The sequence below is a fragment of the Leifsonia sp. NPDC058248 genome (genome assembly GCF_042881905.1).
Classification (GTDB): domain Bacteria; phylum Actinomycetota; class Actinomycetes; order Actinomycetales; family Microbacteriaceae; genus Leifsonia.
In genome coordinates, this window is record NZ_JBHVXB010000001.1 from 166,378 (window position 1) to 218,776 (window position 52,399).

Consider the following 52,399-nt stretch of genomic DNA (forward strand, 5'->3'; position numbering starts at 1 on the left):
GCGCGCCTCGGCGCTCTCGCGAACCGGGTCGGCGACGGCGGCGAGGGTGACGAGTCCGGGGTTGAGGGCGTAGCCGGCGACGTGGGCTCCGGCGATGCCGCCGGCGCCGATGAGTCCGATGCGGACGGGGGTGGTCATGATGATGAATCTCCTGATTCGATGCGGAGAGAAGGAAGAGGAAGAAGAGGAAGAGGAAGAACGATAGGGGAGCGGCGGCGCGCCTAGACGGCGACGGACGGCGCCAGGGCGACCGTCATACTGCTCGCGGCCGACTCGTTGGCCGCGACGACCATCCGGGTGAGCTCGACGGCGGTCCGCAGGTTCTCGTCGGCCGTCGTGCCGTCGTGGATGTGCTGCACCCACTGGTCGAACGCCATCGGCGCCCGCCCGGGCAGCTCGAGCTCCTGCCAGTCGTCGCCGTAGGCTCCGCCCTTGGCCAGCATCCGGTCGCCGCCGAACCCGAAGATCAGTGCGGCTTCGGTGCCGAGCAGCTCGATCGTGAACGTGCCGGGCGTCGTCACGACGCTCGCTTCGAACACCCCGAGCCGGCCGCCGGGGAACTCCGCCGTGACCACCGCGTTGTCGTCGACCTGCCGTCCCGTCACGTGACCGTACGAAGCCGTGATGCTGATCGGCTCGGCACGATGGAACAGCCGCGTCAGGTAGGCCGGATGGCAGCCGAGGTCGGTGAGCGCGCCGCCGATCGCCTCATCCGGATGCCCGAAGCGGTCGGGCAGCCAGCCCGCCACCCAGCCGTCGTGCGCCAGCCGCACACGCGTGTATGTCAGCTCGCCGAGTGTTCCGTCGTCGAGGACGCGCTCGATGGCCTGCGTGTAGTCGTCGTAGAGCCGGGGGAGCGAGACGACGAGTGCGACACCCGCCTCGGCGGCGGCGGCGACGATGTCTTCGGCCTCGTGCACCGTGGGGGCGAGCACCTTCTCGGTGAAGATGTGCTTGCCGGCGCGTGCGGCCTTGAGCATCACCTCGTGGTGCTGGTCGGTGCTCGTCGTGATGGTGACACCGTCGAGTTCGGGTCGGGCGAGCAGTTCGTCGAGGTCGGGGACGAACTCCACGCCGAACTCGTCGGCGGCCGCCCGGCCGCGCTCCTCGTCGTCGTCCCAGACGGCGACGAGGGTGGTGTCGGGGTGTTCTTGCGCTGATCTCGCGTAGTCGCCGGCGTGTACGTGCCAGAAACCGATCGCGGCGACCGTGAGGGGATGGGGCATGCCGTAGGGCCTCCTTGCCTGGTTTGCGCGCGAACGGAACAAGCCTAACGACTACCGAGCTGGGGTGGGCAACTTTTGCCAGTTTCCCGACCGAAGTCGCTCCGGATGCTCCAGCGCGCTTACCGCGACGCGCATATCTTGTCAATCCCTCGCGCGCGACGGGTGCAGAATGCGTTCGTAAGGCACACTTCTAACCATGGGAAAACTCGTGTATGGCGCAGGTCAGGAATATGACCTGGACGACCGCGTGCTGAGCCATATCAAGCTCGCGATCGTCGCCAAGCTCCGCCGTCACGAGAGCTTTCTGCTCAACTGGGATGTGCCGGTCGAGCAAGGTTCTGGTCGCGTCTCGTTGTGGATCAGCCGCGAAGTGCCGTTGGCCTTCCAATTCAGTGGCAGCAGGCCGCCTGCTGTGAATCCGGTCTGGCTGGAGGCTCTGATGCATACGTCGCAGCGCACCGGCGGGATGGTCGTGATGAGCGAAGACGATGCGGATATGCACCTGCCCGCTTAGGGCTCGCCGAGCGGGCGAGACGCGGCGGGCGAATGCGAGAACGAGGATGAGGGCATGGGCACTCTGATCTACGGAGCGGGTTCGAGGTACGAGTTCGACGACAGGCTGCTGTCGCATCTCAAGATCGCGATCACCACCAAGCTCCGGATGCACGAAGCGTTCCTGGTCAGCTGGGCGCAGCCGGTCGAGCAGGGCTCCGGCCGCGTGAGCCTGTGGTTCTCGCCCGCGATCCCGGTGCAGTACCTCTTCGATGCCACGAAGCCCCCGATGCTGAATCGCGTCTGGCTGGACGCGATGCTGCTCTCGGCCACCAGCCCTCGCGGGCTGATCATACTGCCCGAGGAGGACGCCGAGTCGTTCCTCCGGCAGGCCGCCGTGCACGCGCCCGAGCAGGCGAACTGACCCGAGCACGGGCCGGGCGATTGCGGCACAGGGCGCTACTTCGTCGCGCGCAGTGCCTTCTCCGCGTCGCGCACGGCCGACTGCGCCTGGGTTATGCGGCGTCGCAGCTCCCGTTCGGCTGCTCGCGACTCGGCGAGCTCGTCCTGGGTGCGCTCCAGCCGCCGGGCGAGGGCGTCGCGCTCCGACTCGAGATCGCTGCGCCGATCGACCTCCACGTCGAGCTCGTCGTCGAGGGTTGAGGCGGCCTCGCGGGCGCGCTCGAGCGTCTTCTCGGCCGACCGGATGCGGCGCTCGCGTTCCCGGCGCTCGCTCGCCGACTCCGCCGGCTCGGCACGCTTCGATGACGTGGTGGTGCGGGCCGCCCGGGGCGCCTCGATGTCGACGGGGAGCGCCACGGCGTCGGCGACGTCCACCTGGTCGACCCCCGTCGACTCGAGGGCCCGGACGAGCATTCCGCTTCGCACGGCTGCGGCTGCCGCCGGGTCGATCACCGCGGCCTGCAGCGTCTCCTCGATCTCACGGAGCACGCCGGCGCTGGCCCCGCCGACGCTCCGCGACGCCGACTGCAGCAGACGCTGCCGCTCCCCGGTGACAGCCCGGATCTCGTCCCGGTCGCGGGCGGCGAACGCGTCGCGCATCCGGTCGCCCACGTCGAGGATCGACTCGATCAGCTCGGGTTGTGTGCGAACCAGCGTATTGATCGCCGCCGCCGAGGCGGACGGCTTGCGCAGAGCCCGGATGTCTTTGGCGAGCGCTTTGTCGGCCCCCGCCGCCGCTGCGTTGCGCGACGCGGTGAATTCGGCCGGCGCGACGCCGTACAACTCCTCGGCGACCTCTCGCAGTCCCATGTCGCGAGTGTACGACGACGGGGCGGGATCGTCAGGGGATGCGGGTAGTGCTTGCAGGTCAGTGCTCGCAGGTCAGTGCTCGCAGGTCAGTGCTTGCGGGTCAGTGGTTGCGCAGCGCGCTGATCAGCTGCGACTTGTTCTTCTTCGAGTAGCCGGTGAGGCCGAGCTCTTTGGCGCGCTTCTTGAGGTCGGGCACCGTCCAGTCGTCGTAGGAACCGGACTCGCCGCCCGCGCGGCCTACCGCTGAGCGCCCGCGCGCGGCGGCGGCGTTGGAGATCCGTGCGGACTTCTCTTTCGAGTTGCCCTCGCCGCGGAGCTCCTCGTAGAGCTTCTGGTCTTTGAGCTGAGGTTCGCGTTGTGGCATCGTCGTCTCCTTCCGTTGCGCAGCGCACGGTACCAGCGCGCGAGCGGATGCGCTACGGGGTCGCGATCGTTGCGCGAAGCTGCTGCAGGAGGGTGTCCGCGACGAGGTCGAAGGTCGTCAGGTCCCCGCTCGCGCGGCTCAGGATGACCGCCCCTTCGCTCGCCGCCAGCAACAGGGTGGCGAAGCGATCGCCGTCCTCGACGGATAGGCCTCCACGGGCCAGCAGGAGGGACAGGTGCTCCCGCCAGGTCCGGAAGGCCGTGGCGGCGTGCATCCGGAGCTCCTCGGAGTCGGTGTCGACGGTCACGGCGACGAGCGCGCATCCGGCCTCGAATCCGGAGCGGGTGAGCAGCAGGCGCCAGGTGTCGAGGAAGAGTTCGGCGACCTCGTCTGCGGGCCGGCCGGCCCGCTGGTCGAGCACGGTGACGGCGTTCGTCGCGGAGCGGTCCACGGCCGCAGCGATCAATTCGTCTTTGCCGCCGGGGAAATGGTGGTAGATCGAGCCGCGTGGCGCGCCGGTGAGCTCGATCACCTCGGAGAACGAGGTGCCGGCGAGACCGCGCGTCGCGAGCAGCCGGATGGCGCCCTCCACCATCTTGGTGCGCACGTCGTTCGCCACGAGATCTCCTTCGGCTCTTGACTATGACAGTCGTCATAATCTAGGTTCTATGCAACCCATCATAATTTCTACCGATGGGCGGTGAGTGCGAGCAGTGAGGAGCATCCCATGCCCATGATCGACGTCTACGCCGCCGCCGACCTCTTCCCGGCCGAGGCCGATGAAGAACTCGGCCACGAGCTCACGCACGCGGTGCTGCGTGCTGAGGGGGTCGCCCAGCCGAGGCCGTTCCACCTCGACAACACGGCCGCGTTCATCCACCGCCTGCCGGCGAGTGCCATCTCGACGGCGAACACGCCCTCGGCGCGAACCGTGCGGGTGCAGGTCATCACGCCGCCCGGATCGCTGAACCGGGAAGGGCAGCGACAGCTCGTGCGCGAGGCGACCGAGATCGTGGCGCGGGTCTCCGGCGACGAGAGTCAGGCGGCGCGCACCTGGGTGATCCTCCAGGAGGCCGCGGAAGGCGGCTGGGGCCTGGCCGGCACGGCCTTCGGCGTCGAGGAGTTCACCTCGCTCGCGCGCGGCGGCGTGCCAGCCCCGTGAGACGGCGAAACCCCCGGATGCTCGTGCATCCGGGGGCTCGACGTTGCTGTCGGTCGTCAGACCGAGCGTCGCCCGCTGATCATGCGAACCAGCCACACGATGACTGCGAGCACCAGGAGGATGATTCCTACCCAGAGCAGCCAGTTGAGGGCTGAGACGAACCCGCCCGTGAACAGCAGCACGATCGCGACGATCGCGATGACGATGAGCAGAATGTTCATTGCCGATACCTGCTTTCTCTTTGATGGCCGCTCGTGGGGAGAGCGACCGAGAGAGACGGTAGGCCCAGCCGATCGGAAGGTCGAGACCCTTGACGACGCCGGGCGCCTGTGGTTATGAGCGGAAACGCCAGAGCTCGGGCCCACGGGACCCGAGCTCCGGTGAACAGCGTGCGCGGACTCAGGCGCGCGGTGCCTTCGAGGCCTTGACGGCGGCGAAGTAGGCCGAGGCCGGCTTCAGCCAGATCAGGACGGTCGCGACGATCACCAGGATGACCTGGATCAGTCCTGCGAAGTAGCCGGCGAAGACGTTCAGCAGCGAGATCGCGCTCACCACGGTCAGCGCGATGCGGGCCCAGTTGGCGCCCCGGCGCATGAACACCGAGAACACCACGAAGACGGCCACCCAGAAGATCATGGTGATGATCGCCCAGGTGATGCCGAAGCCGATCGCTGCGTCGACGAACGTCTTGGGGTCGACGTTGTTGTTCGAGTTCGAGTTGTTGAGCGAGCTGAGGAGCGAGTCGCGGGAGTTGCTCACGACGATCACCGTGATGATGCTGCTGATCACGCTGAACACGGCGGCACCGATGTAGAGCCAGAAGGCCGTGTTGACCTGGCTCGGCGGCACGGTGGACGAGACCACGGGGGCGGTCGACGCGGCCGGTGCGGCGGCGTACGCCGGGTAGGCCGGAGCGCCGGCGGCTGCCGGAGGTGCGGGCGGTGCCGGAGGCGCGGGCGGGGCGGGCGGGGCCGGCGGAAGGTCGGAGGAAGGGGTGACCGGCGGCTGCGGGGCCGCGGGGGGAACGGACCCGGCGGCGTCGGGGGCCGGCACGGCTCCGTCAGCCGCGGGCTGATCCGGCTTGTTGTCGTCGTTGGGAATAGTCATGCCGCGACCTTACTGCCGGACAGACGCTTCTGCCTACCCTCACACGCTGGTTTCGGGCATCCGGTATTTCAGTGGTCGGGGTGATCGGCGTCGTTGTCGGCGGGCGGAAGGGGGTGGGTGGTCGGCCCCTCGAGGACGGAGCCGTCCGCCGCGTACCGCGAGCCGTGCAGAGGGCAGTCCCACGACAGCTCGGCATCGTTCCAGCGCACCACGCCGCCGAGGTGCGTGCACACGGCCGACAGGGCGCACGTGCGGCCGTCGACGGTCGAGACCGCGACCGGGCGGAGTCCGCGACGGCCGACCACGCCGGTGCCCTCGGCAGGGGGAGGCGTGTGCGCGCCGATGGCCGGTCCGGACAGCTCCGCGGCGGTCCAATTGGTGACGATCTCCTTGCCCACCGCCGCGTTGAAGCCGACACCGGTGGCGAGGTCGATCGGATGCGTGACCCGGTGGTGGATCACCCGGGCCCACTCGGGCTCCTCGGTGTCCGTGAGGGTGGCGGTGAGGCTGATCGCGGCGGCCACCGCGTTCGTCAGGCCCCACTTGTTGTAGCCGGTCGCGAGGAAGAGCCGCCCGCGCCCGCGGGGCAGCCACCCCACGAACGGCACCAGGCCGGCCGCGCGGTAGTCCTGCGCCGCCCACCAGTGGGTGCGTCGAGCGCCGGGGAAGACCGTCTCCGCCCACCTGGTGAGGTCGGCGACCAGCTCGGCCGGCGAGTCCGCACGCCCGGCCGGATGCCCGTTGCCGCCGACGAGCAGCAGTTCACGGCCATCCGGAGTCGGCGCCGTGCGCAGCGAACGCGTGGGCGCATCCGCGGAGAGGTACATCCCGCGCGGGATCGCGCCGGGGACCGCGAACGCCGTGAGGTAGGAGCGCAGCGGCTCGAGCTTGGCGAAGTAGAGGCCGCGGTCGAGGATCGGCGTCCCGGTGGCGAGCACCACCTTTCCCGCGAGGGTGCGGCCCGAGGTACTCGTGATCACCGCCGGATCGGAGGCGGACACATCCGTCACGCGCTCGCCCTCGACGATCACGCCGCCGAGCTCGCGCAGATCGGCGGCCAGCGCTCGCAGGATCTCGACCGGGTCGGCCTGCGCCTGGTCGGGCAGGCGGAGCATCCCCGTGACCGGGAACGGCAGCTCGCCCGCGTCCTCGCTGATCCGCAGCCCCGCGATCCGCGCCGCCTCCAGCTCCGCGTCGAGCGTGTCGGCGCCGTCTGCGGTCGACGAATACGTGAAGGCGTCGCGCTTCTCGTACGGGACGCCCCGCTGCTGCAGGTAATCGAGGAGCCAGCCCTGACCGGCCGCGTTGCCGTCCACATACGCGCAGAGGACGCGGTCGGTGGTGTGCCGCTTGAGCTGGGAGAGCACGGTTCCCTGCAGCAGGCTGATCTTCCCCGTCGTGTTGCCGGTGGTGACGGCGCCGACGGTGCGCGCTTCGATGACCGCTACGTGCATCCGGTGCCGTGCCAGCATGAGCGCCGTGGTCAGGCCGGTGATCCCGGCGCCGATGACCGCCACGTCGTAGTGGGCGTCCGGCTCGAATGTGTCGGTGGGGATGGGGTCGGCCCGGTCGAGCCAGAGCGAAGTCATGGCGCTAGGAGAGCGAGTCGAAGTCGAACCAGAAGGCGTCGTCGTCCTCGTCGCCGCCGGGTGAGCCCTGGTCGCGGGGGATGCTCGCGGTCTCGATCCGCACCTTCGTCTGGTTGGTCACGAAGACCTCGCTCGGAGGGCGGCTGGACTGCGTGATGGACACGAAGGCGCCCTCGGCCCGGTTCGCCGCGACGACCCGCTCCTTGAGTTCTTCGACAGGGGCGCGATCGACAAAGGTGAACCGCAGGTCGTCGATGTAGACGTGGTACACCTGCATGCCTTCTCCCGATTGCTATCTGGTGCGGGATAGTACGCGCCCTCGGGCGGGACGCCAGGGGGTCGGGTGAACTTATCGTTCTGAGGGTGCCTTATGCGCGGTTCGATTCACAAGTCTCGGGGGGCTCACAGGTAGTCGAGGTCGATGCCGCCGACGTCGTCGATGCCCTCGGTCACGTAGCCGGCGCGCCTCGGACCCATCGACGCAATCTGCTTCTCGCACTCGGCGACGAACTCGGCGTCCTCGACATCCGGATGCTCGGACTCCTCGTCTTCGGCCATCATCTGGCTCGCGGGGCCGAGCAGGAGCAGCACGGGAGCGACCGTGCCGTTGACCGACAACGCCGGTGCGCGCACCTCAGCCGCCGCTTCGTTCTTGGCGAGCACAGCCGCGTAGCTGACCAGCACGTCGGCGATCTTGTCGCCCGTCAGGAGAGACCCACTGGCGTAATGGATGCGTTTCATCTCTCAGATATACGAGCGTGTCGGCCTCGGGTCAAGGTCCCCCCTGCCCGTCTTCTGATCGTGTGGCGATCGCGGGTGCATCCGGAACCGCGTGCACGGCAGCCGACCGATGATACGAAAGTTCATCCTCGTCGAGCATCGGTCTAGCATGAGGGCTCGTGACCGAACCCGATCCCGTCCTCGTGGAACGCCTGCGCGCCGCCGGTTGCGTCTTCGCCGAAGACGAGGCCTTGCTCCTCACGGTGGCCGCCGAATCGCCGGAACAGCTCGAAGACCTGGTCGCCAAACGTGTCGCCGGATTCCCCCTGGAGCCCTTGCTCGGCTGGGCCGAATTCTGCGGGCTGCGCATCGTGGTCGAGCCGGGGGTCTTCGTCCCCCGGCATCGCACGGAGTTCCTGGTCGAGCTCGCGGTGGGGCTCGGCTCCCCGGATGCGGTGGTGCTGGACCTCTGCTGCGGCGCCGGCGCGATCGGCGCGGCGATCGCATCCGGACTCGGGCCCGACGTCGAACTGATCGCCGCCGATGTCGACCCCGCCGCGGTCCGATGCGCCCGGGCGAACCTCGAGCCCGGGGGCCGCGTGTTCGAAGGGGACCTCTACGAGCCGCTGCCCGCCTCGCTGCGCGGCCGGGTCGACATTCTGGCGGTCAATGCCCCGTATGTGCCGACCGACGCGATCGCGATGATGCCGCCGGAGGCGCGCGACTTCGAGCCGGCGGTCGCCCTCGACGGAGGCGCGGACGGCCTCGACGTGCAGCGCCGGATCGCGGCCGAGGCGCCGGCCTGGCTCGCGCCCGGCGGCTCGCTCCTGATCGAGACGAGCACGCTGCAGGCGGAGCGCACCGCCGCTCTCTTCGCTGCGGTCGGTCTCGTCACGCGCATCGAGCACTCCAGCGACCTCGACGCGACCGTCGTGATCGCAGCGCGCCCCTCCGCCTAATCCGCCCCGCGCATCCGCCCCCGCCCCCCCGCCCGCACATCCGCCCCGCCCGCACATCCGCCCCGCCCCCCCGCCCGCACATCCGCCCCGCCCGCACATCCGCCCCGCCCCCCCCGCACATCCGCCCCCGCCCGCATCCGCCCCGCGCTCGAGTCCTGAGTTGCTGGGTCGAAGCGAACGATTTCGGCCCAGCAACTCGGGACTCGATTGCGGGCGGGCCCCGATAGGGCCCCGATCGGGCCCCGATAGGCTCGTTGCGCGCAGTGCGCGCATCCCGATCCCGAAGGAGACGTCATGGCGTCCGGCCACGAGTTCTTCAGCAGCGCCGATCCCGACGCCGTGCGCTCCGTCGTCGCCCAGGCCCTCAGCGGCGCAGGCTTCACCGTCGAGACGACGCCGGCCGGCGGGTTCGTCGCCAAGCGCGGGAGCATTCCGATGACGGTGCTGTTCGGCGGCATGGCGGGGCGGCAGCTCTACATGTCGTTCACGGTCGAGATCATGCACCTCGACGGTCAGGTCGTCGCGCGGCTCGGGCGGGTCGCCGCCTCGGCCGTCGTCACCGGCGGCGCGATCGGCGCGGCGAAGGCCGACACCGTCTTCAAGGACACGGCCAACGCCATCGGCGCGGCGATGCACGCTGCGGGCATCCTGACGTCGTCGCGCCAGACCTCGTAGCCGAGGCGCGCGGCAACAGCCGTGGCAAGCGAGACCAGGACCCCGCGGCGCCCTAGGCTGGACGGATGGGCGGTGTCGTGGTCGGGTTCGCGATCATCGCGTTCGTCATCGCGGTCGGCTACATAGCTGCACGGTTCGGGATCGGCGGACCGACGGCGCCGTTCGTGCTCAACCGCATCGCCTTCTTCATCACCAACCCGGCCCTGCTGTTCGTCACACTTGCCCACGCCGACCTCCACGTCGTGTTCTCCACCCAGGTCGTCGTCGCGGCCGTCGCGGCGCTCGTCGCGGGCGGCGCGTTCGTCCTGCTCTCGCGCCTGTTCTTCCGGCGGGGAGCCGCGGAGACCACGATCGGCGCGCTGGGCTCCGGCTACGTGAACGCGAACAACATCGGCATCCCCGTCGCGGTCTATGTGCTCGGGAGTGCGTCCTACGTCGCACCGGTGCTCCTGCTGCAGCTGATCGTCTTCGCGCCGATCGCGCTCACGGTGCTCGACGTCACGTCGCGCGGTTCCGTCTCGGTTCGCTCGATCCTCACGCAGCCCATCCGGAACCCGATGATCATCGCGTCGCTGCTCGGCATCCTCGTCGATGTGAGCGGCCTGCAGATCCCGGATGCGGTGTACGAGCCGTTCATCCTGCTCGGCGGCGCGGCCGTGCCGTTGGTGCTGATGGCGTTCGGGATGTCGCTGTACGGCTCGCGGCCGCTGCGCTCAGACCACGGCCGCGCGGAGATCCTCACCGCCTCCCTGCTCAAGTCGGCCGTGATGCCGACGGTGGCGTTCCTCGTGGCGTGGCTGGTGTTCGGGCTGCACGGGCAGAGTCTGTTCGCGGCGGTGGCGCTCGCCGCCCTCCCGACCGCGCAGAACGTCTACAACTTCGCGGCCCGCTACGAGCGCGGTGTGGCGATCGCGCGCGACACGGTGCTGCTGACGACCGTGCTCGCGATCCCGGCGCTGCTCCTGATCGCGGCATTGCTCGCTCCCTGAGCCCGGCCCTGCTCGCGCGTCGGGTGCGGGTGGCGCCTGCTCGTGCGCGCGTCGTTCGCCGGGCATCCCCTAGCCTCGTGTGATGACCTACGACCACATCGTCGTCGGCGCGGGAATCGTCGGCGCCGCGACCGCGCGGGCACTCGCGGAGTCGGGCTCGTCGGTGCTCCTGGTGGAGGCGTTCGAGCGCGGGCACGATCGCGGCTCGTCTCACGGGGCGTCGCGCATCTTCCGCCATGGGTATGTCGACCGCGATTACGTGGAGCTCTCGCTGCGGGCGCGCGACGGCTGGCGGGAGCTCGAGTCGGCGTCGGGCCAGCGCATCCTGGAGCTGACCGGCGCGATCGACCACGGCGACCCGGGGACGGTGTCGGCGATCGAGGCGGCGCTCGCCGAGGCGGGGCTCCCCACCGAACGGCTGACCGCGGACGCTGGGGCCGCCCGCTGGCCCGGCCTCCACTTCGAGACGGACGTGCTGTTCGCTCCGTCGGGCGGCCGACTCCGGGCGGACGTCGCGGTCGAGGCCATGCTCACGGTGGCCGAGCGCGCCGGCGCCGAGCTGCGGTTCAGCGCTCCCGTCGAGCAGCTCGAGGTGACGGATGCGGGCGTCGCGGTCACCGTCGGAGGCGACCGGATCGAGGCGCGCGGCCTCGTCGTCGCGGCCGGATCGTGGACTCCGGCGCTGATCGGCGACTGGCTCGCGGCCCAAGGGTCCCCGTTGCCGGCGGTGCGCGTCACGGAGGAGCAGCCGGCGCACTTCCCGGAGCGTCCGGTCGCCGAGCATCCGGATGCCGGCAGTGCGCACTTCGACTGGCCGAGTTTCGTCCACTATCGCGAGCCCGGTGCCGACGGTGTCGCGTCGCCCGGCGTGTACGGACTGCTCACACCGGGCGAGGGCGTGAAGGTCGGCCTGCACGGCAACGGCCCGACGGTCGATCCGTCGAACCGCGACCGGACGATCGATCCGGTGCGGCTGGCGCAGCTCACGGCGTACGTGGCGGAGTGGGTTCCGGGTGTCGATGCCGCCGCGCCGTCACCGATCAGCTGCCTCTACGACAACACCGGGACCGAGGACTTCGTGCTCGACCGCGTGGGTCCGGTCACGGTGGCCACCGGATTCTCGGGCCACGGTTTCAAGTTCGGCCCGGTGCTCGGCGACCTGCTCGCGGCCCTCGCGCTGCACGGCACGCCGGCACCGGAGCGCTTCCGCCTGCCGCGGTGACGCTCCCTCAGCATCCGGTTCAGCGGGGCTCGGGGCGGTGCGCGCGCTCGGCGTCCAGTTCGCGCAAATACGCGGCGTTGCCGCGGACCGCGGCCTCGTACCGGAGGAGGTCCTCGGTGCGGATCTCGTCGACCGCGAGCTCCATCAGCGCTGCGACGGCGGCGTCGCTACGACCGGCGGCGTGCAACGAGAGCGCGTGCCACATCCGCACCGACTCCGAGTGCGGGTAGAGCTCGAGGGCACGGTCGAGGGCTGCCAGCGAGTCGTCGAACCGGTCGAGGTTGCGGAGGGTGCTGCCGTACTGCAGCAGGCAGCGCCGCAGGGTGTCGCCGCTGAGCCCGGCCGCCATCGCCCGCTCGTAGTAGCCGAGCGCGGTCTCTTCCTCACCGGCGGTGTCGTAGGAGCCGCCCACGTCGTAGAGCACATAGGCGTTGTCCGGATGCTCGGCGAGCACCTCCAGGAACGCATCGATGGTCGGCTGCATGTTCTCGCGGTCGCGGCTCTCGAAGATGTCGCGGAGTCGCTGCTCGAGGTTGGGCGCGATGTGGGCGGAGTCGGTCATCCGTTCAGACTGCCGCACGGTGGAGCGCTCGCGCCACTTCGGCCACGAGGTCGAACGGGATCGGGGCGGCCAGCGGGAACTTCACGGTCGACGTCGTGGTGCGGTACGGCCGCATCCGTTCCTCGAGCGCCGGATCCAGCCGCGACACCGGGTAGAGCCCCACGTGGTGCTTCCAGGCGGCGAAGTGCAGCCAGCGCGTGCCGCCGATGGCGATCGCGGGGATCCCGTACCGGATCTTCTCGGCCGAGTCCGGCACGGCGGCGTGGATCGTCTCACGCAGACGGGTCAGGGTCTCGCGCACGGCGGGGTCTGCTGCCGCGATGTACTCGTCGACGGTGCCGGGAGTGCTCGCCATCGTGCGCCTCCCTCCTCGGCTGCCCCGGATGCTCGTGCCCCGGATGCTCGTGCTCCGGATGCTCGTGCTCCGATGCGCCCCCACGATACGGCAGGCGTACAGTCGCGGTCGACCCGACGGAGAACAGTGAGAGGAGCATCCCATGTCCACCGATCAGTACCACGAGCCGCCTGGCGAGCTCAGCGACGAGACGCGTACGTTCGCTCGGATGTGCGCCAGCCTGTCCGAGGAGGCGGAGGCGATCGGCTGGTATGAGCAGCGCATCGCCGTCGAGAAGGACCCGGTGGCGAAGGGGATCATGCGGGACTCGCTCGGCGAGGAGTACAAGCATTTCAGCATGGAGCTGGAGTTCTTGCTGCGGGCGAAACCGCAGTGGAGGGAGATCGCCCAGGGCATCCTCTTCACGAGCGGCGACATCGTCGCGCACGGCGAGGCCGCCGAGGAGGCCGCGGCCGACTAGCTCGGCGCACCTCTCGCGCCTCTCGCACCAGCGCGCCGAGCGTGTCAGCGCTCGGCGGACCCTCCCGGCGCCGACGACGTGAGCGGCGCATCCAGGTCGATCCCGGTGACCTCCGCGACGACCGCGGCGCGGCGCTGACGCACCGTCAGGTACACGACCAGTGCCACGATCAGGGCGAGGAACAGCGCGCTGGTGGCGATCGTACCGAGCCCCAGGCCGCCCGCATCCTGGGGCTGCGAGAGGTAGTCGCCGAGGGATGCTCCGAGCGGGCGGGTCAGCACGTACGCGATCCAGAACGCCACGACCCCGTTGAGCTTGAGCCGGAAGTGCGCGAACGCGACGACGCCGATCGCGCCGCCGAAGATCGCCGCGGACGCCAGGTAGCCGACGTTCAGCTGCTCGGCGATCAGGTCGCCTGCGGCGGTGCCCAGCGCGAAGGTGAAGAGGATCGCGAGCCAGTAGAACGCTTCGCGGGTGGGGGTGTCGATCTGGTGGATCGAGAGCGTCCGCTCCTTCGCGAACCAGGCCACGAAGGTGAGCGCGAGGGCCGCCGCGAACACCGACGTCGTCACGATGAGGCTCACCCCGAGGTTGTCGGTGAGGTTGTCGGTGATGAGGGTGCCGACGACACTGATCAGCACGACCGTCAGCCAGTAGAGCGAAGGCCGGTACGCCCCCGAGCGGAACTGCGCGACCAGGGCGATGACAAAGACTGCGGACATCACTGCCGTCGTGCCGGTCAGCCCCAGGTTCAGGGTCGAGTTGAGGAAGTCGGCGGCGGTCTCGCCGACGGTGGTCGCGAGGATCTTGATGATCCAGAAGGTGGCGGTCGGTTCGGGTACCTTGTTGCGGGTGCGGCGGGTCGGCGTGGCGGGCGCAGCGCTCATGGGTGGGTTCTCCGGACGATCAGGGAATACGGTCGCGCCGACGCTATGGGCCGTCGTCTAAGCGATCGCTAAGAAGCCCTGAACGCGGGCTGCCGGGCACGGGTCACGTCGCGGTGCGAGCATCCGGGGCCTTCGACGGCACGCCCGGCTCGTCCGGGTCGACGACGTCCTCCCATTCGGGATGTCGGTCGATGAAGTCGCGCACGACGGGGCAGACGATCGTCACTTTCGCGCCGCGGTCCCGGATGTCCTGGAGCGTCCGGCTGATCAGCCGGCCTCCGACTCCGTGGTGCTGGAACTCGGGAAGGACCGCTGCGTGGGTGATGAGCAGGCGACCGCCGTCGCTCCCCTCGTAGACGACGACGCCCGCGAGGCGGTCGCCGAGCCACGCGTCGTACTTGCTGTTGGGCTCGTCTCTGCGGACGTCGACCTCGAACGTGTCGGTCACGTCGTCTCCTTGTGCTGTCGGGGCCACGGGGTCGCCACGCCTGCCACGCTGCTCATGCGGTCGCCGCGCGGGTCCGGCGGCCGGAGCGGGCAGCCCGCGGGAACAGCCAGGCGCGTCGCTGGGCGCCGCTCTCGGCCGCCGCCGCGACCGCCGGGGTGATGTCGGCCGCCACGATGCGGGCGACCCGGATGTGGTGGTTCGTCCAGGTGAGCTTGAAGGCGGCCATCGCCTGCCGTTCGTCCGGTTCGCCGAGGTCCCGCCTGAGGGCGTCGAGCAGCCGGGCATCCGCCGGCCCGTTGTCGAGCGGCACGCCGGGAACGGGCGCCGCCTGCACGAGCGCGGCGGCCGCGTGCCGGTACCAGCCGACGACCACTGCCTGCGAGAACAGGATCTCGCTGCGGGTCGCCGTCTCGGTGCCGTCGGGCGGTTCGTCGGCGCGGCCCCAGAGATCGCAGATCGCTGCCGCCGTCCGCCGCACGGCCGCGACGGCGACGACGAGCGAGGTGAGCTCCGAGAGGTCGACGCTCTTCGCGCCGCGCTCCGACAGGAACTGGCGGAAGGCGTCGTCGAGGCGGCGTGCCGCGTCCGCCGCGAGCTCCCGGTCGCTCGCCGGCGGCACGACGTCGGCCGAGTCTCCGAGCCCCCGTAGCAGTGCGTAGCGGGTGGCGGCGCTCAGGTACTGGGCGGCCGAGTCGAACCCCGCCGACAACGCCGCGTTCAGTCTCGCGGTCGCGCCGCGTGGCCAGAGGAGGAGTGTGACGAGCACGCTCACCCCGGCTCCGAGCGCGACATCCTCGATGCGCACGATGCCGAGCTGCAGTCCCACCGGCTGGACGATGGCGAACAGCAGCAACAGGGTGATCGTGAACCCGGCTTGGCCCGCCATGAACGAGATGGACGGCGCGACCGTGGCGATGGCGATCGAGACGGGCAGCAGCACCCAGGCCACGGCGACGTCGCTTCCGATCGCGAGCACCAGCGGGATGCCGATGAGCAGACCGATGAGCGTGCCGGCGAGCGCCAGCACGGCGGTCTGGCCGGTGTTCGCGGCGTTCGAGCGGAGCACCGCCAGCGTTCCGAAGACCACCCAGAACGCGTGCTCGACACCGAGCAGGTCGGCCACGAAGACCGTCGTGGCGAAGCCGAGCGCGCCCCGGATGCTGTTGTGCAGCCACACCGAGCGCCAGTTGAGGTGCGCACCGATCCGGTCACGCGCCGACCACGCCGCCGACCAGTCGATGAGGTGCTGCCACCAGTCGCGTCGACGGGCGAGGGCGCCCTGTTGCACCTGCTCGACGATGGCGTCGACGATCACTGTCGCATCCTGGGTGCCGAACGCGGGCTCCAGCCGTTCGAGCATGTCGGCGACGGCCGGAGGGTGTCCGCGCGCTGCGACGGCCAGGGTCCGTGGAATCGAGCCGGTGATGGCGAGCTCGGCCTGGTCGCGCGTGCGCTGGAGCTCCGAGCGGCACGGCGGCAGCACGCCGAGGTCGGGCCGGGACGCACCGAGCACGTCGGCGGAGCGCTGGAGGGAGACGCCCATGGTCGTGAACGCGGCGAGTTCTGCGTCGGTCCGCTCCTGGGGGCTGCGGTCGAGGCTGCTGTGGAGCGCGATGACCTGCTCGGCGATCTGCACGACGGCCCGCGCCGACCGGCTCAGGCCCGACGGCCGGTACGGCGTCGCGAAGAACGCGTTGCGGAGCGCGGCGACCGCCTCCTCCGAGCGGGCCTGGTCGGCTCCGCCGGGCGTTCCGGATGCCCCTTCCGACGGTCCTGCCGGGGCGGTCCCGCGCGCGAGCAGCTCGGCTCCGAGCATCCGGCACGCCTCGGCGGTGAGCGCGCGCACCGGTTCGACGCTTCTCCCGGGCGGGATGAACAGGATCGCGATTCCGGAGGCGACACCGGCGAGAAGCCAGCCCAGCAGCCGGTCCGGCGTCGACGAGATCGGCCCGGGGAACGTGACCGGCAGGAGGAAGCTGATCAGCAGGGCCGGCTGCGCGCCCGCGAGGACCGAGCTGACGACGCCCGAGAACAGGATCCCGAAGCACACGACCAGCGTCACCGAGGTGGCCACCCAGATGTTCCCCGAGCATGCTGTGCCGAGGGCGACGAAGGCCATTCCTCCGACGACGAGGCCGGTGTGGGATTGGGCCCGCTGGCGGACCGAGCCGCCGAAGTCGACGAAGAGGAGCATCGAGACCGACCCGATCGCGGCGAACAGGCCGATGTCCGCGTTGCCGAGCAGCTGGGTGCCGATGGCGTAGGCGGCCGGGATCACGATGGCCGCCCGCAGCGCACGGAAGAGCACCGGCCTCGGGATGACGGGTCGGCGAACGGACGAAGCGGACGCAGCCCTTGCCACGCTCCGATGGTAGGCGTTCGGGTCGGCCAGGGGAACCGCTGCCCCTCGTACGCGGCCGCTTCGCAGCCTCGGCGCAATAGGCTTTCCCCCATGCTGAGACTGCCGGCCTGTGCCGACGACGAGACGAGCGGACGCCCGTGAACACCGCATCTGTCATCGCCCTGGGCGCCATCGCCGGCGCGACGATCTTCCTGGGACTTCCGATCGGCCGCCTCGGCCCGCGCGCTGTTGGCCTGCGGGCCATGCTCAACGCGGTCACGATCGGCGTGCTGCTGTTCCTGCTGTGGGACGTGCTCACGCACGCGGTCGAGCCGGTCGAGGCCGCGCTCGCCGCCGCCACCGATCACACGGCGACGTGGTGGCCGTTCCTCGGGCTCGCAGCCCTCCTCTTCGCCGGGCTGGCGGTCGGGCTCCTCTCGCTCGTCGCCTACGACCGCTGGATCGCGGCGCGCGCCATCCGCACCGGGCCTCGGGAGTTCGAAGGGTCCAGCGACGGCATGCTGCGACTGCACGAGCCCGCGAGTCGGCTCGCGTTCCTCATCGCCGTCGGCATCGGCCTGCACAACTTCTCGGAGGGTCTCGCGATCGGCCAGTCCGCCGCGAGCGGTCGTCTGAACCTGGCCGTCGTGCTGGTGGTCGGATTCGCACTGCACAACGCCACCGAGGGCTTCGGGATCACCGCGCCCCTGGCCGGCGCGACCACCCGGTCGTCCTGGCGGCAGCTCGCACTCCTGGGGCTGATCGGCGGCGCCCCGACGCTCGTCGGAACACTGCTCGGCAGCGTCTACGTGAACGACGTGCTCTCGCTGATCTTCCTCGCGCTCGCCGCGGGCTCGATCATCTACGTCGTGGTGCAGCTCACCGGTGTCGCCCTCCGGTTCGGTCGCACGTACACCCTCTACATCGGCATCCTCGTGGGACTGCTGGCCGGGTTCATCACCGACTTCATCGTCACCGCCGCGGGCGTCTGAGGCGCCTTACACGCTGTCGAGCAGCCGCCGGAGAGGGCCTGGAACCGCGTCGGCGCCGGCGGCGAGCACCAGTTCGCGCCCGTAGTGCTCCTTGCGTCCGGCCGTCGTTCCGAAGAAGCGGTGAAGTTGCTTCTCGGCCGAACGGGGGCGCTGCGCCGGCTGCTGCTGGAATGTGCGGAACAGCCGCAGATCCCCCTCGGCGGCGAGCACGGCTTCGACGCCGTCCAGACCGAGCGACCGGATGAGCTCCCCCTCGAGGTCGGGCTCGCACACCTGATAGTCCGCGGCGAGCATCCCGGCCCGTTCGAAGAAGGGGACCTCACGGGCGTCGCACAATCCACGCAGCCCGAGGCCGAGCCCGCGCGGACCGAGCAGTGCGGCATACCGCCGGATGCTCATCGCTCCGCCCATCGGGAGGACGGCGACTCCGTCCGCAGCGAGGTCGCGCCCATCGATCTCGGCGAGGGCGAGCACGGCGGCGCGGTCGCTCGCTCCCTCGACGAGCACGGCGGTTTCGACGGCATCCGTCCGGCGTGCGTCGGCGGCACCGGCAGCCCAGAGCGCGGCCGCTCTCTCGAACCGCCGCACCCCGTCGGCGCGGACGGTGTCGCGGGCGTCGTCACGGGCGCCCCGGATGCTCGACGGCTCCGTCACGCTGCCATTCTGGCACCGCCTCCCGGTGCAGGTCGCCGACTCCGGAGATCTGCGGCGACACGCCGACCTGATGCGCGCGACGACGGAGAATGCGGCGGCGGGTCCGCGAGGGCTCCGGAGTTGCGAGCGGAGGCGGGAACCGGATGCGACGCTTTGGGGGACAGGTGCGCCGCACGAGCCGCAGTGCCACACTGGGGGACACTGAACACACGCCGCAGGACACTCCGGACAAAAGGGGACGACATGGCGAAGAAGACCAAGCTGGAGAAGGCCGCCGAGACGGCTCTCGCGAAGGCCGAAGACGCGATCTCCGATGCGAAGCGCGCGGCGAAGAAGGTCGACAAGCGTGCCCGCAAGAAGGCGGACGAGTTGGCGGCCGAGCTGACGAAGGTTCACCGCAAGGCGGAGAAGGACGCGAAGGCGGCGGCGGCGAAGAAGTCGTCGAAGAAGTCGTCGAAGAGCGCGTCGAAGAAAGCGCCGGCGAAGGCGTCGAAGCCGTCGAAGAGCGCGGCGAAGAACGTGTCGACGAAGTCGGCGAGCAAGCCCTCGACCGCGTCCGTGAAGACCGGAGCTCCCGCCACGGTCTCGGCGTCGGCCAAGCCCGCCAAGCCCGCGACGGCTGCCAAGCCCGCGACGAAAGGGCCCGCTGCCCCGCCGGCACGCGCCGCCGTCGGCCGCCGCGGCTCGTCGACCCCGGTCACCGAGGTGGTCCCCGCGGCAGCGACAGCCGCCACGACACCGACGCCTGCTCCGGTAGCACACCACAGCGAGCTCTCCTACCTGACGGTCGCGATGCTGCGGGGACGCGCGCGGGCGGCGGGCGTCCACGGGTATTCCACGCTGACCAAGGCCCAACTCGTCGCGGCCCTCGCAGCTCCTGCCGGCGACTGAGCGCCGTTCACCTCCCGGCAACCGCCGGCGGATACCGTTCCCGGGAGCGCGCCCGGCAGCGGGCATCCGCGGCGACCGGAGTTGAGACGTGACTGAAGCCCGAACGGGAATCCTCGACCGGAGCGACTTCGCGTCGCCTCCCCGCACGCTGCTGGACGTGCTGCGGGCGACCGTGGCCGAGCATCCGGACGCGTCTGCGCTCGAGGACGCCAGGGGCGCTCTCAGCTACCGCGAGCTCATGGCCCGCGTCGTTGTGGTCGCGGCGCGGCTGACGATCGCCGGCGTGCGGCGGGGCGACCGGGTGGGAGTGCGCCTGGCCTCGGGCAGCCGCGAGTTGTACATCTCGATCCTCGCCGTGCTGGCCGCGGGCGCCGCCTACGTGCCCGTCGACGCCGACGATCCGGAGGAACGGGCCGAGCTCGTCTTCGGCGAGGCGCTCGCGCGCGGCGTGATCGGCGGCGACGGCGAGTACGTGCCGTCTGCACTGCAGGACGACGGCGAGCCTCCCGTGCCGTCCCAGCCGGCCGACGAGAACATCGCGCTGTTCGCCGGCTCGCCCGCGCACCCCAGCACGTCCGCGACTCCGATCGTCTCGGCCCCCACCGTCTCGGACGACGCCTGGATCATCTTCACCTCCGGGTCGACCGGCACCCCGAAGGGCGTGGCCGTCAGTCACCGCTCGGCGGCGGCGTTCGTCGACGCCGAGGCGCGCCTGTTCCTGCAGGAGGAGCCGATCGGTCCGGGAGACCGGGTGCTCGCCGGACTATCGGTGGCCTTCGACGCGTCGTGCGAGGAGATGTGGCTCGCCTGGCGGCACGGCGCGTGCCTGGTGCCGGCGCCCCGGTCGCTCGTGCGGAGCGGCATGGACCTGGGCCCGTGGCTGACCACGCGCGGCATCACGATCGTGTCGACGGTTCCCACGCTCGCCGCGCTGTGGCCCGCGGAGTCGCTGGAGAACGTGCGGCTGCTGATCTTCGGCGGCGAGGCGTGCCCGCCCGAACTGGTCGAGCGTCTCGCCGTCCCCGGGCGCGAAGTGTGGAACACTTACGGACCGACGGAGGCGACAGTGGTCGCGTGCGCCGCACTGCTTGGCCCGAGCGATCCGGTGCGCATCGGCCTGCCGCTCGACGGCTGGGCGCTGGCCGTGGTCGACGGCGACGGGATGCCCGTGGCGGCCGGCGACGTCGGCGAGCTCATCATCGGCGGGGTCGGCCTGGCGCGCTACCTCGATCCGGCGAAGGACGCCGAGAAGTACGCCTCCTTCCCCACCCTCGGCTGGGACCGCGCCTACCGCAGCGGCGACCTGGTGCGGTTCGACCCGGCCGGCCTCCTCTTCCAGGGCCGCGCCGACGACCAGGTGAAGGTGGGCGGTCGCCGCATCGAGCTGGGCGAGATCGAGTCCGCGCTCCAGAACCTCCCGGGAGTCTCGGGGGCCGCTGCCGCCGTCCGGCAGACCTCGGCGGGCAATCCGGTGCTCGTCGGCTATCTGGCGGTGGCCGATCCCGCGTCGTTCGATCGCGGAGCAGCACTCGCGCGGCTGCGGGAGGAGCTTCCGGCGGCGCTCGTGCCGTTGCTCGCGGTGGTCGGCGAGCTGCCGACCCGAACCTCCGGCAAGGTGGACCGGGCGGCGCTTCCGTGGCCGCTGCCCGACCTCGACGCGGGCGAGGCCGACCTCGATCCCGCCGTGCGGGAGCTGGCGGCGGACTGGCAGGCGGTTCTCGGTCTCCCGGTCTCCGAGCCCGACGACAACTTCTTCGACCTGGGCGGCGGGTCGCTGGCGGCGGCGCAGCTCGTCACGCGCATCCGGCAGCGGGACCCGGAGTTCACCGTCGCCGACATCTACTCGCATCCGCGCCTCGGCGCGATGTCCGACGAGCTGTCGGCCCGGGCGTCGTCGAATCCGGAGGCAGCGGAGTCGACCCACACGGTTCCCCCGACCCCGGCCCGGATGCAGTGGCTGCAGACGGTGCTGGGCATCCCGTTGTTCGTGCTCAGCGGCATCCGCTGGCTGCTGTGGCTGCTCACGGCCGACGCGATCCTGAGCGCCTTCCCCGGGTTCGGTTTCCTGCCGGTCGTGTCGCTGTGGTGGCTGCTCGCCGGCCTGCTGGTCTTCGCGACCCCGTTCGGCCGGATGGCGATCACGGTCGTCTGCGCGCGCATCCTGCTCACGGGCGTCGCGGCCGGTGACTATCCGCGCGGCGGCGGCGTTCACCTGCGGCTCTGGCTGGCCGAGCAGGTCGCGCACCAGGCAGGGGCCGTCAGTCTGGCCGGGGCCCCGTGGATCACCTACTACGCCCGCGCGCTGGGCGCCCGCATCGCGCCCGGCGTCGACCTTCACTCGCTGCCCCCGGTGACCGGCATGCTGCGCATCGGCGCAGGCGCCGCCATCGAGCCGGAGGTCGACCTCTCGGGCTACTGGATCGATGGCGACCTGCTGCGGGTCGGCGCAATCCGCATCGGAGCGAACAGCACGGTGGGCGCGCGGAGCACCTTGCTGCCGGGCGCTCGTATCGGCAAGAACGCCGCGATCGCTCCCGGCTCCTCCGTCTTCGGGCGGGTGCGCGCCGGCGAGCGGTGGGCCGGATCGCCCGCGGTGCGGGTCGGTCCCGCTTCGGCCTGGTGGGACCCGGAGCGTCCGCCACGCCGCACCCGGTGGCTCTTGGCCTACGCCGCGTCGGCGATCGTCCTGGCACTGCTGCCGCTCGTGGCGTTCGCGGCAGGAGGTGTGATCGTCGCGGTCTTCATCGCGGGCTCGGCCTCGCTCGGTGAGGCGGCGGTCCGCTCGATCGCCGCTGTGGTGCCCGGCACACTCGTCGCCGGTCTCGTGCTGGCGGGCGCGGTCGTGGGCGCGGTGCGACTGCTGGGCCTTGGCGTCAGCGTCGGCACCTACCCCGTGCGCAGCCGGGTCGGCTGGCAGGTCTGGAGCACCGAACGTCTGCTCGACCTCGCCCGCACGCTGCTCTTCCCGCTCTACTCGAGCCTCTTCACCCCGGTCTGGCTCCGGATGCTCGGAGCGACCGTCGGCCGCGACGTCGAAGCCTCCACCGTGCTGCTGATCCCCCGCATGACGACCGTCAAAGACGGGGCCTTCCTCGCCGACGACACCCTGGTGGCCTCCTACGAACTCGGCGGAGGCCGCGTGCGGATCGCCCGCGCCGAGATCGGCGCCCGCGCGTTCCTCGGCAACTCCGGGATGGCCGGGGCCGGGCACCGGGTGCCGCGCGACGGCCTCGTGGCCGTGCTCTCCGCCGCCCCGCGCAAGTCGAAGCCGGGCTCGTCGTGGCTCGGATCGCCCCCGGTGAGGCTGCGGCGGACCGCCGCCACCGGGGACGACAACCGCACCTACAACCCGTCGGCGGCGTTGCGGCTGGCGCGCACCCTCTGGGAGCTGTGCCGCATCGTGCCGGTGTTCGTCACGTGCGCGATCGGGCTGGGCGTGCTGTTCACGTTCGCTGCTCTGGTCGAGGCGTGGGGCGCCCTCGCGGCCGTGCTGCTCAGCGGGGTGGTGATGCTCGTGGCCGGAGCGGTCGCCGCCGCGGCGAGCACGGTGGCCAAGTGGGCGCTGATCGGGCGCATCCGGGCCGGCGAGCATCCGCTCTGGTCGTCGTTCGTCTGGCGCAGCGAGGTGTCGGACACGTTCACCGAGATGGTGGCGGCTCCGTGGTTCGCGCAGTCGGCCGCCGGAACGCCGGCGCTGGTCTGGTGGCTGCGCAGCCTCGGCGCCTCGATCGGCCGCGGGGTGTGGTGCGACAGCTACTGGCTGCCGGAGGCCGACCTCGTGCGGCTCGGCGATGCATCGACTGTGAATCGGGGCTGCGTCGTGCAAACGCACCTGTTCCATGATCGAATCATGAGCATGGACACGGTGGACTTGGAGACGGGTGCGACGCTCGGCCCGCACAGTGTCATCCTCCCGGCCGCGCGCATCGGCAAGCATGCGACGGTCGGACCGGCCTCTCTCGTCATGCGCGGAGAGCTCGTGCCCGACCGCAGTCGCTGGAGCGGGAATCCGATCGGTCCGTGGCGCGAAGTGACGATCGCCGACTACCACGCGACCACCCCATGAGGGCGACGAAGAGCGCGGGATCGCGCCACTCCGGAGACCCCTACCTGCCGCAGTCCGGCAACGGCGGATACCAGGTCGAGTCGTACGACCTCGACCTGCGCTATCGCGTGGCCACCAACCGGCTGGACGCCACGGCCGTGATCGTGGCCCTCAGCACGCAGGAGCTGACCTCGTTCAGTCTCGACCTCGTGCGGCTGCGCGCCGGCAAGGTGCGGCTCGACGGCGAGAAACGCACCCGGTTCACGCAGACGCCGTCGAAGCTGGTGATCACGCCGAATCTGCCGATTCCCGCCGGCGCGGAGTTCACCGTCGCCATCGACTACGCCGGATCGCCCGCGCCGCGCCGGAGCCACTGGGGGCTCGTCGGCTGGGAGGAGCTCACCGACGGGGTCATCGTCGCGTCGCAGCCGTCAGGTGCGCCGACCTGGTTCCCCTGCAACGACCACCCGTCGGACAAGGCGCGCTACCGCATCCGGGTGTCGGCGGAGGAGCCGTACACCGTCGTCGCGACGGGGCGGCTGGTCGAGCACCGCTTCTCGTCCGGTCGCGGCAGCTGGACGTACGAGTGCGACGTTCCGACCGCGACCTATCTGGCCACCGTGCAGATCGGGCGGTATGCGCGGCGGCGGTTCGAGCTCGGCCGGACCCCCGTCGAGTTCGTGTTCCCCGCCGACCTCGAACCGCGCGTGCATGCCGACTTCTCACCGCTGGCACGGATGCTCGACGTGTTCTCGGAGGCGTTCGGGCCGTACCCGTTCCCCGAGTACACCGTGATCGTCACCGACGACGAGCTGGAGATCCCGCTCGAAGCACAAGGCGCGGCGATCTTCGGCGAGAACCACGTCGACGGTGTCGGCGGGTCGGAGCGGCTCATCGCGCACGAGCTCGCCCACCAGTGGTTCGGCAACAGCGTCGGGCTCGCCGCCTGGAAGCACATCTGGCTCAACGAGGGCTTCGCCTGCTACGCCGAATGGCTCTGGTCGGAGCGCGCCGGACGGGAGTCCGCCGACAGCCTGGCCCGCCGCTACCACGCGGGACTGGCGGAGCTGCCGCAGGACATCCTGGTCGGCGACCCCGGACCGGCGCTGATGTTCGACGACCGCCTCTACAAGAGGGGCGCTCTCACGCTGCACGCCTTGCGCCTGACGGTCGGGGACGTCGCGTTCTTCGAACTGCTCGCGGCGTGGACGGAGCGCTACCGGAACAGCACCGTGACCACGGACGACTTCCGCGCGCTCGCCGCCTCGGTGACAGGCGCTGGACCCGCGGTCCTCGACGCGCTGTTCGACGCCTGGCTCGATGCGGAACCGCTCCCCGCGCTCCCAGTCGTGCGGACCGGAAACGTCAGAGCTCGCGGGCGACGCTGACGCGGAGTCCGGAGCCGAGGTCGACCTCGCGCACTCCGTAGTGCCGCGGATCGCCGGGCACGACCGCCTCGAAGAGGGCGCCGTCGCGACCCGGCCCGAGCGACACGGTTCGCGGGTCGACCCGGAGCCCGCGGCCGTCGGCCTTGAGCACGGCCTCGACCGCGGTCCAGAGGAGCAGAGGGTCGCCGTCCGTGCGTCCGAGCGCGTTCCGGATGCCGGCAGCGCGCGAGCGGTCGGCCAGCGCATCCGCCGGCTCGGCATCCACCCCGACGGTCCGGTCGGCGCTCGCAACGGCCACGACCGTGCCGCCCACATGGCTGAGGCTGACGTGGATGCGGCGGGCGGCATCCGGAGCCATCACCACCGGGCGGCCGTGCGGGCCGCCGCAGTCCGGGCAGCGCGCCTCGATGCGCACCGAGCCGGCGTCGACGCCGGCGAGCTCGGCGACCAGCTCGCGCAGCAGGGGCCGGCCGGAGTGCGTCGCAGACGCCAGGCGAACCGTCAGTCCACGCGCGGGATCCATGACGCCAGTCTGACAGTCGGCGTCAAGCCCTGTCGCGGTCGCGGGTTCGCGGGTACGTTCCATCGGGTCACCGTTTCCGATCGCGAGGAGGACCCTATGAAACTCGCCATTTTCCTGGCCGGAGCAGCAGCCGGCTACGTTCTCGGCTCGAAGTCCGGGCGCCAGGCGTACGACCGCCTCAAGCGCCAGGTCAACGACTTCGCCCACTCCGACTCGGTGCAGCAGGTCGCCAGCGACGTGAAAGACCTCGCAGGCAAGGCCGCGAGCGGTCTCGGCGACCGGGTGGGCGACGTCGTGGACAAGGCGAGCGGAAAGCTCGACGACCTCACCGGCAAGCAGGGAAGCAGCTCGTCGGGAAGCGGTCCGTCGGAGGGCAGCTCGGCGGGAACGCCGGCGACCGGCGCCAGCGCGAGCTAGGCGCGGGCTGAGACGTCGTTCAGGTCACTGTCGCTTGGTGACGGTGACCTGGACCTCGTCGGAGTCGGGGATCTCCACACAGCTCCACGTCTCGCCTTCGACGACGACTCCGATTCGGGTCTCGAAGGCGATCCGGTTCGCGTCGGCATCCATGCTCGAAACGATACCCATCCGATCCGGCGGCGTCACGCACCGGATGTCACACCCCGGCAGCGGGCGGTGTCTCCATGTCGACGGGCTGTTCCATCGACGACTCTGGAGGAGACATGACCAGCGAGACCCGCATCCCCCCGACCCCGGTGACGGGCGCCTACGGCGCGCTCGTGAAGTTCGCGGCGCGCAGGATGATCGGCCAGGTCCCCGACTCGGTCGGCGTGCTGTGGCACAACAAGGCGGTCATGAAGGACGCGATGGGCATCGGGCGCAAGGTGGAGGGCTGGCACGACCTCGACCCGAACCTCGCGTCGTATGCGGGAATGGCGGCGGCTGCCACGATCGGCTGCAGCTTCTGCCTCGACTTCAACTACTTCATGGCGCACAACCAGGGACTCGACGAGTCGAAGGTCCGTGAAGTGCCGCGCTGGCGCGAGGCCGCTGCCTTCACTCCGCTCGAGCGCAGGGTCATGGAGTACGCCGAGGCGGCGAGTCAGACCCCGCCCGCCGTGACGGATGAGCTGTCGGACGCGCTCCTGTCGGAGATCGGGCCGGCCGCTCTCGTCGAGCTCGCCGCACGCGTGGCGTTCATGAACATGTCGGCCCGTATGAACATCGCGCTCGGCATCCACTCCGAGGGGTTCGCCGACGCGTGCGGTCTGGCCCCGCTGGCCGCGCGGCCGGTGGTCTCGGATGCCGGGTAGGCTCGCCGGCATGGGTGCCACCGTGCGCGCCGATGACGACCCGTTCGTCGTCCACCGGTCGCTTCTGTTCACCGTCGCGTATGAGCTGCTCGGTTCGGCCGCGGACGCCGAGGACGTCCTGCAGGAGTCCTGGATGCGCTGGGCGGCGGTGGAGCAGTCGGCGATCCGCGATCCCAGGGCGTACCTCGTGCGCATCGTCACGCGCCAGGCGCTCAACCAGCTCCGGACGGTGTCGCGACGGCGCGAGGAGTACGTCGGGGAGTGGCTCCCCGAGCCGCTGCTGACCAGTCCGGACGTGGCGGACGACGTCGAGCTCTCAGAGAGCGTGTCGATCGCGATGCTCACGGTTCTCGAGACGCTCGGGCCGGCCGAGCGTGCCGTCTTCGTGCTGCGTGAGGTGTTCGACGTGCCCTACGAGGAGATCGCGGATGCCGTCGGCAAGACCACGGCGACCGTGCGGCAGATCGCGCATCGGGCCAAAGACCATGTCGCCGCGCGACGTCCACGGGTGCGCGTCATCCGTTCGGAGCATGAGGAAGCCGTCGATCACCTGGTGGCCGCCCTCAACACCGGCGATCTGCAGGGGCTCATGGACGTGCTCGCACCCGACGTCGTCTCCATCGCCGACGGCGGGGGCAAGGTGCGCGGAGCCTCCCTCCGCCCGGTCGTCGGGGCGACGCGTCTCGCGCGCTACTTCGTCGGCGGCATGGCGAAGGTGGACGGCGAGTTCGTGGCCACGGCTGCGTGGGTCAATGGGCAGCCGGGCATCCGGATGGAGCTGGACGGCCGGCTCGTCGGCGTCATGAGCCTCACGGTCGAGGACGGCCGGATCGCCCGGATCTACGCCATCGCGAACCCCGACAAGCTGCGCCGGCTCGACGAGGCGGCCGCGCTCAGCCGGTGACGGCCCCGGGCCGCGGCGAGCTCAGCTAGGCGCCCTCGGGCGGGTCGGTGAGCAGGCCGACCCGCTCGGTGAGGTAGCCGCGGAAGTCGACGGCGTTCGCGTCGGCGGTGGTGGGACTCCAGCGCACGAGCGCGCGACCGTTCCGCACGAACAGCGGGCCGCGGGCTGCGCGGAGGCTCGCCACGGTCAGCTCGATGGGCTCGGCGTCGTAGTTGACCGTCTCGCCCGGTGCGAAGTGTCCGCGCTGCGCCGCCGCCCGGTACGCGCGGCGCGTCTCGGCCGACCGCGACTGGTAGGCGGGGCGTCCGGGCTCCGTCGCGCGCGTGATGGAGCCGGTCGCCCGTAGCGCGCCTTCTCGGTCGAGCAGCAGGACGCCCAGCCGCCAGACGCGTCCCGCCGGCTGCAGGACGGCCTCGCGCGTCACGAGCATCCGGCGATGCCTGGGGATGAAGGTGGCGAGCGCTTCGTCGCGTGCGCCCGCGGTCTCGAGCCGGGTCACGGCCGTCGCGAGCAGTTCCCGGATGCCGGCGACGGCCGTCTCGTCGGCCGGGTTCGCATCGGGGCTGCAGACCCCGGACAGCTCGCTCGACGTCATCCCTCCACGATAGAACGCCCGGCGGCAGAATGTCCGCCCCTATCTGCGTCGTCATTTGCCACTAGATGCCCTCAACACGCCCGGGATGGCTGCGTCTACTGGCAAACGGCATCCGCCCCCGTCATTCGTCGCGGCACTGACTGTCAGAAGAAATCGGCACGACCACGACCAGCGCCCAGGGGCGAAGATGGAGACATGAAGACGTTCACCCTGCCGAACACCACCCTCGAGTCCTCGAACATCATCCTCGGTCTCATGCGGATCGCCGACCTGAGCGACGACGAGATCCGCGAGCTGGTCCGCACCGCGAAGGACGAAGGGGTCAACTACTTCGACCACGCCGACGTGTACGGCGGTGTGCTCCACGGGTCGGAGCGACGCTTCGGGGAGGCACTCGGCCTCACGCCCGCCGAACGCGACTCGATGATCATCCAGTCGAAGGTCGGCATCCGCGAGGGCTCGTTCGACTTCTCGAAGGAGCACATCCTGAGCTCGGTCGACGAGTCGCTCGCCGCCCTGCGAACCGACTTCCTCGACGTGCTTCTCCTGCACCGTCCCGACACGCTGGTCGAGCCGGATGAGGTGGCCGCGGCGTTCGACACCCTCCTCGCCGCCGGCAAGGTCCGCAACTTCGGCGTCTCCAACCACACGCCCGGCCAGATCGAGCTGCTCAAGCGCTCGGTGAATCAGCCGCTCGTCGTCAACCAGGTGCAGCTGAGCATCACGCACGCGCCGCTGATCGCGTTCGGGGTCGCGTCCAACATGGCGGCGCTCGACCAGTCGATCGACCGCGACAACGGGATCCTCGACTACTGCCGGCTCAACGACATCACGCTGCAGGCCTGGTCGCCCTTCCAGAAGGGCTTCTTCAACGGCGTCTTCCTCGGCGACCGCGAGAACTACGCCGGGCTGAACGACGCCATCGACGAGCTCGCCGCCGCCTACGGCGTGACGCCGACCGCCATCGCCGTCGCCTGGATCACCCGGCACCCGGCGCAGATGCAGGTGGTGCTCGGCACGACCAACGCCTCGCGTGTGCGCGACTCGGCCGCCGGCTCCGACATCCCGCTCACCCGCACGGAGTGGTACCGCCTGTTCACGGCCGCCGGCTACATCCTCCCGTAGCAATGCGTCGAGGGGCGGAGAACGCATCCGATTCCGCGGTCTCCGGATGCGTTCGCCACCCCTCGACGATCGGGGAGGGGGCGTCAGTTGTCGGCGTCGACCCGCTTGCGCATCCGGAGCACGATGGCCCTCACGAGCACGGGGCACACCGAGATCACGACGATCCCGATCAGGATGAAGTCGAGGTAGGTCGAGACGAAGTCGGCGACACCGGGGATGTGGCCGAGTCCGTAGCCGATGAGGATCACGGCGGCCGACCACACGGTCGCGCCGACGACGTTGTAGAGCGTGAACCGGCCGCGGGGCATCCGGCCGACACCTGCGGCGACCGGCGCGAACGTCCTGACCACCGGCACGAAACGCGCGATCGTGACCGCCGCGCCGCCGAACCGGTCGAAGAAGCCTTGGGTGCGCTCGACGCTGGCCCGGCTGAACAGGCCGGACTCCCGACGCTCGAAGATCGGCGGCCCGGTGCGTTTGCCGATCGTGTAGCCGAGCTGGTCGCCGAGGATCGCGGCGACCGCGACCGCCAGGATGACGAGCCACAGCGGCTGCGGGATGTGGCCGGTGAGCGTCAGCACGCCCGTGAAGAACAGCAGCGTGTCCCCGGGTAGGAAGAACCCGATCAGCAGACCCGACTCGGCGAAGACGATCGCGCACACGCCGAGCAGCGCCCAGGGGCCGGCGCCGTCGATCAGGGCCTGCGGGTCGAGGAGGCCGGCGTGGAAGGCGATGGGTGGCACAGGGTCCTTTCGGTCAGCGCCGCAGCTCGAGGACGAGCTCGCGGTGCGTGGAGATGCGGGTTCCGGTCTGCACGAATCCCTCACGCTCGAGGGCGTCGAGCCCCCAGCTGTCCGGCCTCGACCGCGTCAGTGCGTACTCGACGAGCCAGACGGTCTTCACGCCGACCAGTCGTCCGCGCGCATCGGCCTGACCGACGGTGAGGGTGCTGTCATGCCAGGTGTCGTTGTTCTGGAACGGCACGTCGAGGGTCACATCCTTCAAGCCGGCGAAACCGGCGGGATACGTGTGCAGCGCGAGCCGGGGCCGGCGTGACGTGCGAACGGACTCGTCGAAGATCACGGCGTCGCCCGGATGCGCATGGGAGCCGACCGCCGCGCTGACCATCGCCCAGTCGCTGTTGTTCTTGGCGTACGGCGTGCGCTGGGAGAGGTAGACCGGGGCGATCAGCGTGACCAGCAGGAGGCCGGCGACGATTCCGGCCCACTGGCGGACCTCCGAGATCCGCTGCAGACCGCAGGCGATCAGGATGGCCGCGGCCGGCGCGCAGAACGAGACGTAGCGGGCGGTGAAATCGGGGATCACGGCGTGCGCGGCGATGAGGACGAGGGTCGGCACCAGGAGCCACGCGAGGGCGAGGCCGACGAGTGACGGCATGCGTTCGTCGGACTCCGGCCGGGTCGACGTCGCCCACGTGAGCACGGATCCCTGGCGCCGGCGCCACTCCGCCCCCACTGCGACCACGATGAGCGCCCAGGCGACCACGGCGACCGACCACGTTCCGAACCACAGGGAGGCGAAGAGGGTCTCGAACGACAGCTGCTGCGTGGTGGCCAGGTAGGAGATCTGGCTGCGTTCGAGCACGGCGACCAGGCCGAGAGGGACGCAGGCGATCGCGGCGATCGCGACGGTCACTCCCCAGGCCACGAGAATCGAGCGGCGCGGTCGCACGACGACGAGCACGAGGGCGTGCATGATCGCGAAGAGTGCGATGTACAGGAAGAGATAGGTGCCCACCGCGAGCAGGGCGCCGTACGCGAGCCACCACAGTGCCTGCACGTCGCGGCGGTGCAGGATCTCGACCAGGAGGAGGGTCAGCCATGCGGCGACGGCAGCACTCAAGGCGTAGGAGCGGGCCTCCTCGCCCATGTAGGTGACGCGCGGGAGGATCAGGCACACTCCGGCGGCGATGATCGCCAGCCGGCGGCCCTCCAGGCGCCAGGCGATCATCACGACGGCGGCGGTGGCCAGTCCGACCGCGATCGCGCTGGGGAACCGGAGTGCGAAGGGCGAGGTGCCGAACATCAGGATCCACCAGTGCAGCCCGAAATAGTAGGTGCCGTGCACAGCGTCGACGTGTCCGAGCATCCCCGCGAGCGAGGGGAGCGACCGCTCGGCGGACATCACGCTTGCCGCTTCGTCGCCCCAGAGCGAGGGGATCGCCGACCCGAGCGACGCGAGGGCGGTGGTGAAGAGGCCGGACAGGGTGGCGATGAACCAGCGCTCTCCGGAGAGCGCGCTGATACGGGTGCGTGCGAATGTCCGGGGCTTCGTTGCGACGAGCGACATCGGGGACCTCCCCTCCGGTGTGTGGTCGTTGTGCGTCCAGTTCAGCCGGTGTGATCCCAGAATCCTCCAAGAGTGCAGCTTGCGGCACCGGTGGAAGGTGTACTTCTGGGGAATTCCTTTGAGCGGTGAGCGCAGGGTGGGCACCATGACGAGTGTTCGGAGGAATCAGCTGGCCAGGACCGTCGGCGGCGTGCTCGGCGTCGTCGTTGCAAGCGTCACTGTGGCGTTCGCCGCCGCGGTGGTCTTCGAGCTGGTCGTGGAGTCGCTGGGGATGCGCGCCGAGAGCGACGGCGAGCCTGACCTCCCGCGCCGCTAGGCGGCCGAGCCTGGCGCTGCCGCCGTCAGGCGGGCTTGCTCCTCGCGCCACCAACACCGTAAATCTGAGCAATCGCATGGATCCAACAATTGTCAGACACTCCCTGCGCGGCCGCCGTCCGGCGCCGCCGTTGTCAGGCGGGCGTCGCGGCCGACGCTTGCGCCGCGACCGGCAGGCTCAGCTCGAGGACCGTGCCCTCGTCGCTCGTGGCCGCGACGTCGACGTTCCCGCCGTAACGGGCTGCGATCTCGCGGACCAGGGCCAGGCCGATGCCGAAACTGGGGCGACCGCCGGCCTCCCCGGCCGACGGGCGCGGGGCACGGGCGAAGCGATCGAAGATCCGCTGCGGGTCGATGCCCTGGATGCCCGGGCCGGTGTCGGCGACTGAAAGGATCATCCGTCGCCCCTGCGTCCGCACGGTCACGGTCACGGTCGAGTCGTCCGGCGCGTGCGCGAGGGCGTTGTCGACGAGCGCCGTCACGCAGCGTTGGAGGCTGGCGGTCGGCACGGCGACCGACGGGTCGGCGTCCGCGTCCAGGCGAACCCGGATGCCCCGCGGCTCGGCCAGCACACGCATCGCCTCGACGGCCCGGCTGACGGCGGGGACCACCGGCGTCGGCTGCGGGGGAGCATCCTGGCTCGGATCCGCGGCGAGCAGCAGGTCGTTGACGATGTCGATGAGGGCTCGGGTGTCGGTGCGGAGCTCGCCGACGATCGGGGACGACGGGTCGTCGGGAGGGAGCCGCCGCTGCAGGATCTGCAGTCGGGCGTCGAGCACCGCCAACGGGGTGCGCAGCTCGTGGCTCGCATCCTGCACGAAGGCGCGCTGCATGGTGAGGGCGCGGCCGAGCGGGGCGACAGCGCGCCGGGTGATCAGGATGCTCAGCAAGCCCGAGACCGCGACCGCGAGCACGCCGACCACGATGAACGCGATCATGGCCTCCGTCGTGTCGATGTAGATCTTGTGCTCGCCGGGCAGTGGCTTCTCGGCGAGCTCGGAGGGGCGCATCTGGTCGAGCACGAAGAAGAACGCGACCCCGATCGCGGCGATGACCAGCGCGCCGGACGCGATCGTGATCTGCAGACCGACGACCCGGGAGGCACGGCGGACGGCGCTCGCGTCGTCCCCGTCGGTGCGCCGGGTCATGGCTGACCCAGCCGGTAGCCTTCGCCGCGGACGGTGGCGATGAGGTCTTTGTCGGTCTTGCGGCGCACGTAATGCACATACGTGTCGACGGTGCCCGGCTGGTCGTCGCTCTCGAACACTTCGTGCAGGATCTGACGGCGGGTGAAGGTGCGGAGCGGGTTCTCGGCGAGCAGGCGCACCAGCGCGCTCTCGCGCACGGTGAGCTGGATGCGGCCGTCGTACGGGGAGTAGATGCAGCGGCTCTCGGGAAAGAACTGCCAATCGCCGACCGGGAGCGCCGGCCCTTCACCCGTGAAGGTGCGGGTGAGGGCGCGGAGCCGCGCGAGCAGTTCGTCGAACTCGAACGGCTTGACGAGATAGTCGTTTGCGCCTGCGTCGAGGCCGTTCACGCGGTCGGCGAGAGCGCCGAGCGCCGTCAGCATCAGGATGGGCGCCACCACGCGGCGGGCGCGCAGTGTCTCGACCAGGGTCACGCCGTCGGTGCCCGGGAGTCTGCGGTCGACGACGATGGCGTCGAAGGGGCCGGCGAGCCCGACGCGCAGACCCTCGTCGCCGTCGGCGACCAGGGTGACGTCGTAGGTCTCGGCGAGCACCTGCTCGATGAGCGGCCCGAGTCGGGAATCGTCCTCGACCAGCAGGATCCGCTGTCGTTCAAGCTCCATGACGAGTCAATCTACTGCGGTGAGCATCCGGTGCGCTGTGATCGCGATCCAGGCGGGCGAACAGCGCGTTCAGGAGGGCGTCGATCAGGATGGCCGCCGCGGTCACGTAGACGAGGCTCGCGACCACATCGGTCGGATAGTGCACCCCGAGGTACACACGCGAGAACGCCGTGAGTACGGGGACGACCACGGCGACGGCGAGGAAGAGCGGGCGCAGGCGGCCGGCGCCGACGGTGAACAGCAGGGCGAGGCAGAGGGACGCCGCGAAGGCGGCGTGCCCGCTCGGGTAGCTGAACGATGAGGGGGCCGGGATCAGCTGGTGCGAGAGGGATGTGACGTCGGGTCGCGGCCGGGCCACGATGACCTTGATCAGGTCGTTGCCCAGCCAGGGCACCACCGCCAGCGTCACGAAGGCGACCAGCGGTCGCACCCGCCGGGTGACGCCGAGGACGCCGAGGGCGCAGAGCACCACGATCACGGCTGCGATCGGCGGCGAGAACAGCCAGTTGATCCCGAGGCAGAGCGCGTCGAGGGGCGCTGCGTGCGCGTCGCTGAGGGCCTGGACGACGCCGAGCTCCCACGCGGTGACCGCCGGCGATTCGCGGATGATCAGCCCGGCGAGCACCACCAGCAGGATGACGACGACCGGCACGACGACGGTCGCGGGCCGCAGGCGCGGACGTGCGGGGACGGTGCGGGCGGACACAGTGGAGACCTTTCGACGATGACACCGATTCTTGGACATCTCCCACAAGAAGACCCTAAGAATCCGGATGCCCGCATCCGGATGCCCGACTCCGGATGCCGCGATCTCAGCCGATTCTTAGAGCACGATTGCCACAGTGGTCGCGTGCTGCGCAACAAAGTCCCTGAGGTGACCGCCCTGTTCTGGGTGGCGAAGATCCTCACCACCGCCATGGGCGAGACGACGTCCGACTTCTTCGTGCACCTGATCGACCCGCCGATCGCGGTCGCCGGCGCGGCCGTCCTGCTCGCCGCCTCCCTGTGGCTGCAGTTCGCCGTGCGCCGCTACGTGCCCTGGATCTACTGGCTGGCTGTTCTGATGGTGGCAGTGTTCGGAACGATGGTCGCCGACGTGATCCACGTGCAGTTCGGTGTGCCCTACCTCGTGTCGACCACGGTGTTCCTGGTGATCCTCGCCGCCGTCTTCGCGACCTGGTACGCGACCCAGCGGACGCTTTCCGTGCACCACATCGACACCCGCCCCCGCGAATTCTTCTACTGGGCCACCGTGATGACGACGTTCGCCCTCGGCACGGCGCTCGGCGATCTCACCGCCGTGACGTTCGGTCTCGGGTTCCTCGCATCCGGAATCGTGTTCGGTGTGCTCTTCGCGATCCCCGGCGTCGCCTACCGCTGGTGGGGACTGGGTGCGACAGCCGCCTTCTGGGCGTCGTACGTGCTCACCCGTCCGTTCGGCGCATCCATCTCGGACTGGCTGGCGCTTCCCCCGTCGCGGCTGGGGCTCGGCTTCGGCACGGGCGCCGTCAGCCTGGTGCTGTTCGCGGGCATCGTCGTCTGCGTGGCGATCATGTCGCGGCGCGCGCGTCTGCGCACGCCGAGCGACGGCGTTCCGGATGCGGTGGCCGCGTAGCGTCACGCGTCACCCGCCTGCCTACATGGTGTCGAGAATGCCCGTGAGCTGTTCGAACGTCGTCATCGGGTTCAGGATGGCGAACCGCGTGTTGGGCCGGCCCTGGTGCGAGCTCGGCGTGACGAACGCACGCTGCTCGTCGAGCAGTCGGGCCGACCACTCGGAGTAGTCGGTGCGTGACCAGCCTTCCCGCTCGAACACCACGACCGAGAGCTGCGGCCGCCGCACCAGGCGGAAACCGTCGCGCGACTCGATCTCGTCGGCGATGCGCTGCGCGAGGCGGATCGAGGCGCTGATCGCGTCGCGGTAGGCGTTCTCGCCATAGGTCGCCAGCGAGAACCAGAGCGGGAGACCCCGGGCGCGCCGGGTCAAGTGCGCCGCGTAGTCCGACGGGCTCCACTCGGAGGTCTCGGTGAGGGTGTCGAGGTATTCGGCGTGCTGGGTGTGCGCCCGTCGGCCCGACTCGGGGTCGCGGTAGATGAGCGCGCACGCGTCGAACGGCGCGAACAGCCATTTGTGCGGGTCGACGATCACGGAGTCGGCACGCTCGACGCCGGCGAAGTGGTGGCGGGCGAGCGGCGAGAGCATCCCGGCCAGCCCGTAGGCGCCGTCGACGTGCAGCCAGAAGTCGAACTCGTCTTTCAGGGCCGCGATCGAGGCGACCTCGTCGACGATCCCGAAGTTGGTGGACCCGGCGGTCGCGACGACCGCGAACACGGAGTCGCCGTGCTCCTCCAGCGCCCCACGGACGTTCTCGCCTCTCAGTGCGCCGCTCTCCGACGGGGTGACGGGCACCACGTCGACGTCCATCACGCGGGCGGCCGAGGCGATCGACGAGTGGGCTTCGGCGCTGCAGACGATCTTCCAGCGGGCGGGCTGCTGCACTCCGGCGGCCTGCAGTTCGGCGCGGGCGTGGTCGCGGGCGGCCACCAGCGCCGACAGGTTGCCGAGGGTGCCTCCTTGCACGAAGACGCCTCCCGCGGTCGCTGGCAGCCCGAACTCGCCAGCCAGCCACGCCAGCACCTCGTTCTCGGCGTAGACCGCGCCCGATCCTTCGAGCCACGAGCCGCCGTAGACGGCGCTCGCCGACACGACGAGGTCGAACGCGGTGGCCGCCTTGGTGGGCGCGGTCGGGATGAACGAGAGGTACTGCGGGTGGTCGGTGGTGATGCAGGCCGGAGCGAGCACGTGCTCGAACAGGGCGAGGGCCCGCTTGGCGCCGATCCCGTTGTCGAGGATCGAGCGTCCGGCGAGCCGTCGCAGCTCCGCCTCGGCCATCGGCTTGTCGAGCGGAGTGTCGCTGCTCAGGATGCGCCGTCGGGAGTAGTCGAGCACGAGGTCGACGATGTCCCTGGTCTCGTCGGACACGGCGTGCATCCGGGTGGTGGACGGCTCAGCAGGGCGCTTCATGGGGTATTCCTTCCTGGGCCGCGTGGGGCGCGGGCGGCTACGACAGGCTGACACAAGCACGGCCCGGATGCACATTCCGGTGCATTAACCCGCGCCACGCGCGCAGATCGCCCGACCCCACCTCCTGCGACGCAGAATTCGTGCGCGCGCCCCTGCCCTTTCCGCGGCGACGGGCTCGGCGCCGGCCGTGGGTCGCCTGGCGTCTGGCGCACGCGCGTGGCACTGTGGAGCGCACGCGACGAAGGGAATCTGATGGGGGACGGCTTCGAGGCACGCAGAGGCGACGGCCGGACCGTGCAGTACTACGACACGGGCGAGGGGAGCGGGCCGGCGGCCACCGTGTTCTGGCATCACGGGACCCCGCAGACCGGCCGGCTGCTGGAGCCCGTGGTCGAGGCGGCCGCTCGGCGCGGCATCCGGGTCGTCTCGTGCGCTCGTCCGGGGTACGAGGGGACCTCGCCGCTGCCCGGCCGACGCGTCGTCGATGCGGCTGCCGACGTCCTGGCCGTCGCCGACGCGCTCGGGATCGAGAGGTTCGCCTCGGTAGGGGCATCCGGTGGCGGCCCGCACGCCCTCGCCTGCGCTGCGCTCGCTCCCGGCCGCGTGAGCGCCGTCGCGACACTCGCAGGGATCGCGCCGTACACCGACGACTTCGACTGGTTCGCCGGGATGGCGTCCGAAGGGGCGTTGCGGGCCGCCCGGCAGGGCCGCGCCGAGCGGACGCGCTACGCCGAGACGGCCGAGTTCGACGAGAGCAGCTTCATCGGGGCCGACTGGAGCGCCCTCGAGGGAGCCTGGGGCTCCCTCGGGGCCGACGCCGGGCGCGCAGGGTCCGCCGCGCCCGACGGCGAGATCGGCGACGACCTCGCGTACGCGACCCCCTGGGGCTTCGACCTCGCCGACCTCGACGTGCCGGTCCTGCTCGTGCAGGGCGGCCTCGACCGCGTGGTTCCCGAGGCGCACGCCCAGTGGATGCTCACCCGGCTGCCCGACGCCGAGCTGTGGCTGCGCCCGCGCGACGGTCACGTGTCGGTGCTCGCGGCGCTCCCCGTCGCCCTGGACTGGTTGCTCACGAGGGTCTAGGCCGAAGCGCGGACACGACCCCGCACCAGCAGCAACGACGCCGAGAAGCAGACGATCCCGAGCAACGCGAGCCACCCGTCCAGCCCCAGTCGCATCACCAGGAACGGCGGGATGAACGCCAGCAGCGCAGCGACGCTCACCCGCGCCCAGCCGGGCGCCACCTCGTCGTCGCGCAGCGGACGGGGGCCGGACTCGAACCGCCCGACGCCGAGCGAGAGGAGGAGCACCAGCCCGAACGCCGCGAGGAGCACGAGCGGCCGTGACGCCCACCAGGCGTCGCTGAGGGGCGCGGGCACGGCTCCGGGGATCAGCAGGCAGAGCCCGGTGATCGCGATGATGCATGTCAGGTGCCACAGGTAGACGGTCATCAGCCGGCTGCCGACGACGAAGGTGAAGGCGCGGGCCGGGCGCGTGCGCATGAGGGCGGTGAGGGCCGGATGCACGAGCACGAGCACGCACAGCTGGATGGCCCCGAGCAGGCCGAGCGCGAACCGCGGAGGGTTGAGGTTCACGAGCATGTCCGGCGAGTAGACGCCGATCGCGACGCCCGCGAAGAGCAGAGCCCCGGCGCCGAGAGCGATCGCGACGAGGACCCCGCGCGGTGCGGCCTGAAGGACGCCGTCCGCGTAGAAGAAGCCGAGCTGCTGCACGAACAGCCACACGAAGACGAGGTTGAGCAGCCCGAGAGGTTCCACCCCGGAGGCTGCGCGGGCGGCGTCCACCAGCACGGCACCGGCCGCGAGAGCGGTCAGCGTCCACCAGGGCGCCCGCTCGTGCATCCGGGCCATGAACGGGACGAACCACTGGCACAGGAGGTAGGCGGCCAGGAACCAGAGCGGCGTCCCGATTCCCGCGACGATGCCGTCGAGCAGGCCGGCGGGGGCGCCCGCGAGCGTGGCCGCCCCGATGGCGAGGCCGAAGAACACGAACACCGGGAGGGTGGGTTCGACCAGGCGCACGAGCCGGCCGCGCAGGTAGCCGGCGGCGTCTCCGCCGCGGCGCTGCAGGGAACGCCAGGCGGTGATGGACGCGAACCCTCCCAAGGCGAAGAACAACGGCATGATCTGGCCGACGACGGTGGCGGCCGCGAACCACGGCTCCTCGGTGACCGGCTTGCTCACGACGATGGCGCCGCTCGCGTCGAACCCGACGCCGACCATGAGGAGGTGGGCGGCGACCACCAGCACGACGCAGACCACGCGGGTGAAGTCGACGGCGAGGTCACGTCGCGACAGGTCGATCGAAGCGGGCTGCTGTTCGGTGCGGTCGAGTGCGGTCGGTGACATGGGACCCCCAGGTGCTGGCCGGTGCGGAGACTTCGCTGCTCAGACTATTGACGGCGTGCGCGACCCCGCTTCGGTGCTACCACGGTCGTTCGGCTCCTGAATCAGAGCAGCGGCGGACAACCGCCTAGGCTCATCCGGCCGATTCGTCTACCCCATAGAGGGCTCCGGATGCCCGGCGTACGGTCTCGAGTGTTGCCAACCGGGCAACGGCGAGAGGAGCGATACACATGGGTGCATCGGACAAGATGGAGAACGCCGCCGAAGACCTCAAGGGCAAATCCAAGGAGGCCGTCGGTCACGCGACCGGTGACGACCAGAAGGTCGCCGAGGGCAAGGCCGATCAGGCCAAGTCGGACCTCAAGCAGGCCGGCGAGAACGTCAAGGACGCCTTCAAGCACTGACGAACGCAGGGCGCCCGCCGCAGGCGGCTGGAAGGGTGAGGCTCCGTCCACGGGCCTCACCCTTCGTCCGTCCCATCCACGTCAGCGTCGGCCTGAAGCGCCCGTCCATTCCAGCAGCCGGTCCACCGGCCAGGTGGTCACGATCCGGTCGACGGGCACGTGATTGGCCGCAGCACGGACCGCGCCGTACTGCAGGAAGTCGAGCTGACCGGGAGCGTGGGCGTCGCTGTCGATGCTGAAAAGGCATCCGGCGTCGAGGGCCAGCGCGATGAGCTCGTCGGGTGGATCCTGCCGTTCCGGTCGCGAGTTGATCTCGACCGCCACATCGTTCTCGGCGCAGGCGGCGAAGACGGCCTCGGCGTCGAACTCCGAGGGCGGGCGCGTGCCGCGGGAGCCCTCGACCAGGCGGCCGGTGCAGTGTCCGAGCACGTTGGTGTGCGGATCGCGCACGCCCGCGAGCATCCGGCGCGTCATCGTGGCCCGATCTGAGCGGAGTTTCGAGTGCACGCTGGCGACGACGACGTCCAGCCGGCCGAGCATCTCGGACGACTGGTCGAGCTCGCCGCTCTCGAGGATGTCGACCTCGATGCCTTTCAGGAGCCGGAAACCGTCGCCGGCCTCGGCGTCGATGCGTTCGACGAGCGCGAGCTGTTCGGTCAGGCGTTCAGCGCTCAGCCCGCTGGCCACGGTGAGGCTGGGCGAGTGGTCGGTGAGGGCGAGATACTCCCGGCCGAGCGTTCGCGCGGCAGCGACCATGAGCTCGACGGGTGTGCCGCCGTCGGACCACTCGCTGTGACTGTGCAGGTCGCCGCGCAGGGCGGCGAGCACGGCGTCCCCGCCCTCGGCCAGTGGATGCGCGCCGCGCTCGCGCAGGTCGGCCAGGTAGTCGGGAACCCGGCCCTCGATCGCCTGGGTGATCACCTGGTAGGTGCGGTCGCCGATTCCTTTCGTGCGCTTGAGCCGCCCGTCCTGCGCCTGCGCCGCCAGCTCGGCGGGGTCGGTCGGGCCGATGATCGCGGCGGCCTTGCGAAAAGCCTGCACCTTGAAACTCGGGGCCAGTTCGCGGTCGAGCCAGAAGGCGATCTCGTTCAGCGCTTCGACGGGGTTCATGTCCCCATCATCCCCGCGACCGCCCGGGTGAGCTACTGTGGCTGTCATCCACCGGGGGAACACCGAGGAGGAACACGTGAGCGAACAGGCCGATCTCGCCTTCGAGACCTTGACCAACCAGCTGCTGCTGGATCCGGATGACGACGTGACCGTCAACTCGGCGGGGCTGCACGTGCACGGCAGGCTCTTCGCCTTCCGCGACGGAGACGCTCTGTTCGTGGACCTTCCCGCGGAGCGTGCGGCCGACCTGATTTCGAGGGGCATCGCATCGCGGGCATCCGGGGACGAGGGCGCGCCGCGCGGTGCCTGGGTGCGCATCGCCGACCCGGAGGACTGGCCTGAGCTCGCGAGCGAATCGCACCAGTTCGTCGGGGAGCCGGCGGTCGGCAAGCAGTCCTGACGATCGCGGGCCAGGAGGGTCAGCCGCCGTTGCCCTTCTCCTTGTTGCCTTTGCCTTTGCCCTTGTCGCCGCCCTTGTCGTTGTTGCCGTTGTCGCTCTGAACCGGTGCCGGAGACGGCTTGACGGAGGGCGCGGGCCGGATGGTCGGCGGCGTCGTCGGGGGGACGCTGCTGACGGGCGCGACCGGCGCGACGCTGCTCGCCGGGGGTGAGGACGGTTCGGCGTTCTGGGCGTTCGCACCCACGAGGATGCCGGCGGCCACCATCCCGGCGACCGCGAGGACGCCGAGCGCGGCGATCGCGACCCCGATCACGGTGCGCCGACGGGATGCTCCAGTGCTCTCGTCGTCGACGGTCAGCGGCATTGTCGGAGGAGCCGCCATGACCAATGTCTTCTCGTCGGACCCGGGAGCGGCCACGGCCGCAGCACCGGCCGCAGCACCCACCGCAGCAGCCGCCGCAGCAGCGGCGGCCGCGAAGTCGGGACCGGGAAGGTCCACGGTCTCGTCCTCGCCCGGGGCCCATCCCGCCAGTTCTCCGGCGTAGGCCCGAGCGCGCACCGCGACGTCGAGCGCTTCCGGCCTCGCCGCGGCATCCCGAGCCGTCATCTCGGTGAGCAGCTGAGCCCACCCCGGCGGCAGGTTCGACGGGATGACCGGGTCGCGAAGGAGGCGGGCGCCGAACGACTCGGCAGCCGTGCCGGGAAACGGCCGATGACCGGTCAGCGACTCGATGAGCACGAGGCCGAGAGAGTAGATGTCGGCGGGGGGACCGGGCTCGGCGCCGTGCGCCTGCTCCGGGCTGAGGTAGGCCGCCGTGCCGACGACCATCCCGTGGGTGGTGATCCGCTCCGAGCCGACCAGGTGGGCGATGCCGAAGTCGGCCAGCTTGCCGCGATAGGGCGGCGACGGGAGCCCCGTGAGCGCGAGCAGGATGTTCGCCGGCTTGAGGTCGCGATGCACGACTCCGGCGGCATGGACCGCCACGAGTGCTTCGGCCAGCTCGGCCGCCAGCACCGCGACCTCCTCGGCGGGGAGGGGGCCGCGCGCGAGCTCGTCCCGAAGACTCGGCCCGTCCACCAGCTCCATCACGATGTAGCTGGGTTCGTCGGTGCCCGGCGCGGCCAGGTGGGCGTCGTAGAGCGTGACCAGGTTGGGATGGTTGAGGCGCGCGAGCAACTGGGTCTCGGCCCGGCGGCGGGTGTCGTCGTTGGCCTCGCCCGGGGCGAAGATCTTGACCGCCACAGAGCGGTCGAGCTGCAGGTCGTGGGCGCTGTACACGGCGGCCATGCCGCCGCGCCCGATCACGCGTGACAGCTGGAATCGGTCACCGAACGTACGTCCGCTCAGATCGTCGATCGCCGTGCTCCTCTCGCTGCCCCCGCTCTCGCGGCCCCGTTCGCCTGCACCACAATAGACGCGTCTGCCGATTACACCAGTCGCGAGGGATACCTAGATTAACTAGCGAATCCGGGGTTTGAATGGACGCTGTGACCAACGTTCCACCCTCCTCCGGCGACGCCGGCCGGCTCCCCGCATCGTCAGGCACTTTCGCCGTGCTGAACGCTCTGCGCGCGTACCGTGCGGCCGAAGCGGCGATGCGCCGCCGCAAGGGTGTGACCATGAACATCAGCGAGAACGACTTCCTCGCGCTCCGGTTCATCCTCGCCAACGACCAGGCGGGGCGCGTGACGAACGCCAAGGACATCTCGCACTACCTGGGGATCTCGACGGCGTCGACCACCGCCCTGATCGGCCGGCTGGTGCGCGACGGCTACGTGCAGAAGCGGGCGAGCCGGAGCGATCGGCGGTCGGTAGAGATCGTGCCCCTGGAGCTCACTGATCCGGGCATCCGGGATGCCGTCGGAGACACGCACGAGCAGGTCATCCTGGCGGCCGAGTCGCTCAGCCCGGAGGAAATGCAGGTCGTGACGCGATTTCTGGAGCGGATGCAGTCGGCTGTCGACGGAATCGACGACACGAAGGCCTGACGGCTACTCCCTTTTCGGCCGAAAATCTACGCCCCCACAACCACTTGCTAGTTTCGTGAACTAGTTGTTCCATGGGTGCCGCCGACGGATCAACCGTGATCCGCATAAGAAGGAGTGCCCCACAATGAACATTCTTCTGATCGTCATCGCGATCATCGCGATCATCCTGCTTCTCACCGGAGGCTTCGTCCAATCGCTCAACTTCCTGCTCTGGGTCGGAATCGTCCTGTTGGTCATCGCGGTCATCGTATGGCTGGTACGGATGCTGACCGGGAGCCGTCGCGCCTAGCCCGGCCTCCCGCGAAACGACAAGGAAAGGAAGCTCATGAGCCTCGGAACCGGAATCGTCCTGTTCGTCGTCGGCGCCATCCTCGCGTTCGCACTGAACCTGCAGGTCGGCTGGATCGACCTCCACCTCGTCGGATACATCCTGATGGCTGCGGGTGTAATCGGCATCATCCTCGGCATCGTGCTGATCACTCGACGCCGGACGTCGGTGGCCACCACTCGTCAGGCGGTGGACCCGGCAACGGGTGAGCGAGTCACCCGTCGCACCAGCGACATCGACGACTCACCCCTCTGAGGCCTCGACCGACCCCTGAGGCCTCGCGGATGGGCGGATGCACCGATCGGTGCATCCGCCCCTTCTGCGTTCGGGGGCTGTTCGCCGCGCCGGCGCTTTAATGTAAGAATCTGCGTATGGATGCAGATAATGCGATGTGCGGGCGGCAGCCCGACAGTCAGTTCGTCGAGTTGGCCGTCGAGGTGTTCGGGATGCTCGCCGATGCGACCCGCGTGCGGATCATCCTGGCGCTGCGCGACCAGGAACTGTCGGTGAACCACCTGGCCGACATCCTCGACAAGACGCCGCCGTCCGTCTCGCAGCATCTGGCCAAACTGCGCCTGGCGCGGATGGTCACGACGCGACAGGAGGGCACGCGCGTCTTCTACCGGCTGGCGAATGAGCACGCGCGGCAGCTGGTGTCGGATGCGATCTTTCAGGCCGAGCACGCCCTGGGCGGCACCCCGAGGCACCACCACGCGCAGAGCGAGGAGCCGGCATGACCGAGGCGCGCACCCACGGTCACGGCCAGGATCATCACGATCACGACCACGAGCACGAGCACCACCACCCGACCGGGCTCAAAGGCGCGCTCTACAACCTCTTCGTCCCGCACTCGCATGACGCGTCCGACGCGATCGACGATGCGCTCGAAGCCAGCCGCGAGGGCGTGCGTGCCCTCAAGATCAGCCTCTTCGTCCTCCTCGGAACCACCGTGCTCCAGTTCGCCGTCGTCCTGCTCAGCGGGTCGGTCGCGTTGTTCGCCGACACCATCCACAACTTCTCCGACGCACTGACCGCCGTTCCCCTGTGGGTGGCGTTCGTCCTAGGACGCCGGGTCGCGAGCCGCCGCTACACCTACGGATTCGGTCGCGCCGAAGACCTCGCGGGTCTGTTCATCATCGCGGTCGTGGCCGTCTCCGCGATCGTCGCGGCGTGGCAGTCCGTCGAGCGGCTGCTCCATCCGCAGCCCTTACACAATCCCTGGTGGGTCGTCGCAGCCGGACTGATCGGGTTCGCCGGCAACGAGGCGGTCGCGATCTATCGCATCCGGGTCGGTCGCAGGATCGGTTCGGCGGCACTCGTCGCCGACGGCGTGCACGCGCGGATGGACGGCTTCACCTCCCTCGCCGTCGTGCTGGGCGCCTTCGGCGTGATGCTCGGGTTCCCGCTCGCCGACCCGATCGTGGGTCTGCTCATCTCGGCGGCCATCGTCGTGCTGCTCTGGGGCACCGTGCGAAGCATCGGCCGTCGCCTGATGGACGGGATCGAGCCCGACCTCGTCCACCGAGTCGAGCATGCTCTGGCCGACACGCCCGGCGTCCTCGGTTTCGAGGCGGTGCAGTTGCGCTGGCTCGGGCACCGGTTGCACGGCGCCGCGGCCGTCGTTCTCGACGACGTGCCGCTCGCGGTGGCCGATGCCATCGCCGCGGATGCGGGCAGGCGTGTCAGGGCCGCGACCGGCAACGTGGACGATTTTCAGGTGCGCCCGACCGTCGTTCAGCGCTTCGGCTCCGACCAGCTCTCGAGCTGAGTCGAGTCGCCGTCCGTCATTTGCCAGTAGGTGTCGTCGACACGCCCGGGATAGCTGCGACTACTGGCGAATGACCCGGATGCGCGCCCCGCGCCAGGCGGGTAACATCCATCCCGATGTCCGGTGTCGACGATCTGGAGCGACCGCGGGCGACCGGCCGAGGGCCCGGCCGTGCGCTCGCCCCGCTGCGCAAAGCCGGCGTTGCACTGCTCGACTACGAGTACGCGGTACGCCACCAGCTCCGCGCCGAGCTCGACCGTGGCGAACCGGATGCCCTGGTCGCGGTCGAAGGCGACCGCGCCCCGGTCATCCTGCTGCCCGGCATCTTCGAGACGTGGCGTTTCCTGCGGCCGCTCGCGCGGCACGTCCACGCGCGCGGGCATCCGGTGCACATCGTGACGGCGCTCGAACGGAACCTCATGTCGATCGCCGACGGAGCCCGGATCGTCGCCGACTACCTCGAGGCTCGCGACCTCCGGAACGTCACGATCGTCGCGCACAGCAAGGGCGGGCTGGTGGCCAAGTACGCGATGGGGATGCCGGGCGTCAGCGGGCGGGTGCGGCTCATCGTCGCCGTGAGCACGCCGTTCTCGGGGTCGACGCTCGCGCGCTTCGTGCCGTTCCCGAGCGTGCGTGCGCTGCAGCCGACGAACGAGACTCTGCGTCGGCTCGCCGTCGCGCGCGAAGCGAACTCCCGGATCGTCTCGGTGTCGGGGTGGTTCGATCCCCACATCCCGAATGGGAGCCACCTGAACGGCGCGACCAATGTGCGGCTGCCGGTGGGCGGGCACTTCCGGCTCCTCGACAGCGAGCCGCTGTTCGACTGCGTCGACTCCTGGCTCGATCGGAGAGCGCTCTGAGAGGCGGAGCCGGCGTCACGGAATGCGCTGGCCCGGGCATCCGCTCAGCACGCGGGCCATCGCGTCGTGTTCGGCGCGCGTCACCCACAGTCGATAGGCCGCTTTCACCTCGATCTGGTGCGCTACATACTCGCAGCGGAATATCTTGTTGGCCGGCAGCCAGGTGGCTGCGTCGCTCGCGCTCTTCTGCTGGTTGGCGGCGCCGTCAACGGCCATCAGGTTGCGCGGATCGTTCGCGAGGTCGACCCGCTGTGTCTGGGTGAGCTGCTGGGCGCCCGTCTCCCACGCGTTCAGCAGCGGCACCATGTGGTCGATCTGCACGAGAGCCGACGTCGTCTCGCCGCGGGTGAACCGGATGCGCTGCCCGGTGTACGCGTCGTCCAGGATGCCCGAGAGCACCCGGCAGCGGTCGTCGCGGACGATCGAGGTCAGGTCGCGGGCGAGCACGTCGTTGCGGGTGTCGCAACCGTTGTGGTCGACGTCGAGCCACGCACTGCCGAAATCCCCGGTGCGCGAATAGCCGGTCGCAGGCGCGCGCCCCTTCACAGCGATGGTCGCCAGAACGGCGAGCGCGGTCCCGGCGGGCGCCGGGGCGGAAGACGCTGCCGGGGCCGGCGCCGCGGGAACCGGCACTGCTGGTGCCGGCGCGGTCGGCGTCGGCGCTGTCGGCGTCGCCGCGGAGGTGCCGGTGAGCACCGGCGCAAGGTCTCCCGGGTTGCCCATCAGCGAGCCGACCCCGCCCGCGGCGGCGCCCAGGATCACGACGGCGACGACGATCAGCACGGCGGGTCGGACTCGGGAGGATGCTCGGCGCTGTGTCATTCACGTCTTTCGGTTCGGGCCAGACGAGACTAGCGTGATCCCGCCCGACAGGCCTGCCCGCCCGACAGACCCCGTCCGAGAGAACCATGATCCCCATCACGTCGTTCCCTGAGCCCGACCGCTTCGAGCCCGAGGCGGTGGCGTCCCTGAGGTGGGGCATCGTCGGGCCCGGGGGGATCGCGGAGTCCTTCGCCTCCGCACTCCGGTCGGACACACGCCAGCGGATCACCGCCGTCGCCTCGCGCGAGCGGGGCCGCGCCGAGGCGTTCGCGGCCGCCCACGGGATTCCGGCCGCCCACGATCTCGGCGAACTGTTGTCGCGAGACGATGTGGACGTCGTCTACATCGCGACGCCACCGCAGGCGCACGTGGACGCGACTCTTCGGGCGATCGCTGCCGGCAAGCATGTGCTCGTCGAGAAGCCCTTCGCGACGACGGCGGCGGATGCGGCGCGGGTCCTCGCGGCGGCTCGCGAGGCAGGCGTCTTCGTCACCGAGGCGATGTGGACGCGCTACCTCCCGCAGTCCTCGATCATGCGCAAGCTGGTCGCCGACGGTGCGCTGGGGAGCATCCGGCTTGTGCTCGCCGACCATGCCCAGAACGTACCTTCCGGCAGCAGGCTGTTCGACCCCAGAGACGGCGGCGCCCTGCTCGACATGGGGATCTACCCGTTCGCCTTCGCATCGGAGATCCTCGGGCGGCCGGTCGCGTCGTCGACGGCCGGCCACCTCGGTCCGACAGGCGTCGACACCTATTCGGTGACGACGCACACGTACGAGGACGGGGCTCTGGCGGCGCTGTCGACGGGACTCGAAGCGAGAAGCGCGATGCGAGCATCCGTTGCGGGGACGCGCGGCACCCTCGAGCTCCACGCGCCGTTCTTCACGCCGACCGCGCTGACCGTCACCGGTCCCGAATTCAGCGGGGAGAGCCTCACGTGGCGCGACGACTCCGGTGTGGCAGGCCTGTCGCATCAGGCGACCGCCTTAGCCGGTTACGTTGCCGACGGGCTCATGGAGTCGCCCCTCCACCGCCACCAGGAGATCGTCGACATCCTGGGGCAGCTCGATGCTGCCCGACACGCGATCGGCGCCCGGCTCGACGGGGAACGGGAAGGGGCGCTCTAGGCCGACGAGGCGGTCGAGCGAGTCGCGTCGCCGAGCGCGTCGAGGTACACGCGCAGAGCATCGCGTCGTGCCTCCATGCAGGCCACGCACCGGCACATCCGGTCCCACTCGTCTTCGACCGCGGTGAGCGTGCCGGGGTCGACGTGCTCCGGATAGATGCCGCCGGCGTCGCTGAGCGTGTCGATCAGCTCGGCGACCATGCGGGTGGGCAGGCCGGATGCGAGGAGGTCGCGGACCCGCCCGGCGCGTTCCAGCTGGGAGCGGTCGTAGACGCGATACCCGTTGCCGTCGCGGTCGAGCGGGGCGAGCAGGCCCGTCGACTCGTAATGCCGGACCGCGCGCGGCGTCACCCCGAGTGCCTCGGCGAACTCCCCGATCTGCACCTGCATCCACCTTTCGCTTGACCTTGACGCTAGCGTCAACCGGCGACCATCGTCGCATGACCTCACCACTGCACGCCGTCGTCCGCGGCTCGGGCACGCCCATCCTGTTCCTCCACGGCTTCACCGTCGACCATCGCATCCTGCTTCCGTTCGAGCAGGACTTCGCACCGGATGCCCCCTGGGAGCGCCTCTACGTCGACCTGCCCGGCTTCGGGGAGAGCCCGGCGGTCGCCCGTCCTTCCAGCGCCGACGCGACCCTCGCTGCGCTGACCGCGTTCGTGAACGAGCGGATCGGCTCACGTCCGTTCGCGGTGGTGGGCAGCTCCTTCGGCGGGCTCATGGCCCGCGGCCTGGTCGCCGGGTTCGGCGATCAGGCGATCGGGCTCGGGATGCTGTGCCCGGTCGTCGGGCCGCTGGCCTCTCGGGTGCTCCCGGCCAAGACGGTGCTGCAGTCCGATCCGCTGCTCCTCGCCGGGCTCGCGCCGGAGGACGCACGCGACTACGCGGCGATGGCCGTGCTGCAATCGGAGGAGAACTGGCGTCTGTTCCGGGATTTCGCGCTTCCGGGCATCCGGTGCCACGATCGCGAGGCGGCTGCGGAGCTCGCCGAGCGTTTCGACCTGTCGTTCGTGCCCGAGGAGCGTGGAGGTCCTTTCGTCGGCCCGTCGCTGATGGTCACCGGCCGTCAGGATCACGCCGTCGGCTTCGCCGATCAGCTGTCGCTGATCCCGAGCTACCCGCGATTGACCCAGCTCACGCTCGACGCGTGCGGCCACAACGCGCACTTCGACCAGCCCGAGCTCGTCCACGCCGCGTTCCGCGAGTGGCTGGCGCGTATGGCTGGGAGCCGTCGGGCAGCAGGCTCGGCGTCAGTGCGCCGACCTTCGTGACGTAATCGTCGATGGCGGGTGTTCAGTCGATCAGGAGCGCCCAGCGGCCTCAGCGTCGGCGCCGGCCTCGGCCACCGCCGCCCGCTCGCGGAACGCGACCATGTTCATCCGGTTGCCGCAGCGGACGCTGCAGTAGCGCTTCGAACCGTTTCGCGAGAGATCGACCAGGATGCCCGCGCAGTCGTCGGCGCCGCACTCGCGCAGTCTCCCGGATTCGCGACCGCGGATGACGTCGACGAGGGCGAGCGCGACCTCGACCCGGATGCGTTCGGCGAGCGGAGCATCCTGTTGCGTGGCGTGCAGGTGCCAGTCGAATCCGTCGTGGCGGAGCAGGTACGGGAGCGCCCGCGCCTCGGCGAGCATCGCGTTGACCTCCGCCGCGGCCTCGTCGCGGTCGAGGGTCCACACCCGCCGCAACTGGTCGCGGGTCGAGCGCACTTCGCCGAGCTCGATCTCGTCGCCGTCGATCCGGCCGGAGAACCTCTGGCGCCGCACGAACGCGCTCAGCTGCTCGATCGTCGCGAGTTCGTCGGCCCCGCTCTTCGACGCGCCGGCGGCCGTGTTCACCAGCTCGACCGTGAACTCGAGCGTCGCTTCGGTGTCAGGGGCAAAATGCAATTTGACTCCTTACTCGACACAAGACTAGCGTCAGAGACGTCGCCCGGCGAGTTCCCGGTCCGGACGCCACACAACCTCCGACGGGATGCCTCATGAAACGCTCCTCGACCTCGCTCGGCCTGGTGATCGCCGTGATCGCCGCGGCGACCTTCGGTCTGTCCGGCGCTTTCGTCAAGCCGCTCCTCGAGGCAGGCTGGAGCCCGGCCGCGGCCGTCACCGTCCGCGCCCTCACCGGCGGGATCATCCTCGCGCCGATCGCCGCGGTCGCACTCCGCGGCCGGTGGTCCCTGCTGTGGCGTGCCCGCTGGCGCGTGCTCGGAATGGCGCTCGTCGGCGTCGCCGGAGCGCAGCTCTTCTACTTCGCAGCCATCCAGCGGATCCCCGTCGGCACCGCCATCCTCATCGAGTACATCGCCCCGGTGCTGCTGGTCGCCGTCGCCTGGGCGCGCACGCGCCGGATGCCGAGGATCGCCGTGCTCGTCGGCACCGTCGTGTCCGTGGTCGGCCTCGCCCTCGTGGTCTCACCGGGCGCGGGCACGCACGGCTTCGATGTGCTGGGCCTCGTGTTCGCGGTGGCCGCGATGGTCGGCTGCGCGGGTTACTACGTGATCGCCGCACGCCCCAGCGACGGTCTCCCGTCGGTGGCACTCGCGGCGTCGGGCCTGATCGTGGGCGGGATCGCACTGTGCGCGGTCGGCCTGACCCACGTCGTCCCGTTCACCGCGACCTTCGGCACGGTCCGGATGTTCGGAGCATCGGTCTCGTGGTGGGTGCCGATCCTGATCGTCGGGGTCGTCGCCACGGCGATCGCCTACGCCACGAGCATCGCGGCCACCGAGATGCTCGGGTCCCGGCTGGCGTCGTTCGCCGGCCTGCTCGAAGTCGTGGCCGCGACGTTCTACGCGTGGCTCCTCCTGGGTGAGAAGCTCACACTTCCGCAGCTGCTCGGCGGCGCGCTGATCCTCGCCGGAATCGGCTTCGTGCGGTCCGAGAAGCGCACCGCTCCCGTGGAGCCGGCGACGCCCGTGCTGGTCACGCGCGCCGCCGGATCCTCGATCTCAGGCCGCTGACCAGCCGCCGTCCGACGGCAGGATGACGCCGTTCACATTGACCCCGTCGACGCTGAGCAGGAAGGTGATCGAGGCGGCGAGGGCGTCGGCCTCCACCGCATCCGGAAGCACCGTCATGGCAAGCTGCACCCGCTTCTCGCCGAGCTTCGAGGCGAACCGTGCCTCGATGTTCGTGATCGTCGGGCCCGGAGCGACCGCGTTGACGCGGATGCCGCTCGGTCCGTACATGAAGGCGCTGCTCTTGGTCAGCCCGGCCACGGCGTGCTTGGAGGCCGTGTACGCGGCGCCTGCCGCTGAGCCGCGCAGTGCGGCCTCGGAGGCGACGTTCACGATCGAGCCGGTCGCCCGCGCGAGCATCCGCGGCACGACGGCGCGCATGAGCTTCATGGTGCCTTCGACGTTGATCGCGAACACGCGGCGCCACACCTCGTCGGCGACCTCGTGCACGGGGGTCATGTCGTCCATGATGCCTGCGACGTTGGCGAGGGCGTCGATCCGGTCTCCCGCTGCGTCGACGATGGCGGCGATCGCGGCGTCGTCGGTGATGTCTCCGGCCACGGGCACGATGTCGGCATCCGCATGCTCGGCCACGAAGTCGTCGAGCCGCTCACTCGAGATGTCGACGGCGACCACCCGGCCGCCTTCGCGCGCCACGCGGGAGGCCGTCGCCCGGCCGATGCCGGAGCCGGCGCCCGTGACGATCACGGTCTGGCCGGCGAAGCGCCCACCCGTGACCTTCTCGACCCACTGCGGCGTCTCGACCGCGTCGTCGTCGTCCGCATCGTCGGCGTCGGGCGTGCTGCCGACCAGGGAGGCCTCGGTCCCGGCCGCGGACGCGGGAACCTCGCCCGCCGCGACGCGCCGGACCAGTTCGTCGATCATCTCCTGGGTGAACGCTCCGCGGCTCAGCTGCACGAGGCGCTTGAGCGCCAGCTTGCGCACCGGCCGGAGCACGTCCGCGTCCTGACCGGACTGGGCGAGGAGGTCGCGCATGATCGGGCCGCCGACCGGGTCCTCGAGCCAGTTCGCGATCGATGAGTCGCCGCTGAGGACGCCTGAGTTCTTGCTCATGGGTGTGGTTCCTTCTGTCTCTGGGTCATGATTCCCCCACTACCGGACAACACTGTCCGGTAGTACGCTACACCAGTGCCAGCCAACCCGAAAACGAACCGTGGGCCGAGCGCGGGACCGGCCAACCGCCGTGCCCTCATCGCCGCGGCGCGAGCAGTGTTCGCCGAAGACGGGTTCTCTGCCCCGCTGAGCGCGGTGGCGAGACGCGCCGGGGTCGGGCAGGGGAGCCTCTACCGGCACTTCCCCGACAGGATCGCCCTCGCCGTCGCCGTCTTCGACGACAACATCACCGACCTCGAAGCGCTCGGCGCCAGACCGGATGCGCGGATCGCCGACCTCTTCGACCAGGTCTCCGAGCAGGCGATCGGCTCGACGGCGCTGATCGACATGATCACGTCGGAGCGCCATGACCCCCGCGCCGAGCACCTCGGCGAGCGGATCGCCGCGGTCGCCGACCGGATGCTCGCCCGCGACCAGGCTCACGGCCGCATCGCCGCCCACGTGGTGACGGA

Annotated in this window: 63 protein-coding genes (2 of these 63 running past the window's edge); 31 read left to right on the forward strand and 32 right to left on the reverse strand. The window is 70.4% G+C overall.

All coding sequences use genetic code 11. The features are described from left to right. Positions 1-138, reverse strand: the 5' portion of a protein-coding gene (locus ACFVV5_RS00880; RefSeq protein WP_387237502.1) for a Gfo/Idh/MocA family protein. The gene continues 876 nt to the left of window position 1, outside the view; 138 of the gene's 1,014 nt are visible here — the first part of the coding sequence; its start codon is at positions 136-138; its stop codon lies off the left edge, out of view. A gap of 83 nt (positions 139-221) precedes the next feature. After that, positions 222-1,226 (reverse strand): Gfo/Idh/MocA family protein, encoded by a 1,005-nt coding sequence (locus ACFVV5_RS00885; RefSeq protein WP_387237505.1) that lies wholly within the window; start codon positions 1,224-1,226, stop codon positions 222-224. Between the two features lie 196 nt (positions 1,227-1,422). On the opposite strand from ACFVV5_RS00885, the gene ACFVV5_RS00890 reads away from it, so the two are divergent. Next, positions 1,423-1,740: a hypothetical protein gene (locus ACFVV5_RS00890; RefSeq protein ID WP_387237508.1), complete on the forward strand. Its 318-nt coding sequence runs from the start codon at positions 1,423-1,425 to the stop codon at positions 1,738-1,740. A 54-nt stretch (positions 1,741-1,794) separates the two neighbouring features. After that, positions 1,795-2,142, forward strand: a complete 348-nt coding sequence (locus ACFVV5_RS00895) for a hypothetical protein (RefSeq protein ID WP_387237511.1) — start codon at positions 1,795-1,797, stop codon at positions 2,140-2,142. Positions 2,143-2,177: 35 nt separating this feature from the next. Here the strand turns inward: ACFVV5_RS00895 and ACFVV5_RS00900 are convergent, their stop codons facing one another. The 3 genes from ACFVV5_RS00900 to ACFVV5_RS00910 form a co-directional block, all read right to left on the reverse strand. Further along, a complete protein-coding gene (locus ACFVV5_RS00900) occupies positions 2,178-2,990 on the reverse strand; it encodes a hypothetical protein (protein ID WP_387237514.1) in 813 nt (270 codons plus the stop codon). 100 nt (positions 2,991-3,090) lie between these two features. Then, complete coding sequence (locus tag ACFVV5_RS00905; RefSeq protein WP_387237517.1) at positions 3,091-3,354, reverse strand: Rho termination factor N-terminal domain-containing protein; 264 nt, start codon at positions 3,352-3,354, stop codon at positions 3,091-3,093. A 52-nt stretch (positions 3,355-3,406) separates the two neighbouring features. After that, positions 3,407-3,973: a TetR/AcrR family transcriptional regulator gene (locus ACFVV5_RS00910; protein ID WP_387237520.1), complete on the reverse strand. Its 567-nt coding sequence runs from the start codon at positions 3,971-3,973 to the stop codon at positions 3,407-3,409. A gap of 108 nt (positions 3,974-4,081) precedes the next feature. On the opposite strand from ACFVV5_RS00910, the gene ACFVV5_RS00915 reads away from it, so the two are divergent. Continuing rightward, positions 4,082-4,516, forward strand: coding sequence for a 4-oxalocrotonate tautomerase family protein (locus ACFVV5_RS00915; RefSeq protein ID WP_387237523.1), 435 nt, complete (start codon positions 4,082-4,084; stop codon positions 4,514-4,516). Between the two features lie 56 nt (positions 4,517-4,572). Here ACFVV5_RS00915 and ACFVV5_RS00920 read toward each other — a convergent pair whose 3' ends face one another. From ACFVV5_RS00920 to ACFVV5_RS00940, 5 genes are all read right to left on the reverse strand, one after another. Further along, entirely contained in the window at positions 4,573-4,737 is a 165-nt protein-coding gene (locus ACFVV5_RS00920; protein ID WP_387237526.1) for a hypothetical protein, read from the reverse strand. A gap of 178 nt (positions 4,738-4,915) precedes the next feature. Next, positions 4,916-5,623 carry a hypothetical protein gene (locus ACFVV5_RS00925; RefSeq protein WP_387237529.1) on the reverse strand — a complete coding sequence of 236 codons (708 nt, stop codon included), beginning with the start codon at positions 5,621-5,623 and terminating at the stop codon, positions 4,916-4,918. A 68-nt stretch (positions 5,624-5,691) separates the two neighbouring features. Continuing rightward, entirely contained in the window at positions 5,692-7,212 is a 1,521-nt protein-coding gene (locus ACFVV5_RS00930; protein ID WP_387237532.1) for an FAD-dependent oxidoreductase, read from the reverse strand. Between the two features lie 4 nt (positions 7,213-7,216). Then, on the reverse strand, positions 7,217-7,489 hold the full coding sequence (locus tag ACFVV5_RS00935) for a hypothetical protein (RefSeq protein WP_387237535.1): 273 nt from the start codon (positions 7,487-7,489) through the stop codon (positions 7,217-7,219). Between the two features lie 125 nt (positions 7,490-7,614). Next, positions 7,615-7,953 (reverse strand): hypothetical protein, encoded by a 339-nt coding sequence (locus ACFVV5_RS00940; protein WP_387237538.1) that lies wholly within the window; start codon positions 7,951-7,953, stop codon positions 7,615-7,617. Positions 7,954-8,111: 158 nt separating this feature from the next. Between ACFVV5_RS00940 and ACFVV5_RS00945 the strand changes: the two genes are divergently transcribed. From ACFVV5_RS00945 to ACFVV5_RS00960, 4 genes are all read left to right on the forward strand, one after another. Next, positions 8,112-8,891: a putative protein N(5)-glutamine methyltransferase gene (locus tag ACFVV5_RS00945; protein WP_387237541.1), complete on the forward strand. Its 780-nt coding sequence runs from the start codon at positions 8,112-8,114 to the stop codon at positions 8,889-8,891. 294 nt (positions 8,892-9,185) lie between these two features. Beyond that, positions 9,186-9,566 carry a hypothetical protein gene (locus ACFVV5_RS00950; RefSeq protein WP_387237544.1) on the forward strand — a complete coding sequence of 127 codons (381 nt, stop codon included), beginning with the start codon at positions 9,186-9,188 and terminating at the stop codon, positions 9,564-9,566. A gap of 65 nt (positions 9,567-9,631) precedes the next feature. Then, a complete protein-coding gene (locus tag ACFVV5_RS00955) occupies positions 9,632-10,555 on the forward strand; it encodes an AEC family transporter (protein ID WP_387237547.1) in 924 nt (307 codons plus the stop codon). An 82-nt stretch (positions 10,556-10,637) separates the two neighbouring features. Then, positions 10,638-11,777 (forward strand): FAD-dependent oxidoreductase, encoded by a 1,140-nt coding sequence (locus tag ACFVV5_RS00960; protein WP_387237550.1) that lies wholly within the window; start codon positions 10,638-10,640, stop codon positions 11,775-11,777. Positions 11,778-11,796: 19 nt separating this feature from the next. On the opposite strand, the gene ACFVV5_RS00965 is transcribed toward ACFVV5_RS00960, so the two are convergent. After that, positions 11,797-12,339 carry a tetratricopeptide repeat protein gene (locus ACFVV5_RS00965; protein ID WP_387237553.1) on the reverse strand — a complete coding sequence of 181 codons (543 nt, stop codon included), beginning with the start codon at positions 12,337-12,339 and terminating at the stop codon, positions 11,797-11,799. Positions 12,340-12,343: 4 nt separating this feature from the next. After that, complete coding sequence (locus tag ACFVV5_RS00970) at positions 12,344-12,694, reverse strand: iron chaperone (protein WP_387237555.1); 351 nt, start codon at positions 12,692-12,694, stop codon at positions 12,344-12,346. 142 nt (positions 12,695-12,836) lie between these two features. Here ACFVV5_RS00970 and ACFVV5_RS00975 point away from each other — a divergent pair, with 142 nt between their 5' ends. Further along, positions 12,837-13,154, forward strand: coding sequence for a hypothetical protein (locus tag ACFVV5_RS00975; protein WP_387237558.1), 318 nt, complete (start codon positions 12,837-12,839; stop codon positions 13,152-13,154). 44 nt (positions 13,155-13,198) lie between these two features. Here ACFVV5_RS00975 and ACFVV5_RS00980 read toward each other — a convergent pair whose 3' ends face one another. The 3 genes from ACFVV5_RS00980 to ACFVV5_RS00990 all read right to left on the reverse strand — a co-directional run bounded on the left by ACFVV5_RS00980 (position 13,199) and on the right by ACFVV5_RS00990 (position 16,851). Then, the gene (locus tag ACFVV5_RS00980; protein WP_387237561.1) at positions 13,199-14,041 is read right to left on the reverse strand and encodes a hypothetical protein; all 843 of its coding nucleotides are present in this window, start codon (positions 14,039-14,041) and stop codon (positions 13,199-13,201) included. Positions 14,042-14,144: 103 nt separating this feature from the next. Beyond that, on the reverse strand, positions 14,145-14,489 hold the full coding sequence (locus ACFVV5_RS00985) for a GNAT family N-acetyltransferase (protein WP_387237564.1): 345 nt from the start codon (positions 14,487-14,489) through the stop codon (positions 14,145-14,147). A 52-nt stretch (positions 14,490-14,541) separates the two neighbouring features. Next, positions 14,542-16,851 carry an FUSC family protein gene (locus ACFVV5_RS00990; RefSeq protein ID WP_387237567.1) on the reverse strand — a complete coding sequence of 770 codons (2,310 nt, stop codon included), beginning with the start codon at positions 16,849-16,851 and terminating at the stop codon, positions 14,542-14,544. A gap of 137 nt (positions 16,852-16,988) precedes the next feature. Here ACFVV5_RS00990 and ACFVV5_RS00995 point away from each other — a divergent pair, with 137 nt between their 5' ends. Then, entirely contained in the window at positions 16,989-17,822 is an 834-nt protein-coding gene (locus tag ACFVV5_RS00995; protein ID WP_387237570.1) for a ZIP family metal transporter, read from the forward strand. 6 nt (positions 17,823-17,828) lie between these two features. Here the strand turns inward: ACFVV5_RS00995 and ACFVV5_RS01000 are convergent, their stop codons facing one another. Continuing rightward, a complete protein-coding gene (locus ACFVV5_RS01000; protein ID WP_387237573.1) occupies positions 17,829-18,476 on the reverse strand; it encodes a TOPRIM nucleotidyl transferase/hydrolase domain-containing protein in 648 nt (215 codons plus the stop codon). 243 nt (positions 18,477-18,719) lie between these two features. On the opposite strand from ACFVV5_RS01000, the gene ACFVV5_RS01005 reads away from it, so the two are divergent. From ACFVV5_RS01005 to ACFVV5_RS01015, 3 genes are all read left to right on the forward strand, one after another. Continuing rightward, positions 18,720-19,367 carry a hypothetical protein gene (locus ACFVV5_RS01005; RefSeq protein ID WP_387237576.1) on the forward strand — a complete coding sequence of 216 codons (648 nt, stop codon included), beginning with the start codon at positions 18,720-18,722 and terminating at the stop codon, positions 19,365-19,367. Between the two features lie 88 nt (positions 19,368-19,455). Further along, positions 19,456-23,433, forward strand: a complete 3,978-nt coding sequence (locus ACFVV5_RS01010) for a Pls/PosA family non-ribosomal peptide synthetase (RefSeq protein ID WP_387237579.1) — start codon at positions 19,456-19,458, stop codon at positions 23,431-23,433. Continuing rightward, on the forward strand, positions 23,430-24,800 hold the full coding sequence (locus tag ACFVV5_RS01015) for a M1 family metallopeptidase (RefSeq protein WP_387237582.1): 1,371 nt from the start codon (positions 23,430-23,432) through the stop codon (positions 24,798-24,800). Before ACFVV5_RS01010 ends, ACFVV5_RS01015 begins: the two co-directional genes overlap by 4 nt. Here the strand turns inward: ACFVV5_RS01015 and ACFVV5_RS01020 are convergent. Next, a complete protein-coding gene (locus ACFVV5_RS01020; protein WP_387237585.1) occupies positions 24,778-25,323 on the reverse strand; it encodes a 4'-phosphopantetheinyl transferase family protein in 546 nt (181 codons plus the stop codon). The two genes, ACFVV5_RS01015 and ACFVV5_RS01020, sit on opposite strands and share 23 nt — an antisense overlap. Before the next feature lie 96 nt (positions 25,324-25,419). Here ACFVV5_RS01020 and ACFVV5_RS01025 point away from each other — a divergent pair, with 96 nt between their 5' ends. Beyond that, complete coding sequence (locus ACFVV5_RS01025) at positions 25,420-25,740, forward strand: YtxH domain-containing protein (RefSeq protein WP_387237588.1); 321 nt, start codon at positions 25,420-25,422, stop codon at positions 25,738-25,740. A gap of 24 nt (positions 25,741-25,764) precedes the next feature. Here ACFVV5_RS01025 and ACFVV5_RS01030 read toward each other — a convergent pair whose 3' ends face one another. Next, positions 25,765-25,893 carry a hypothetical protein gene (locus ACFVV5_RS01030; RefSeq protein WP_387237591.1) on the reverse strand — a complete coding sequence of 43 codons (129 nt, stop codon included), beginning with the start codon at positions 25,891-25,893 and terminating at the stop codon, positions 25,765-25,767. Positions 25,894-26,006: 113 nt separating this feature from the next. Here ACFVV5_RS01030 and ACFVV5_RS01035 point away from each other — a divergent pair, with 113 nt between their 5' ends. Then, positions 26,007-26,597, forward strand: coding sequence for a carboxymuconolactone decarboxylase family protein (locus tag ACFVV5_RS01035; protein WP_387237594.1), 591 nt, complete (start codon positions 26,007-26,009; stop codon positions 26,595-26,597). A 10-nt stretch (positions 26,598-26,607) separates the two neighbouring features. Beyond that, positions 26,608-27,501: an RNA polymerase sigma-70 factor gene (locus ACFVV5_RS01040; protein WP_387237597.1), complete on the forward strand. Its 894-nt coding sequence runs from the start codon at positions 26,608-26,610 to the stop codon at positions 27,499-27,501. Between the two features lie 25 nt (positions 27,502-27,526). Here ACFVV5_RS01040 and ACFVV5_RS01045 read toward each other — a convergent pair whose 3' ends face one another. After that, entirely contained in the window at positions 27,527-28,096 is a 570-nt protein-coding gene (locus tag ACFVV5_RS01045) for a hypothetical protein (RefSeq protein WP_387237600.1), read from the reverse strand. Between the two features lie 195 nt (positions 28,097-28,291). Between ACFVV5_RS01045 and ACFVV5_RS01050 the strand changes: the two genes are divergently transcribed. After that, a complete protein-coding gene (locus ACFVV5_RS01050) occupies positions 28,292-29,221 on the forward strand; it encodes an aldo/keto reductase family oxidoreductase (protein WP_387237602.1) in 930 nt (309 codons plus the stop codon). Positions 29,222-29,304: 83 nt separating this feature from the next. Here ACFVV5_RS01050 and ACFVV5_RS01055 read toward each other — a convergent pair whose 3' ends face one another. Next, entirely contained in the window at positions 29,305-29,964 is a 660-nt protein-coding gene (locus tag ACFVV5_RS01055; RefSeq protein WP_387237605.1) for a DedA family protein, read from the reverse strand. Between the two features lie 13 nt (positions 29,965-29,977). Further along, entirely contained in the window at positions 29,978-31,531 is a 1,554-nt protein-coding gene (locus ACFVV5_RS01060; RefSeq protein ID WP_387237608.1) for a glycosyltransferase family 39 protein, read from the reverse strand. A 145-nt stretch (positions 31,532-31,676) separates the two neighbouring features. Between ACFVV5_RS01060 and ACFVV5_RS01065 the strand changes: the two genes are divergently transcribed. Next, complete coding sequence (locus ACFVV5_RS01065) at positions 31,677-31,847, forward strand: hypothetical protein (protein WP_387237610.1); 171 nt, start codon at positions 31,677-31,679, stop codon at positions 31,845-31,847. Between the two features lie 133 nt (positions 31,848-31,980). Here the strand turns inward: ACFVV5_RS01065 and ACFVV5_RS01070 are convergent, their stop codons facing one another. From ACFVV5_RS01070 to ACFVV5_RS01080, 3 genes are read right to left on the reverse strand one after another with little or no spacing between them, the layout of a single operon-like run. Then, positions 31,981-32,994 carry a sensor histidine kinase gene (locus tag ACFVV5_RS01070; RefSeq protein ID WP_387237613.1) on the reverse strand — a complete coding sequence of 338 codons (1,014 nt, stop codon included), beginning with the start codon at positions 32,992-32,994 and terminating at the stop codon, positions 31,981-31,983. Beyond that, complete coding sequence (locus ACFVV5_RS01075; RefSeq protein WP_387237616.1) at positions 32,991-33,656, reverse strand: response regulator transcription factor; 666 nt, start codon at positions 33,654-33,656, stop codon at positions 32,991-32,993. Before ACFVV5_RS01075 ends, ACFVV5_RS01070 begins: the two co-directional genes overlap by 4 nt. Further along, positions 33,646-34,362, reverse strand: coding sequence for a phosphatase PAP2 family protein (locus ACFVV5_RS01080; RefSeq protein ID WP_387237619.1), 717 nt, complete (start codon positions 34,360-34,362; stop codon positions 33,646-33,648). The genes ACFVV5_RS01075 and ACFVV5_RS01080 overlap by 11 nt, the downstream gene beginning before the upstream one ends. Positions 34,363-34,380: 18 nt before the next feature. Here ACFVV5_RS01080 and ACFVV5_RS01085 point away from each other — a divergent pair, with 18 nt between their 5' ends. Further along, entirely contained in the window at positions 34,381-35,271 is an 891-nt protein-coding gene (locus ACFVV5_RS01085) for a hypothetical protein (RefSeq protein ID WP_387237622.1), read from the forward strand. Positions 35,272-35,292: 21 nt separating this feature from the next. Here the strand turns inward: ACFVV5_RS01085 and ACFVV5_RS01090 are convergent, their stop codons facing one another. Continuing rightward, entirely contained in the window at positions 35,293-36,681 is a 1,389-nt protein-coding gene (locus tag ACFVV5_RS01090) for a pyridoxal phosphate-dependent decarboxylase family protein (protein ID WP_387237624.1), read from the reverse strand. Positions 36,682-36,897: 216 nt separating this feature from the next. Here ACFVV5_RS01090 and ACFVV5_RS01095 point away from each other — a divergent pair, with 216 nt between their 5' ends. Then, the gene (locus ACFVV5_RS01095) at positions 36,898-37,764 is read left to right on the forward strand and encodes an alpha/beta fold hydrolase (RefSeq protein ID WP_387237626.1); all 867 of its coding nucleotides are present in this window, start codon (positions 36,898-36,900) and stop codon (positions 37,762-37,764) included. Here ACFVV5_RS01095 and ACFVV5_RS01100 read toward each other — a convergent pair. Continuing rightward, entirely contained in the window at positions 37,761-39,050 is a 1,290-nt protein-coding gene (locus tag ACFVV5_RS01100; protein WP_387237629.1) for an acyltransferase, read from the reverse strand. The genes ACFVV5_RS01095 and ACFVV5_RS01100 overlap by 4 nt on opposite strands. A 227-nt stretch (positions 39,051-39,277) precedes the next feature. On the opposite strand from ACFVV5_RS01100, the gene ACFVV5_RS01105 reads away from it, so the two are divergent. Then, complete coding sequence (locus tag ACFVV5_RS01105) at positions 39,278-39,451, forward strand: CsbD family protein (protein ID WP_387237632.1); 174 nt, start codon at positions 39,278-39,280, stop codon at positions 39,449-39,451. Positions 39,452-39,532: 81 nt separating this feature from the next. Here ACFVV5_RS01105 and ACFVV5_RS01110 read toward each other — a convergent pair whose 3' ends face one another. Then, positions 39,533-40,561, reverse strand: a complete 1,029-nt coding sequence (locus ACFVV5_RS01110) for a PHP domain-containing protein (RefSeq protein WP_387237635.1) — start codon at positions 40,559-40,561, stop codon at positions 39,533-39,535. Positions 40,562-40,637: 76 nt separating this feature from the next. On the opposite strand from ACFVV5_RS01110, the gene ACFVV5_RS01115 reads away from it, so the two are divergent. Continuing rightward, positions 40,638-40,961, forward strand: a complete 324-nt coding sequence (locus tag ACFVV5_RS01115; protein ID WP_387237638.1) for a hypothetical protein — start codon at positions 40,638-40,640, stop codon at positions 40,959-40,961. 19 nt (positions 40,962-40,980) lie between these two features. Here ACFVV5_RS01115 and ACFVV5_RS01120 read toward each other — a convergent pair whose 3' ends face one another. Further along, on the reverse strand, positions 40,981-42,267 hold the full coding sequence (locus tag ACFVV5_RS01120) for a serine/threonine-protein kinase (RefSeq protein WP_387237641.1): 1,287 nt from the start codon (positions 42,265-42,267) through the stop codon (positions 40,981-40,983). A 182-nt stretch (positions 42,268-42,449) separates the two neighbouring features. Between ACFVV5_RS01120 and ACFVV5_RS01125 the strand changes: the two genes are divergently transcribed. The 6 genes from ACFVV5_RS01125 to ACFVV5_RS01150 all read left to right on the forward strand — a co-directional run bounded on the left by ACFVV5_RS01125 (position 42,450) and on the right by ACFVV5_RS01150 (position 45,906). After that, on the forward strand, positions 42,450-42,950 hold the full coding sequence (locus ACFVV5_RS01125) for a MarR family winged helix-turn-helix transcriptional regulator (RefSeq protein WP_387237644.1): 501 nt from the start codon (positions 42,450-42,452) through the stop codon (positions 42,948-42,950). Between the two features lie 124 nt (positions 42,951-43,074). Next, positions 43,075-43,239, forward strand: coding sequence for a hypothetical protein (locus ACFVV5_RS01130; RefSeq protein ID WP_387237647.1), 165 nt, complete (start codon positions 43,075-43,077; stop codon positions 43,237-43,239). A 36-nt stretch (positions 43,240-43,275) separates the two neighbouring features. Next, positions 43,276-43,533 carry a DUF6458 family protein gene (locus ACFVV5_RS01135; protein WP_387237650.1) on the forward strand — a complete coding sequence of 86 codons (258 nt, stop codon included), beginning with the start codon at positions 43,276-43,278 and terminating at the stop codon, positions 43,531-43,533. A 116-nt stretch (positions 43,534-43,649) separates the two neighbouring features. Then, complete coding sequence (locus tag ACFVV5_RS01140) at positions 43,650-44,015, forward strand: ArsR/SmtB family transcription factor (protein WP_387237653.1); 366 nt, start codon at positions 43,650-43,652, stop codon at positions 44,013-44,015. Further along, positions 44,012-45,046, forward strand: coding sequence for a cation diffusion facilitator family transporter (locus ACFVV5_RS01145; RefSeq protein ID WP_387237656.1), 1,035 nt, complete (start codon positions 44,012-44,014; stop codon positions 45,044-45,046). Before ACFVV5_RS01140 ends, ACFVV5_RS01145 begins: the two co-directional genes overlap by 4 nt. A 116-nt stretch (positions 45,047-45,162) precedes the next feature. Further along, on the forward strand, positions 45,163-45,906 hold the full coding sequence (locus ACFVV5_RS01150) for an esterase/lipase family protein (protein ID WP_387237659.1): 744 nt from the start codon (positions 45,163-45,165) through the stop codon (positions 45,904-45,906). Between the two features lie 15 nt (positions 45,907-45,921). Here the strand turns inward: ACFVV5_RS01150 and ACFVV5_RS01155 are convergent, their stop codons facing one another. Continuing rightward, positions 45,922-46,728 (reverse strand): HNH endonuclease family protein, encoded by an 807-nt coding sequence (locus tag ACFVV5_RS01155; protein ID WP_387237662.1) that lies wholly within the window; start codon positions 46,726-46,728, stop codon positions 45,922-45,924. Between the two features lie 86 nt (positions 46,729-46,814). Between ACFVV5_RS01155 and ACFVV5_RS01160 the strand changes: the two genes are divergently transcribed. Further along, the gene (locus ACFVV5_RS01160; protein ID WP_387237665.1) at positions 46,815-47,855 is read left to right on the forward strand and encodes a Gfo/Idh/MocA family protein; all 1,041 of its coding nucleotides are present in this window, start codon (positions 46,815-46,817) and stop codon (positions 47,853-47,855) included. Here ACFVV5_RS01160 and ACFVV5_RS01165 read toward each other — a convergent pair. Then, positions 47,852-48,244, reverse strand: a complete 393-nt coding sequence (locus tag ACFVV5_RS01165; RefSeq protein ID WP_387237668.1) for a MerR family transcriptional regulator — start codon at positions 48,242-48,244, stop codon at positions 47,852-47,854. The two genes, ACFVV5_RS01160 and ACFVV5_RS01165, sit on opposite strands and share 4 nt — an antisense overlap. Positions 48,245-48,294: 50 nt before the next feature. On the opposite strand from ACFVV5_RS01165, the gene ACFVV5_RS01170 reads away from it, so the two are divergent. Further along, positions 48,295-49,128, forward strand: a complete 834-nt coding sequence (locus ACFVV5_RS01170) for an alpha/beta fold hydrolase (protein ID WP_387237671.1) — start codon at positions 48,295-48,297, stop codon at positions 49,126-49,128. Between the two features lie 30 nt (positions 49,129-49,158). Here the strand turns inward: ACFVV5_RS01170 and ACFVV5_RS01175 are convergent, their stop codons facing one another. After that, entirely contained in the window at positions 49,159-49,746 is a 588-nt protein-coding gene (locus ACFVV5_RS01175) for a CGNR zinc finger domain-containing protein (RefSeq protein WP_387237674.1), read from the reverse strand. 92 nt (positions 49,747-49,838) lie between these two features. Here ACFVV5_RS01175 and ACFVV5_RS01180 point away from each other — a divergent pair, with 92 nt between their 5' ends. Beyond that, the gene (locus tag ACFVV5_RS01180; RefSeq protein ID WP_387237677.1) at positions 49,839-50,816 is read left to right on the forward strand and encodes a DMT family transporter; all 978 of its coding nucleotides are present in this window, start codon (positions 49,839-49,841) and stop codon (positions 50,814-50,816) included. Here ACFVV5_RS01180 and ACFVV5_RS01185 read toward each other — a convergent pair. Further along, complete coding sequence (locus tag ACFVV5_RS01185) at positions 50,805-51,887, reverse strand: SDR family NAD(P)-dependent oxidoreductase (protein ID WP_387237680.1); 1,083 nt, start codon at positions 51,885-51,887, stop codon at positions 50,805-50,807. The two genes, ACFVV5_RS01180 and ACFVV5_RS01185, sit on opposite strands and share 12 nt — an antisense overlap. A gap of 75 nt (positions 51,888-51,962) precedes the next feature. On the opposite strand from ACFVV5_RS01185, the gene ACFVV5_RS01190 reads away from it, so the two are divergent. Then, positions 51,963-52,399, forward strand: the 5' portion of a protein-coding gene (locus tag ACFVV5_RS01190) for a TetR/AcrR family transcriptional regulator (RefSeq protein WP_387237683.1). Its footprint extends 130 nt past the window's final position; the window shows 437 of its 567 coding nt (coding positions 1-437); the start codon lies at positions 51,963-51,965; its stop codon lies off the right edge, out of view.

Coding starts and splice junctions, on each gene's coding strand:
- ACFVV5_RS01145 (WP_387237656.1), top strand. CDS start 44,012: ATGACCGAGGCGCGCACCCACGGTCACGGCCAGGATCATCACGATCAC.
- ACFVV5_RS01165 (WP_387237668.1), bottom strand. CDS start 48,244: ATGCAGGTGCAGATCGGGGAGTTCGCCGAGGCACTCGGGGTGACGCCG.
- ACFVV5_RS00890 (WP_387237508.1), top strand. CDS start 1,423: ATGGGAAAACTCGTGTATGGCGCAGGTCAGGAATATGACCTGGACGAC.
- ACFVV5_RS00920 (WP_387237526.1), bottom strand. CDS start 4,737: ATGAACATTCTGCTCATCGTCATCGCGATCGTCGCGATCGTGCTGCTG.
- ACFVV5_RS01170 (WP_387237671.1), top strand. CDS start 48,295: ATGACCTCACCACTGCACGCCGTCGTCCGCGGCTCGGGCACGCCCATC.
- ACFVV5_RS01030 (WP_387237591.1), bottom strand. CDS start 25,893: ATGGATGCCGACGCGAACCGGATCGCCTTCGAGACCCGAATCGGAGTC.
- ACFVV5_RS00930 (WP_387237532.1), bottom strand. CDS start 7,212: ATGACTTCGCTCTGGCTCGACCGGGCCGACCCCATCCCCACCGACACA.
- ACFVV5_RS01065 (WP_387237610.1), top strand. CDS start 31,677: ATGACGAGTGTTCGGAGGAATCAGCTGGCCAGGACCGTCGGCGGCGTG.
- ACFVV5_RS00905 (WP_387237517.1), bottom strand. CDS start 3,354: ATGCCACAACGCGAACCTCAGCTCAAAGACCAGAAGCTCTACGAGGAG.
- ACFVV5_RS01045 (WP_387237600.1), bottom strand. CDS start 28,096: ATGACGTCGAGCGAGCTGTCCGGGGTCTGCAGCCCCGATGCGAACCCG.
- ACFVV5_RS01185 (WP_387237680.1), bottom strand. CDS start 51,887: ATGAGCAAGAACTCAGGCGTCCTCAGCGGCGACTCATCGATCGCGAAC.
- ACFVV5_RS01075 (WP_387237616.1), bottom strand. CDS start 33,656: ATGGAGCTTGAACGACAGCGGATCCTGCTGGTCGAGGACGATTCCCGA.
- ACFVV5_RS01180 (WP_387237677.1), top strand. CDS start 49,839: ATGAAACGCTCCTCGACCTCGCTCGGCCTGGTGATCGCCGTGATCGCC.
- ACFVV5_RS01035 (WP_387237594.1), top strand. CDS start 26,007: ATGACCAGCGAGACCCGCATCCCCCCGACCCCGGTGACGGGCGCCTAC.
- ACFVV5_RS00970 (WP_387237555.1), bottom strand. CDS start 12,694: ATGGCGAGCACTCCCGGCACCGTCGACGAGTACATCGCGGCAGCAGAC.
- ACFVV5_RS01130 (WP_387237647.1), top strand. CDS start 43,075: ATGAACATTCTTCTGATCGTCATCGCGATCATCGCGATCATCCTGCTT.
- ACFVV5_RS00915 (WP_387237523.1), top strand. CDS start 4,082: ATGCCCATGATCGACGTCTACGCCGCCGCCGACCTCTTCCCGGCCGAG.
- ACFVV5_RS01020 (WP_387237585.1), bottom strand. CDS start 25,323: ATGGATCCCGCGCGTGGACTGACGGTTCGCCTGGCGTCTGCGACGCAC.
- ACFVV5_RS00885 (WP_387237505.1), bottom strand. CDS start 1,226: ATGCCCCATCCCCTCACGGTCGCCGCGATCGGTTTCTGGCACGTACAC.
- ACFVV5_RS01140 (WP_387237653.1), top strand. CDS start 43,650: ATGGATGCAGATAATGCGATGTGCGGGCGGCAGCCCGACAGTCAGTTC.
- ACFVV5_RS00925 (WP_387237529.1), bottom strand. CDS start 5,623: ATGACTATTCCCAACGACGACAACAAGCCGGATCAGCCCGCGGCTGAC.
- ACFVV5_RS01070 (WP_387237613.1), bottom strand. CDS start 32,994: ATGACCCGGCGCACCGACGGGGACGACGCGAGCGCCGTCCGCCGTGCC.
- ACFVV5_RS00935 (WP_387237535.1), bottom strand. CDS start 7,489: ATGCAGGTGTACCACGTCTACATCGACGACCTGCGGTTCACCTTTGTC.
- ACFVV5_RS01090 (WP_387237624.1), bottom strand. CDS start 36,681: ATGAAGCGCCCTGCTGAGCCGTCCACCACCCGGATGCACGCCGTGTCC.
- ACFVV5_RS00980 (WP_387237561.1), bottom strand. CDS start 14,041: ATGAGCGCTGCGCCCGCCACGCCGACCCGCCGCACCCGCAACAAGGTA.
- ACFVV5_RS01005 (WP_387237576.1), top strand. CDS start 18,720: ATGGCGAAGAAGACCAAGCTGGAGAAGGCCGCCGAGACGGCTCTCGCG.
- ACFVV5_RS01155 (WP_387237662.1), bottom strand. CDS start 46,728: ATGACACAGCGCCGAGCATCCTCCCGAGTCCGACCCGCCGTGCTGATC.
- ACFVV5_RS00955 (WP_387237547.1), top strand. CDS start 9,632: ATGGGCGGTGTCGTGGTCGGGTTCGCGATCATCGCGTTCGTCATCGCG.
- ACFVV5_RS01105 (WP_387237632.1), top strand. CDS start 39,278: ATGGGTGCATCGGACAAGATGGAGAACGCCGCCGAAGACCTCAAGGGC.
- ACFVV5_RS01150 (WP_387237659.1), top strand. CDS start 45,163: ATGTCCGGTGTCGACGATCTGGAGCGACCGCGGGCGACCGGCCGAGGG.
- ACFVV5_RS00900 (WP_387237514.1), bottom strand. CDS start 2,990: ATGGGACTGCGAGAGGTCGCCGAGGAGTTGTACGGCGTCGCGCCGGCC.
- ACFVV5_RS01100 (WP_387237629.1), bottom strand. CDS start 39,050: ATGTCACCGACCGCACTCGACCGCACCGAACAGCAGCCCGCTTCGATC.
- ACFVV5_RS01085 (WP_387237622.1), top strand. CDS start 34,381: ATGACACCGATTCTTGGACATCTCCCACAAGAAGACCCTAAGAATCCG.
- ACFVV5_RS01040 (WP_387237597.1), top strand. CDS start 26,608: ATGGGTGCCACCGTGCGCGCCGATGACGACCCGTTCGTCGTCCACCGG.
- ACFVV5_RS00965 (WP_387237553.1), bottom strand. CDS start 12,339: ATGACCGACTCCGCCCACATCGCGCCCAACCTCGAGCAGCGACTCCGC.
- ACFVV5_RS01110 (WP_387237635.1), bottom strand. CDS start 40,561: ATGAACCCCGTCGAAGCGCTGAACGAGATCGCCTTCTGGCTCGACCGC.
- ACFVV5_RS01160 (WP_387237665.1), top strand. CDS start 46,815: ATGATCCCCATCACGTCGTTCCCTGAGCCCGACCGCTTCGAGCCCGAG.
- ACFVV5_RS01135 (WP_387237650.1), top strand. CDS start 43,276: ATGAGCCTCGGAACCGGAATCGTCCTGTTCGTCGTCGGCGCCATCCTC.
- ACFVV5_RS01015 (WP_387237582.1), top strand. CDS start 23,430: ATGAGGGCGACGAAGAGCGCGGGATCGCGCCACTCCGGAGACCCCTAC.
- ACFVV5_RS00975 (WP_387237558.1), top strand. CDS start 12,837: ATGTCCACCGATCAGTACCACGAGCCGCCTGGCGAGCTCAGCGACGAG.
- ACFVV5_RS01060 (WP_387237608.1), bottom strand. CDS start 31,531: ATGTCGCTCGTCGCAACGAAGCCCCGGACATTCGCACGCACCCGTATC.
- ACFVV5_RS01050 (WP_387237602.1), top strand. CDS start 28,292: ATGAAGACGTTCACCCTGCCGAACACCACCCTCGAGTCCTCGAACATC.
- ACFVV5_RS00895 (WP_387237511.1), top strand. CDS start 1,795: ATGGGCACTCTGATCTACGGAGCGGGTTCGAGGTACGAGTTCGACGAC.
- ACFVV5_RS00950 (WP_387237544.1), top strand. CDS start 9,186: ATGGCGTCCGGCCACGAGTTCTTCAGCAGCGCCGATCCCGACGCCGTG.
- ACFVV5_RS00940 (WP_387237538.1), bottom strand. CDS start 7,953: ATGAAACGCATCCATTACGCCAGTGGGTCTCTCCTGACGGGCGACAAG.
- ACFVV5_RS00960 (WP_387237550.1), top strand. CDS start 10,638: ATGACCTACGACCACATCGTCGTCGGCGCGGGAATCGTCGGCGCCGCG.
- ACFVV5_RS01025 (WP_387237588.1), top strand. CDS start 25,420: ATGAAACTCGCCATTTTCCTGGCCGGAGCAGCAGCCGGCTACGTTCTC.